The organism is Uliginosibacterium aquaticum (genome assembly GCF_012972705.2).
Classification (GTDB): Bacteria; Pseudomonadota; Gammaproteobacteria; order Burkholderiales; family Rhodocyclaceae; genus Uliginosibacterium; species Uliginosibacterium aquaticum.
On record NZ_JABCSC020000003.1, the window covers coordinates 1 to 57,671 of the forward strand.

The 57,671-nt window shown below is 63.6% G+C and carries 51 protein-coding genes (1 of these 51 running past the window's edge); 21 read left to right on the forward strand and 30 right to left on the reverse strand.

What is annotated here, in order from left to right; all coding sequences use genetic code 11:
• Window positions 1-230 precede the first annotated feature (230 nt).
• The 11 genes from HJ583_RS11295 to HJ583_RS11345 all read left to right on the forward strand — a co-directional run bounded on the left by HJ583_RS11295 (window position 231) and on the right by HJ583_RS11345 (window position 12,611).
• Complete coding sequence (locus tag HJ583_RS11295) at window positions 231-896, forward strand: RipA family octameric membrane protein (RefSeq protein WP_170022034.1); 666 nt, start codon at window positions 231-233, stop codon at window positions 894-896.
• Window positions 897-1,710: 814 nt separating this feature from the next.
• Complete coding sequence (locus HJ583_RS11300) at window positions 1,711-2,268, forward strand: GNAT family N-acetyltransferase (protein ID WP_217423396.1); 558 nt, start codon at window positions 1,711-1,713, stop codon at window positions 2,266-2,268.
• A gap of 149 nt (window positions 2,269-2,417) precedes the next feature.
• A complete protein-coding gene (locus HJ583_RS11305; protein WP_170022035.1) occupies window positions 2,418-2,891 on the forward strand; it encodes a hypothetical protein in 474 nt (157 codons plus the stop codon).
• A gap of 83 nt (window positions 2,892-2,974) precedes the next feature.
• A complete protein-coding gene (locus HJ583_RS11310; RefSeq protein WP_170022036.1) occupies window positions 2,975-3,181 on the forward strand; it encodes a hypothetical protein in 207 nt (68 codons plus the stop codon).
• Window positions 3,182-3,282: 101 nt separating this feature from the next.
• Window positions 3,283-3,651 (forward strand): VOC family protein, encoded by a 369-nt coding sequence (locus tag HJ583_RS11315; protein WP_170022037.1) that lies wholly within the window; start codon window positions 3,283-3,285, stop codon window positions 3,649-3,651.
• Window positions 3,652-4,225: 574 nt separating this feature from the next.
• A complete protein-coding gene (locus HJ583_RS11320; protein ID WP_170022038.1) occupies window positions 4,226-5,584 on the forward strand; it encodes an aspartate aminotransferase family protein in 1,359 nt (452 codons plus the stop codon).
• A gap of 49 nt (window positions 5,585-5,633) precedes the next feature.
• Window positions 5,634-6,998 (forward strand): NAD(P)-dependent oxidoreductase, encoded by a 1,365-nt coding sequence (locus HJ583_RS11325; protein WP_170022039.1) that lies wholly within the window; start codon window positions 5,634-5,636, stop codon window positions 6,996-6,998.
• Between the two features lie 27 nt (window positions 6,999-7,025).
• The gene (preA, locus tag HJ583_RS11330; RefSeq protein ID WP_170022040.1) at window positions 7,026-8,333 is read left to right on the forward strand and encodes an NAD-dependent dihydropyrimidine dehydrogenase subunit PreA; all 1,308 of its coding nucleotides are present in this window, start codon (window positions 7,026-7,028) and stop codon (window positions 8,331-8,333) included.
• The gene (locus tag HJ583_RS11335; RefSeq protein ID WP_328824878.1) at window positions 8,330-9,850 is read left to right on the forward strand and encodes a CoA-acylating methylmalonate-semialdehyde dehydrogenase; all 1,521 of its coding nucleotides are present in this window, start codon (window positions 8,330-8,332) and stop codon (window positions 9,848-9,850) included. Before preA ends, HJ583_RS11335 begins: the two co-directional genes overlap by 4 nt.
• A gap of 24 nt (window positions 9,851-9,874) precedes the next feature.
• Window positions 9,875-11,329 (forward strand): dihydropyrimidinase, encoded by a 1,455-nt coding sequence (gene hydA / locus HJ583_RS11340; protein WP_170022041.1) that lies wholly within the window; start codon window positions 9,875-9,877, stop codon window positions 11,327-11,329.
• A gap of 19 nt (window positions 11,330-11,348) precedes the next feature.
• Complete coding sequence (locus tag HJ583_RS11345; RefSeq protein WP_170022042.1) at window positions 11,349-12,611, forward strand: Zn-dependent hydrolase; 1,263 nt, start codon at window positions 11,349-11,351, stop codon at window positions 12,609-12,611.
• Window positions 12,612-12,615: 4 nt separating this feature from the next.
• Here the strand turns inward: HJ583_RS11345 and HJ583_RS11350 are convergent, their stop codons facing one another.
• The 4 genes from HJ583_RS11350 to HJ583_RS11365 are packed head-to-tail and all read right to left on the reverse strand — an operon-like array spanning window position 12,616 to window position 18,420.
• Window positions 12,616-13,665, reverse strand: coding sequence for an HlyD family secretion protein (locus tag HJ583_RS11350; RefSeq protein WP_170022043.1), 1,050 nt, complete (start codon window positions 13,663-13,665; stop codon window positions 12,616-12,618).
• Entirely contained in the window at window positions 13,662-15,740 is a 2,079-nt protein-coding gene (locus HJ583_RS11355) for a TolC family protein (protein ID WP_170022044.1), read from the reverse strand. Before HJ583_RS11355 ends, HJ583_RS11350 begins: the two co-directional genes overlap by 4 nt.
• Window position 15,741: 1 nt before the next feature.
• A complete protein-coding gene (locus tag HJ583_RS11360; RefSeq protein WP_170022045.1) occupies window positions 15,742-17,025 on the reverse strand; it encodes a glycosyltransferase family 2 protein in 1,284 nt (427 codons plus the stop codon).
• 3 nt (window positions 17,026-17,028) lie between these two features.
• Window positions 17,029-18,420, reverse strand: a complete 1,392-nt coding sequence (locus tag HJ583_RS11365) for a TackOD1 domain-containing metal-binding protein (RefSeq protein ID WP_170022046.1) — start codon at window positions 18,418-18,420, stop codon at window positions 17,029-17,031.
• Window positions 18,421-18,727: 307 nt separating this feature from the next.
• Between HJ583_RS11365 and HJ583_RS11370 the strand changes: the two genes are divergently transcribed.
• On the forward strand, window positions 18,728-19,315 hold the full coding sequence (locus HJ583_RS11370) for a LysE family translocator (RefSeq protein ID WP_170022047.1): 588 nt from the start codon (window positions 18,728-18,730) through the stop codon (window positions 19,313-19,315).
• Here HJ583_RS11370 and HJ583_RS11375 read toward each other — a convergent pair.
• Both HJ583_RS11375 and tyrS read right to left on the reverse strand, forming a co-directional pair.
• On the reverse strand, window positions 19,312-20,139 hold the full coding sequence (locus tag HJ583_RS11375; RefSeq protein WP_170022048.1) for an AraC family transcriptional regulator: 828 nt from the start codon (window positions 20,137-20,139) through the stop codon (window positions 19,312-19,314). The genes HJ583_RS11370 and HJ583_RS11375 overlap by 4 nt on opposite strands.
• 18 nt (window positions 20,140-20,157) lie before the next feature.
• Complete coding sequence (gene tyrS / locus HJ583_RS11380) at window positions 20,158-21,432, reverse strand: tyrosine--tRNA ligase (protein ID WP_170022049.1); 1,275 nt, start codon at window positions 21,430-21,432, stop codon at window positions 20,158-20,160.
• A gap of 155 nt (window positions 21,433-21,587) precedes the next feature.
• On the opposite strand from tyrS, the gene HJ583_RS11385 reads away from it, so the two are divergent.
• Window positions 21,588-21,983: a hypothetical protein gene (locus HJ583_RS11385; protein WP_170022050.1), complete on the forward strand. Its 396-nt coding sequence runs from the start codon at window positions 21,588-21,590 to the stop codon at window positions 21,981-21,983.
• 98 nt (window positions 21,984-22,081) lie between these two features.
• Here HJ583_RS11385 and HJ583_RS11390 read toward each other — a convergent pair whose 3' ends face one another.
• From HJ583_RS11390 to HJ583_RS11400, 3 genes are all read right to left on the reverse strand, one after another.
• On the reverse strand, window positions 22,082-22,420 hold the full coding sequence (locus HJ583_RS11390) for a zinc ribbon domain-containing protein YjdM (RefSeq protein WP_170022051.1): 339 nt from the start codon (window positions 22,418-22,420) through the stop codon (window positions 22,082-22,084).
• A gap of 59 nt (window positions 22,421-22,479) precedes the next feature.
• The gene (locus HJ583_RS11395) at window positions 22,480-23,694 is read right to left on the reverse strand and encodes an exo-beta-N-acetylmuramidase NamZ family protein (protein WP_170022052.1); all 1,215 of its coding nucleotides are present in this window, start codon (window positions 23,692-23,694) and stop codon (window positions 22,480-22,482) included.
• A 94-nt stretch (window positions 23,695-23,788) separates the two neighbouring features.
• Window positions 23,789-24,313: a DOMON-like domain-containing protein gene (locus HJ583_RS11400; RefSeq protein ID WP_170022053.1), complete on the reverse strand. Its 525-nt coding sequence runs from the start codon at window positions 24,311-24,313 to the stop codon at window positions 23,789-23,791.
• A gap of 172 nt (window positions 24,314-24,485) precedes the next feature.
• Between HJ583_RS11400 and HJ583_RS19110 the strand changes: the two genes are divergently transcribed.
• The 7 genes from HJ583_RS19110 to HJ583_RS11435 are packed head-to-tail and all read left to right on the forward strand — an operon-like array spanning window position 24,486 to window position 32,120.
• The gene (locus HJ583_RS19110) at window positions 24,486-24,965 is read left to right on the forward strand and encodes a type IV pilin protein (protein ID WP_170022054.1); all 480 of its coding nucleotides are present in this window, start codon (window positions 24,486-24,488) and stop codon (window positions 24,963-24,965) included.
• Window positions 24,959-25,561 (forward strand): GspH/FimT family pseudopilin, encoded by a 603-nt coding sequence (locus HJ583_RS11410; protein ID WP_170022055.1) that lies wholly within the window; start codon window positions 24,959-24,961, stop codon window positions 25,559-25,561. Before HJ583_RS19110 ends, HJ583_RS11410 begins: the two co-directional genes overlap by 7 nt.
• The gene (locus tag HJ583_RS11415; protein WP_217423397.1) at window positions 25,558-25,956 is read left to right on the forward strand and encodes a type IV pilus modification PilV family protein; all 399 of its coding nucleotides are present in this window, start codon (window positions 25,558-25,560) and stop codon (window positions 25,954-25,956) included. Before HJ583_RS11410 ends, HJ583_RS11415 begins: the two co-directional genes overlap by 4 nt.
• On the forward strand, window positions 25,953-27,116 hold the full coding sequence (locus tag HJ583_RS11420; RefSeq protein ID WP_170022057.1) for a PilW family protein: 1,164 nt from the start codon (window positions 25,953-25,955) through the stop codon (window positions 27,114-27,116). Before HJ583_RS11415 ends, HJ583_RS11420 begins: the two co-directional genes overlap by 4 nt.
• Window positions 27,117-27,119: 3 nt before the next feature.
• Window positions 27,120-27,719 carry a pilus assembly PilX family protein gene (locus tag HJ583_RS11425; protein ID WP_170022058.1) on the forward strand — a complete coding sequence of 200 codons (600 nt, stop codon included), beginning with the start codon at window positions 27,120-27,122 and terminating at the stop codon, window positions 27,717-27,719.
• Between the two features lie 31 nt (window positions 27,720-27,750).
• Window positions 27,751-31,596, forward strand: coding sequence for a pilus assembly protein (locus HJ583_RS11430; RefSeq protein WP_170022059.1), 3,846 nt, complete (start codon window positions 27,751-27,753; stop codon window positions 31,594-31,596).
• A 5-nt stretch (window positions 31,597-31,601) separates the two neighbouring features.
• Entirely contained in the window at window positions 31,602-32,120 is a 519-nt protein-coding gene (locus HJ583_RS11435) for a hypothetical protein (RefSeq protein ID WP_170022060.1), read from the forward strand.
• A gap of 21 nt (window positions 32,121-32,141) precedes the next feature.
• On the opposite strand, the gene dusA is transcribed toward HJ583_RS11435, so the two are convergent.
• Entirely contained in the window at window positions 32,142-33,146 is a 1,005-nt protein-coding gene (gene dusA, locus HJ583_RS11440) for a tRNA dihydrouridine(20/20a) synthase DusA (protein ID WP_170022061.1), read from the reverse strand.
• A gap of 99 nt (window positions 33,147-33,245) precedes the next feature.
• Between dusA and bamE the strand changes: the two genes are divergently transcribed.
• On the forward strand, window positions 33,246-33,719 hold the full coding sequence (gene bamE, locus HJ583_RS11445) for an outer membrane protein assembly factor BamE domain-containing protein (protein WP_170022062.1): 474 nt from the start codon (window positions 33,246-33,248) through the stop codon (window positions 33,717-33,719).
• A gap of 6 nt (window positions 33,720-33,725) precedes the next feature.
• Here the strand turns inward: bamE and phnE are convergent, their stop codons facing one another.
• The 20 genes from phnE to dnaN form a co-directional block, all read right to left on the reverse strand.
• Window positions 33,726-35,342 carry a phosphonate ABC transporter, permease protein PhnE gene (gene phnE / locus HJ583_RS11450; protein WP_170022063.1) on the reverse strand — a complete coding sequence of 539 codons (1,617 nt, stop codon included), beginning with the start codon at window positions 35,340-35,342 and terminating at the stop codon, window positions 33,726-33,728.
• Window positions 35,317-36,069, reverse strand: a complete 753-nt coding sequence (locus HJ583_RS11455) for a phosphonate ABC transporter ATP-binding protein (RefSeq protein WP_170022064.1) — start codon at window positions 36,067-36,069, stop codon at window positions 35,317-35,319. The genes phnE and HJ583_RS11455 overlap by 26 nt, the downstream gene beginning before the upstream one ends.
• A 9-nt stretch (window positions 36,070-36,078) precedes the next feature.
• Complete coding sequence (locus tag HJ583_RS11460; RefSeq protein WP_170022065.1) at window positions 36,079-36,945, reverse strand: putative selenate ABC transporter substrate-binding protein; 867 nt, start codon at window positions 36,943-36,945, stop codon at window positions 36,079-36,081.
• Between the two features lie 217 nt (window positions 36,946-37,162).
• The gene (locus HJ583_RS11465; protein WP_170022066.1) at window positions 37,163-37,495 is read right to left on the reverse strand and encodes an endonuclease domain-containing protein; all 333 of its coding nucleotides are present in this window, start codon (window positions 37,493-37,495) and stop codon (window positions 37,163-37,165) included.
• A 197-nt stretch (window positions 37,496-37,692) separates the two neighbouring features.
• Complete coding sequence (locus HJ583_RS11470) at window positions 37,693-39,084, reverse strand: MATE family efflux transporter (protein ID WP_170022067.1); 1,392 nt, start codon at window positions 39,082-39,084, stop codon at window positions 37,693-37,695.
• A 90-nt stretch (window positions 39,085-39,174) separates the two neighbouring features.
• Window positions 39,175-40,056 carry a helix-turn-helix transcriptional regulator gene (locus tag HJ583_RS11475; protein WP_170022068.1) on the reverse strand — a complete coding sequence of 294 codons (882 nt, stop codon included), beginning with the start codon at window positions 40,054-40,056 and terminating at the stop codon, window positions 39,175-39,177.
• Between the two features lie 109 nt (window positions 40,057-40,165).
• Window positions 40,166-41,065: a histone deacetylase family protein gene (locus HJ583_RS11480; RefSeq protein ID WP_170022069.1), complete on the reverse strand. Its 900-nt coding sequence runs from the start codon at window positions 41,063-41,065 to the stop codon at window positions 40,166-40,168.
• Window positions 41,066-41,094: 29 nt separating this feature from the next.
• Window positions 41,095-42,291 carry an amino acid aminotransferase gene (locus HJ583_RS11485; protein WP_170022070.1) on the reverse strand — a complete coding sequence of 399 codons (1,197 nt, stop codon included), beginning with the start codon at window positions 42,289-42,291 and terminating at the stop codon, window positions 41,095-41,097.
• A 25-nt stretch (window positions 42,292-42,316) separates the two neighbouring features.
• Window positions 42,317-42,931 carry a YitT family protein gene (locus tag HJ583_RS11490; RefSeq protein ID WP_170022071.1) on the reverse strand — a complete coding sequence of 205 codons (615 nt, stop codon included), beginning with the start codon at window positions 42,929-42,931 and terminating at the stop codon, window positions 42,317-42,319.
• 90 nt (window positions 42,932-43,021) lie between these two features.
• Window positions 43,022-43,498, reverse strand: a complete 477-nt coding sequence (locus HJ583_RS11495) for an Lrp/AsnC family transcriptional regulator (protein ID WP_170022072.1) — start codon at window positions 43,496-43,498, stop codon at window positions 43,022-43,024.
• 101 nt (window positions 43,499-43,599) lie between these two features.
• Complete coding sequence (locus HJ583_RS11500; protein WP_170022073.1) at window positions 43,600-45,144, reverse strand: M20/M25/M40 family metallo-hydrolase; 1,545 nt, start codon at window positions 45,142-45,144, stop codon at window positions 43,600-43,602.
• Between the two features lie 34 nt (window positions 45,145-45,178).
• Complete coding sequence (locus tag HJ583_RS11505; RefSeq protein WP_170022074.1) at window positions 45,179-46,570, reverse strand: amino acid permease; 1,392 nt, start codon at window positions 46,568-46,570, stop codon at window positions 45,179-45,181.
• Between the two features lie 143 nt (window positions 46,571-46,713).
• Window positions 46,714-47,115 carry a DUF5655 domain-containing protein gene (locus HJ583_RS11510; RefSeq protein WP_173863643.1) on the reverse strand — a complete coding sequence of 134 codons (402 nt, stop codon included), beginning with the start codon at window positions 47,113-47,115 and terminating at the stop codon, window positions 46,714-46,716.
• Between the two features lie 174 nt (window positions 47,116-47,289).
• On the reverse strand, window positions 47,290-48,243 hold the full coding sequence (locus HJ583_RS11515; RefSeq protein WP_170022075.1) for a PD-(D/E)XK motif protein: 954 nt from the start codon (window positions 48,241-48,243) through the stop codon (window positions 47,290-47,292).
• The gene (locus tag HJ583_RS11520; RefSeq protein ID WP_170022076.1) at window positions 48,236-50,554 is read right to left on the reverse strand and encodes a Z1 domain-containing protein; all 2,319 of its coding nucleotides are present in this window, start codon (window positions 50,552-50,554) and stop codon (window positions 48,236-48,238) included. The genes HJ583_RS11515 and HJ583_RS11520 overlap by 8 nt, the downstream gene beginning before the upstream one ends.
• Window positions 50,554-52,572 (reverse strand): ATP-binding protein, encoded by a 2,019-nt coding sequence (locus HJ583_RS11525; RefSeq protein WP_217423398.1) that lies wholly within the window; start codon window positions 52,570-52,572, stop codon window positions 50,554-50,556. The genes HJ583_RS11520 and HJ583_RS11525 overlap by 1 nt, the downstream gene beginning before the upstream one ends.
• Window positions 52,569-54,233, reverse strand: a complete 1,665-nt coding sequence (locus HJ583_RS11530; RefSeq protein WP_170022077.1) for a DNA cytosine methyltransferase — start codon at window positions 54,231-54,233, stop codon at window positions 52,569-52,571. The genes HJ583_RS11525 and HJ583_RS11530 overlap by 4 nt, the downstream gene beginning before the upstream one ends.
• Before the next feature lie 36 nt (window positions 54,234-54,269).
• Entirely contained in the window at window positions 54,270-56,747 is a 2,478-nt protein-coding gene (gene gyrB, locus HJ583_RS11535) for a DNA topoisomerase (ATP-hydrolyzing) subunit B (protein ID WP_170022078.1), read from the reverse strand.
• Between the two features lie 43 nt (window positions 56,748-56,790).
• On the reverse strand, window positions 56,791-57,171 hold the full coding sequence (locus tag HJ583_RS11540) for a hypothetical protein (RefSeq protein WP_170022079.1): 381 nt from the start codon (window positions 57,169-57,171) through the stop codon (window positions 56,791-56,793).
• Window positions 57,172-57,185: 14 nt separating this feature from the next.
• On the reverse strand, window positions 57,186-57,671 hold the final stretch of the coding sequence (gene dnaN / locus HJ583_RS11545) for a DNA polymerase III subunit beta (RefSeq protein WP_101940509.1). 618 nt of this gene lie beyond the right edge of the window; only the last 486 of its 1,104 coding nucleotides appear in the window; its start codon lies beyond the right edge, outside the window; it ends in the stop codon at window positions 57,186-57,188.

A 57,671-nucleotide genomic window follows, 5' to 3' on the forward strand; every position in this document is an offset into this window, starting at 1 on the left:
TTCATATGGACTTCCCCTTTCGCCATTCAGATTGAGTTTCGCAACCCCAATCTTGGCACTTTGATGCCGGCGAGGCTTACGCCTCCGGCGACTGTGGGAAGTCCCTTTTTAGTCCGTCGAGAGGGACCGCCCACAAGCTGCGCTTGTGGGTTCCCTTCGCGGCTTCGCCGCTACGGCGGCCCCTCACGTCAAACGTTAGGTTTTTCGCATCAGTATCCGAAGGAGCACTTGTGAACACCGAGCAATACAAAGCGCGATTCTCCGAACCTCCCGTTCAGCGGTCGAAGGACGATCTGAAAGAAGCAGAAACACGAGCAGGTCGAGCGTTGGCGTATGCACTAGACATTCGCAAATTTGAGATTGAACTGTACTGGAAAAGGGCAACCTACTTCTGGGCATTTATTGCAGCCGCATTTGCCGGGTACGGACTGACCTACAAAACGGCGGCCGATCACGAACCATGGCTCTCGTTGCTCTTCTCCTCTCTCGGCCTTGTGTTCTCTTTCACTTGGTATCTTGTTAATCGCGGCAGCAAGTTCTGGCAAAGCAACTGGGAAAGGCATGTGGATTTGCTCGAAGACATTACTCTTGGACCACTGTACAAAGTGGTTGCGGTTACGGAAGACAACTGTGCAACAAACCCTCTTACCTCACCTGCACAGTTCTCCGTCAGCAAACTCAATCAGATTCTGAGCGTCTTTGTAGCAACCGTTTGGCTTCTTCTTTTTACGAAATCCATTCTTCCCGTATCGTGCTCTCTACCCATAGATATATACAAGCTTGCCATTCTTGTTCTTACGGTTGGCTCCTTGTGGCTTCTCTATTCCCAAGGAAGATCATCAACCCAATTCTCTGAAAAGGGCCTTCACGAGCGGGGAGCAAAGAGTGAAACCTAACCCGGCAGTCGAGAGGGGCGCCCACAAGCTGCGCTTGTGGTGCCCTACGCTGCGCTGCGGTCGCCCGTCACTTCTACGTTAGACATCGCCGACAATGTGCCTACTTTTCCGAATCATTCGAATCGCTCCGGTGCCGCGAGAGTGGAAATCAGAGTGGCATCTTGCCCTCGTTGCAAAGGCATACGCGAAAGATATTGCTGCTGCAAAGGCTGCAAAGGACAAAGAGAGAGTGCAGTCCCTTGAAGTCGATCACCAGTATGAGATTCAACTGCACGAGGAAGAAGAAGACTTGATCCTTACTCGTCGGCTTCTTCGCCAGGCGAGGCGCCTCCACGTACCGGCTCCTCGACGAAAGAACCCAGACGGTACAGATTCAGAATTCTGGTACGAGGGGCCACTGAGCTATTACCAAATGCTAACCACCACAGGTGTGGCGAAACTCCGTGATGAAATTCGTCGCGAGCGAAAATCTCGTCATGAGGCTAAGTCTGTTTGGATTCCGTGGCTATCGGCAATAACGGGCGCTATTGGTGCCGCCACTGGTCTAGTAGCCTTGCTGCTCAAGGCGGGGCCCTAGCGATGTCAACCCTACAGTCAAGTGGACCGCCACAAGTTGCGCTTGTGGTTCCCTCCGCGCTTCGCGCTCCGGCGTCCGCTTACGTCCACGTTAGGCAACTCAAAGCCACATCACATGCTGACCCAAAAATTATCAAGCCTTTTGATCGTGATGTCTCTAGGAACAATGCAGTCAAAATCCTGCTCAGCGGAGTTGCCTCTCAAGTCAATCCTCGTAACCCTATGATTCTTAAGGACGGTGAAGATTGACTTCCGATTTGCGGCGCCCTCGGCCGATTACTTCACTAAGCCTCGCAGTTTCAACGTCACCATGACTCCGACAATCACAGAAGGCTATATCCCCGGATGTATCGGGCGCATTGCTCAACTCCATGCCAACTACTACTCAGTTTCAAATGGTTTCGGCATCGACTTCGAAGCAAAGGTGGCACGAGAACTCGCTGATTTTTGCCAAAACTACCAGTGCGGACGTGATGGAATTTGGCTCATACAACACAACGGGCAAATTGAAGGATCGGTGATCATCGATGGCGCACACGCAGATACGCATGGCGCGCACCTACGGTGGTTCATCACCACAGAAGCAATTAAAGGACAAGGTTTTGGCACGCAACTTTTGGCTAAGGCAATTGATTTCGTAGAAGTCTGCGGCTATCGCAAGACCTTCCTTTGGACCTTCTCTGGACTGAATGCTGCAAGACACCTATATGAGTCAAACAAGTTTCGCCTCGTCCACGAGAGTCCCGGCAGCCAATGGGGGACTTTGGTTACGGAACAACGGTTCGAGCGCGGCTAGGCATAGGCTTGTAAGTTGGCGTTCGGGTTCTTTTATTTTTTAGCCAAGTAGGGCGGGTCAATTGACCCGCGCGGAAAAACCTTCCGGACAGACAGGGCACACCTATCCCGCGCGGGTTACGGCCGCCCCTCACTTCTACGTTAGACGTCATGAAAAATCTGCTTATCCTCCTTGTGACGGTTGTCCCAGGCCTTGCTCTTGGCATGGATTCAAAGGGCCTTTGCGCTCCAAAAGAAAGAGTCGTCTTTTCCTGCTCAACGAATGCAGGCAAGCAGATCTCGGTGTGTTCGAAGAGAGAGTCTGTGCAGTACCGCTTTGGACGCCCGGGCAAAGTGGAGCTTGAATACCCAAGGAATGGAGACTTCACACCATCATCCTTCGACTACTTTCACTACTTCCGGCCCGACGAAAATCGAACTTCGCTTCACTTCGATACGGGTGACGCCGAATACACCATCTTCAGTGAGTCCGAGGGAGCGAAGAGATCGGCCGGAATCACCGTCAAGGTAAAAGCGAATGGACGGCTTCAGTCACTACGCTGCGCCGGGGCCGCACAAGCGAACTGGTACGAGATTGAGGGGAAGGTCGAGTGCGCAGACGAGCCAATGAATACTTGCCAGTAGGCGTGTGAGATGCCGTCTAACCCTTCCACCGAGAAGGACGTCCAGGGGCTCGCGCCGTCCGCACGACATGGAGCAAATCGAGAGTGAGCGGATTTGTGGAAGTCATCGGCTATTTCGCGTTCTTCTGGCTGTTCGTTTTCAACACCAGGTTTCGGTGCGCTCAGATTCAGGAATGGGCGACCGGTGGTTTCATCGAGCGCACAGGACTGGTTCTCGAAGGGACCTTTTCCTTTCTGGTCGGAGTTGTAGCGCCGTTGATTCTGCTCGCCTCTTTCGTGACCTGGCCATGATGAGCCGGCCCCACGGTTTTTTGGCCTTTAACCTGCCGTTGGAGCGGACCGCCGCCGGCGTCTGCTCACTTTCACGTTCGGCGTCGTAGCGAGAAGCATCCATGTCAAATCTCAAAATCACAGAAATCAAGGCATTTGTTCCGTCGAAAGACTTCGAGCTTTCCAAGCAGTTCTACAAGGACCTTGGTTTTACGATGGCCTCTGAAGGCGGCGGTATCGCTTACTTCCACTTCGGACACGTCAGCTTTCTACTCCAGGATTTCTGTGCTGAAGCGTTTGCTGAGAATTTCATGATGCACATCCTGGTAGAAGACGTGAATGCATGGTGGCAGCAGGTCCACGAAAGTGGTGTGCTCGAAAAATACGGGGTGAAGGTTACCGCGCTGGAAGATCAAGCTTGGCGGATGCGTGATTTCTGTCTCTACGATCCATCAGGTGTTCTTTGGCGCATTGGCCAGAACATCGACTGAAACCCAAGGGTCAGCCATCCGGCTGAAATCAACGCCGAGCCCTTCATTCCGCCGGACCTGTCGCACCGTGTACGGCGCAGTTGTAGGGTGCGGTGCCAACCGCGCCGGATTTCCTGTGCGCTACTGCGTGCGTTGTTCCGGATGCAGGCAAAGCCGGAATCCGGGGCTTTTCCTCGCCGCAAAGAATGATTCCCGGACTTCGCTACGCTGCATCCGGGCTAGGTTCCTGCGATGCGCGTTCGATGCCTTGCTGGCGGCGCATGACCAGGCGCACGTTTCACACTCAGAGACGCCCACTGACCGGCCTGCTCTCCAGAGCGGCAAGCGCCCAAGCCCATTCCTTATTTTTCTGACCAAACGATCCACTTTGATGCGGGGCACAGCATTTTTCGCCCCAGCGCAGTGCAGATCCGATTGCCCGCTTCGTTTGCGCAAACGGGCGTTCTGCGCCACACCGGCCTTTGAGGGTAAGTGGCACGGAAATGGCTAAGAACAGCTTCTGAAAATTAACCAAACGGTCAGGTTATGCAGCGCACAGCGCGCCGCCTGCCTGCCGTGTTCAGGAGCACTGTCGATGAACGATCCGAAACAGGTCCCGACGCAGGAAGCGAGCTTAGCGGGGCTGGACAACAGCTGGCTGCCCTTTACGCCGAATCGTTACTTTCAGGCACATCCGAAGCTGATGGCCAGCGCCAGGGGCGCCTGGTACACGAACACCGAGGGCAAGCAGCTGTTCGACGCGCTCTCCGGTCTGTGGTGCTGCCCGCTGGGCCATGCGCACGCCGGCATTGCCGAGGCGATCAGCCGCCAGGTGCTGGAGCTGGATTATTCGCCGGCCTTCCAGATCAGCAACCCGCTGACCCTGAGTCTGGCCAAGCGCATTGCCGATCTGGCACCGGCGGGGCTGGATCGGGTGTTCTTCACCAACTCCGGCTCGGAAGCCGTCGATACTGCGCTGAAGATTGCGTATGGCTATCAACGTCTGCGCGGCGAGGGCAGCCGCACCCGCTTCATCGGCCGCGAGAAGGCTTATCACGGCGTGGGCTTCGGCGGTATGTCGGTGGGCGGCATGCCGGCCAATCGCAAGATGTTCGGCCCGGTGATGGTGCCCGGTGTCGATCATCTGCCGCACACCTACAACCTCTCCGAGATGGCGTTCTCGAAGGGCATGCCGAAGTGGGGCGCGCATCTCGCGGATGAGCTGGAGCGCATCGTCGCCCTGCACGACGCTTCCACCATCGCGGCGGTGATCGTCGAGCCGATCCAGGGCTCGGTGGGGGTGGTGGTGCCACCCGAGGGCTATCTGCAGAAGCTGCGCGAGATCTGCACCAAGCACGGCATCCTGCTGATCTTCGACGAGGTGATCACCGGCTTCGGCCGCATGGGCACGCCTTTCGCGGCCCAGTACTTCGGCGTCACGCCGGACATCATCTGCTTCGCCAAGGGCGTCACCAACGGGATCATCCCGATGGGCGGCGTGATCGTGCGCGAAGACATCTTCCAGACCTTCATGGGCATCAACGCGCCGCAATATGCCGTTGAGCTGTGCCATGGCTTCACCTATTCCGGCCACCCGATGGCGGCTGCCGCCGGCCATGCTGCGCTCGATGCCCTCACCGAAGGCGGCGCCATCACACAGGCTGCGGCCCTGATTCCAGTTCTTGAAGAGGTGATCCACAGCCTCAAGGGCGAGCCGGGCGTGATCGACATCCGCAACATCGGTCTCGCGGCCGCAGTGGATCTGCAGCCCATCGCCGGCAAGCCCGGCGCCCGCGCACTCAAGACCTTCGAGGCCGGCATCCATGAGGGTGTGCTGCTGCGCTTTACCGCCGACACGATTGCCATGGGTCCGCCCTTCATCAGCACGCCGGACGAGCTGCGCGCCATGGGCGACATGCTGCGCCGCGCGATCCGCACCGCCATGGCTGACTGACCTCCCCCAACTTCCGCACGCACCGCCTCAATACGCACGGAGAGACTGCATGAACCGCCCCATTGAAAAACCTGGCGCACTGGATCTGCCCGGCATTGCCGCAGGCCGCCTCGCGCCCGAAAGCTGCGCCCTCAATTTCACGGACGCGCATCCGCCCCTTAACCCGCTGCAGGCCCTGCTCGAAGCCGAGCGCTGCTACTACTGCTACAACGCGCCCTGCATCGAAGCCTGCCCCACCGGCATCGATATCCCGCACTTCATCCAGCGCATCGCTCAGGACAATGTACTGGGCGCAGCCGAGACGATTCTCGACGCCAATGTGCTGGGCGGCATGTGCGCGCGCGTGTGCCCCACCGAGAACCTGTGCGAAGGATCCTGTGTGCGCCAGACCAATGAGAGCAAGCCCGTCGAGATCGGCCTGCTGCAACGCTTTGCGACCGACGCCTACTTCGCCGCACCGAGCAAACCGATCTTCACCCGCGCCGCCCCGAGCGGGCGCCGCATTGCCGTGGTCGGGGCCGGGCCGGCTGGCCTCTCAGCCGCGCATCGCCTGGCCGCACTGGGTCACGATGTGGTCGTCTTCGAGGCGCACAGCAAGCCCGGTGGCCTCAACGAATATGGTCTGGCCCGCTACAAGACGCCCGATGGCTTCGCCCAGCGCGAAATCGAGTGGCTGCTCTCCATCGGCGGCATCGAAATTCAATGCGGCAAACAGCTGGGCCGCGACATCACCCTGAGTGGCCTGGTTGAGCAATACGACGCAGTGTTCCTCGGCATGGGTCTCGCCGGTGTCAATTCGCTGGGAATTGCCGAGCAACAGCTCGTCGGCTTGCAGGCTGCGGTGGATTTCATCGCCGAGCTGCGTCAGGCCAAGGATCTCTCGGCCGTGCCAGTGGGCCGCCGCGTGGTGGTGATCGGCGGCGGCATGACGGCCGTGGATGCCGCAGTGCAGGCCAAGAAGCTCGGCGCGCGTGAAGTCACCATGGTCTATCGCCGCGGTGCGGAGGCCATGAGTGCGTCGGCTTATGAGCAGCAATGGGCACAGATCAATGGCGTGACGATCCGCCACTGGGCCGCACCGCGCGAAATCCTCGGCAGCGACGGCTTCGTGACCGGCGCAGTTTTTGCCGTCACCCGCGACGAGAACGGCAAGCTGGTCGAAACCGGCGAGACCTTCACCCTCGAAGCCGACATGGTGCTCAAGGCCATCGGCCAGAGCTTCGTGGCCGAGCCGCTGGATCTCAGCCTCGCGCTGGAGAAGGGCCGCATCGCGACCGACCCCTCGGGCCAGACCTCGCATCAGAAGATCTGGGCGGGTGGGGACTGCCGGGCCGGTGGCCTGGACCTGACGGTGGAAGCCGTCGAGCACGGCAAACAGGCCGCGATTGCAATCGACGCCGCCTTGCGCGCCTGACCCCGACACACTTTAGGAGATTGAGCGATGGCTGATCTGAGCAGCAACTTTCTGGGCATCAAAAGCCCGAACCCCTTCTGGCTGGCCTCGGCGCCGCCGACCGACAAGGAATACAACGTGGTGCGCGCCTTCGAGGCGGGCTGGGGCGGCGTGGTGTGGAAGACGCTGGGCGAAGACCCGCATGTGGTGAACGTGAGTGGCCCGCGTTACGCCACCTTGATGGGGCCGGATCGCCGCGTGCAGGGCTTGAACAACATCGAGCTGATCACCGACCGCTCGCTGGCGATCAACCTCGAAGAGATCGCCCGCGTGAAGCGCAACTGGCCGGATCGCGCGGTGGTGGTCTCGCTGATGGTGCCCTGCCAGGAAGAATCCTGGAAACGCATCCTGCCGATGGTGGAAGACACCGGGGCCGATGGCATCGAGCTGAACTTCGGCTGCCCGCACGGCATGAGCGAGCGCGGCATGGGCGCGGCGGTAGGCCAGGTGCCGGAATACATCGAGATGGTCACGCGCTGGTGCAAGCAGTATTCGAAGATGCCGGTGATCGTGAAGCTCACCCCCAACATCACCGACATCCGCTTCCCGGCCCGCGCTGCGAAGGCCGGCGGGGCGGATGCGGTATCGCTGATCAACACCATCAACTCGATCATGGGCGTGGATCTGGACACCATGATCATGAGCCCCAGCACCGGCGGCAAGGGCTCGCATGGTGGCTACTGCGGCCCGGCGGTGAAGCCGATCGCGCTCAACATGGTGGCCGAGATCGCCCGCGATCCGCAAACCGCCGGCCTGCCGATCTCCGGCATCGGCGGCATCTCCACCTGGCGCGATGCGGCTGAATACATTGCGCTGGGCTGCGGCACGGTGCAGGTGTGTACCGCCGCGATGGTCTACGGCTTCCGCATCGTGGAGGACATGATTTCGGGCCTCTCGAATTTCATGGACCAGAAGGGCTACGCCTCGATTGCCGACTTCCAGGGCAGCGCCGTGCCGACCGTGTCGGACTGGCGTTACCTGAACCTCAAGCACATCGACAAGGCCGTCATCAATCAGGATCTGTGCATCCAGTGCGGCCGCTGCCATGTGGCCTGCGAAGACACCTCCCACCAGGCGATCACCGCCTTCAAGGATGGCCAGCGCCATTACGAGGTGAAGGAAGAAGAGTGCGTCGGCTGCAACCTGTGCGTGTCGATCTGCCCGGTGCCCAGCTGCATCACGATGAAGAGCCTCAAGCCGGGTGAAGTCGATACCCGCACCGGTGAAACCGTGACCGGCGAATACCAGAACTGGACCACCCACCCGAACAACCCGATGCGCGAAGTCACCGCGTGAAAGCCAAGCCCATGAGCGATCTCTACGAAGTCAGTCACTGGATCAACGGCGCCGCCCAGCGCGGCACGCCAGTCGCCACGCAGGATATTTTCAACCCCGCCACCGGCGCGGTGCAGGGCAAGCTGCTGCTGGGCAGCAGCGCCGATCTGGAGGCTGCCGTGGCGGCGGCCGCCGCAGCCTTCCCGGCCTGGGCCGCGAAGTCTGCGCTGGCCCGCGCCCGGGTGTTCTACAAGTTCCTCGCCATCGTGCAGGAGCGCTCGGCGGTGCTGGCCGATTGCCTGGTGCGCGAACATGGCAAGACCTTCCCGGATGCGATGGGCGAAGTTGCGCGCGGCATCGAGAACATCGAGTTTGCCACCGGCATTCCGCAACTGCTCAAGGGCGATTTCAGCGACCAGATCGCCACCGGCATCGATGCCTGGACCCTGCGCCAGCCGCTCGGCGTGGTCGCCGGCATCACGCCCTTCAACTTCCCGGCGATGGTGCCGCTGTGGATGTTCCCGCTGGCGATTGCCTGCGGCAACACCTTCGTGCTGAAACCCTCCGAGCGCGACCCGGCGGCCAGCCTGCTGATGGCGGAATGGCTCAAGGAAGCCGGTCTGCCGGATGGCGTGTTCAACGTGGTGCAGGGCGACCGAGCTATCGTTGAAGCCATCCTGGCCCATCCGCAGATCGAGGCGGTGAGCTTCGTGGGCTCCACGCCGGTGGCCGAATCCATCTACCGTGCCGGCACGGCAGCCGGCAAGCGCGTGCAGGCCCTGGGCGGCGCCAAGAACCACCTGGTGGTAATGCCGGATGCGGATATCGCGATGGCCGCCGATGCGTTGATTGGTGCGGCGTTTGGCGCGGCGGGCGAGCGCTGCATGGCGATCTCGGTGGCGGTGGTGGTGGGCGATGTGGGCCCGGCCCTGATCGAGGCCCTGAAGAGCCGTATCGCCGCGCTGAAGGTCGGCGAAGGCCATCAGGACAAGGTCGACATGGGCCCGGTGATCACCGCCGAAGCCTGTGCCCGCATCAAGCGCCTGATCGGCGAGGGCGTAGCGGCCGGGGCCGAGGCGGTGGTCGATGGCCGCGCGATCGCGGTGCCGGGCTTCGAAGCCGGTTATTTCGTCGGCCCGACCCTGCTCGATGGCGTGACGCCGGACATGATCGTCTATCGCGAAGAGATCTTCGGCCCGGTGCTGTGCATCGTGCGAATGCCGGATCTGCCCTCTGCCGTGAAGCTCATCAACGATCACGAATTCGGCAATGGCGTGGCGATCTACACCCGCGATGGTGGTGTGGCGCGTGAATTCGTGCGGCATATTCGTGTCGGCATGGTCGGCGTGAATGTGCCGCTGCCGGTGCCGATGGCCTTCTCCAGCTTCGGTGGCTGGAAGCGCAGCCTGTTCGGCGATCACCACGCTTACGGCCCGGAAGGCGTGCGCTTCTACACCCGGCAGAAAGCGGTGATGCAGCGCTGGCCGGACAGCCAGTCGGCCAAGGGCCCGGAGTTTGCATTCCCGCAGATGGGCTGATTTCCAGCATTCAAGGAGAGACAGATGAGCCAGAGCATCCTGATCCGTGGCGGCAGCGTGGTGAATGCCGACTGCGAAACCCGCGCCGACGTGCTGTGCATCGACGGCGTGATTGCCGCCGTGGGTGAGGGTGCTGCGGCACTCGCGCCGGCCGGCTGCGAAGTGCTGGACGCCAGCGGCCAGTATGTGGTGCCGGGCGGCATCGATCCGCACACCCACATGCAGCTGCCCTTCATGGGCACGGTGACGATGGACGATTTCTACACCGGCACCGCAGCGGCCATGGCCGGCGGCACCACCTCGATTATCGACTTCGTGATTCCGAATCCGCAGCAGCCGCTGCTGGAGGCGTATCAGACCTGGCGCGGCTGGGCCGAGAAGTCTGCCTCCGACTACAGCTTCCACATGGCGATCACCTGGTGGGATGAGTCGGTGCGGCATGACATGGGCACCTTGGTGCGCGAAGAAGGCATCAACAGCTTCAAGCACTTCATGGCCTACAAGAACGCCATCATGTGCGACGACGAAACCCTGGTGAACAGCTTCCGCCGCGCACTGGAACTGGGTGCCATGCCCACCGTGCATGCCGAGAACGGCGAACTGGTCTATCTGCTCCAGCAGGAAGTCCAGAAGATGGGCATCACCGGGCCGGAGGGCCATCCGCTCTCGCGCCCGCCGATGGTGGAAGGCGAGGCGGCCAACCGCGCGATCGCGATTGCCGATGTGCTGGGCGTGCCGATCTACGTGGTGCATGTGTCCTGCATCGAGTCGGCCGAGGCGATTGCGCGTGCGCGTGCGCGTGGCCAGCGGGTGTACGGTGAGGTGCTGGCTGGCCATCTGGTGGTGGATGACAGCGTCTATCGCGATCCGGATTTCACGAAAGCGGCGGCGCATGTGATGAGCCCACCCTTCCGCCCGAAGGAGCATCAGGAGGCGCTGTGGCGCGGCCTGCAGTCCGGCCAGCTGCACACCACGGCGACGGACCACTGCACTTTCTGCGCCGAGCAGAAGCGCATGGGCGCAGAGAACTTCGCCAAGATCCCGAACGGCACCGGCGGGGTCGAGGAACGCATGGCCGTGCTGTGGTCCGCAGGCGTCAACACCGGCCGCCTCACCCCCAGCGAATGGGTGGCGATCACTTCGGCCAACGCCGCCAAGCTCTTCAACATTTACCCGAAGAAGGGCTGTGTGGCCGTGGGCGCAGATGCCGATCTGGTGCTGTGGGATCCGGCCGGCACCAAGACCTTGTCGGTGAAGACCCAGCATTCGAAGGGCGACTACAACATCTTCGAAGGCATGGCGCTCACCGGCGTGCCCTCGCACACCATCAGCCAGGGCCGCCTCGTGTATGCCAATGGCGATCTGCGCGCGGTGCGCGGCGCGGGCCGTTACCTCAAGCGCCCGGCCTTCGGGGCGGGTTTTGCGGCTGCCGAGAAGCGCGCCCGCGAACTCGCGCCGACGGCGGTCGTACGGACTTGAACAGGATCAGGAGCCCATCATGGACATGAAGACAAGCACAAATATCGACGCGCTGCGCATCAACGGCGAGCGTCTGTGGGATTCGCTGATGACGCTGGCGCAGATCGGTGCCACCGAGAAGGGCGGCGTGTGCCGGCTCGCCCTGACCGATCTCGACCGCCAGGGGCGCGATCTGGTTGTGGGCTGGGCGAAGGAAGCCGGCATGAGCGTGACGGTCGACAAGATCGGCAACGTGTTCATGCGCCGCGAAGGCCGCAATCCGGCGCTGCCACCGGTGATGACCGGCAGCCATATCGACACCCAGCCCACCGGTGGCAAGTTCGATGGCAACTACGGCGTGCTCGCCGGGCTGGAAGTGATCCGCACCCTCAACGATCTCGGCATCGAAACCGAAGCGCCGCTGGAAGTGGCGTTCTGGACCAATGAGGAAGGCTCGCGCTTCGTGCCGGTAATGATGGGCTCGGGTGTGTTCGCCAAGGCCTTCACGCTGGAGCATGCCTACGCCGCGACCGACACCGAGGGCAAGAAGGTCGGCGAGGAGCTCGCCCGCATCGGCTACATCGGTGAAGAGGAGCCGGGTGATCACCCGATTGGCAGCTACTTCGAGACCCACATCGAGCAGGGCCCGGTGCTGGAAGATCATGACAAGGTGATCGGCGTGGTGCAGGCCGTGCTGGGCATCCGCTGGTATGACTGCACCGTGACCGGCATGGAGGCGCACGCCGGCCCCACGCCGATGCCGCTGCGCCGAGATGCCTTGCAGGTCGCCACCCGCCTGATGCAGGAAGTGGTGGCGCTGGCCAATCGCCATGCGCCGCACGGCCGTGGCACGGTGGGCATGGTCCATGTGCATCCGAACAGCCGCAACGTGATTCCGGGCCGGGTGAAGTTCTCCATCGACCTGCGCAACGAGAGCGATGCGGCGGTCGACGCGATGGATGCCGAGATCCGCGCCTATGCCGCCGCGCTGGCCGCCGAAACCGGGCTGGGCATCCAGATCGAGCTGGTCTCGCAATACCCGGCCCAGCCCTTCGAGCCGGGCTGTATCGCGGCGGTGGCGAAGGCGGCGGAGAAGCTGGGTTACTCGGCGATGCCGGCGGTTTCGGGTGCCGGCCATGACGCGGTCTACATGGCCCGCCTCGCGCCGGCCGGGATGATCTTCATCCCTTGCAAGGACGGCATCAGCCACAACGAGATCGAGGACGCCAAGCCCGAGCACATCACCGCCGGCTGCAACGTGCTGCTGCACGCGATGCTGGAGCGCGCCGGCGTCTTGACCTGAGCACCTACCAGCCGCTGAAGCGTAAGCTGCGGATCGTGACCGGCAGCTGATGGATGCGCGCCTCGGCGGGCAGGGCATCGGTCTCGATCAGCACCTGCAGACGCTGATTGCGCGGATCGAGCGTGCCGGCCAGCTCTTCCGGCAGGCGGCGGGTGGAGGGCGCCGGGCCGAGGATGCGCCCCTGCAGCGTGACACGGTTGGGCAGCACGATGCGCACCGTCTCGCCGCTATGGGTCAGCCCCAATTCGCGGCCCTGCATGAAGGCCACCACATGCGGGCGGCCATGGCGCAGCACCAGCATCGGCTCGCCCTGGGAAACGCGCTGGCCGCGGGTGAGCATCAGGTTGTCCGCCGTGCCCGCCACCGGCGCCCGCACCGTCAGCTCTCCCATCCGCGCCTCGAGGCTGGCCAGGCGCGCGCGCTGCTCGGCGGAGAAAGAGGCGCTGACCACTGGCAAGGGTGAAGGCGTGCTGCGCAGGATGCTCTCCTGCTGGGCCTGGATGCTGCCGAGCAGGGCCAACTCCTCGCCTTCCGCTGCCAGCACTTCGCCGCGCGTGGCGGCATCCCGGGCAGCCAGATCGCGCAGCACCAGCACACGCTGATGCAGCGCCGCCTGGCGTTGCTGCAGGGCCTTCAGGGTCTGCCGCTGGGACTGCAGCTGAGCCTGATGGATGGCCACAGCCTCCTTGGCGCTCGCCGCCACATTGGCTGCACGCAGGACTTCGTATTCCGCCCGCAGCGCGGGGTTGTCCAGACGCAGCAGCACGCTGCCCTGCGTGACCTGGCTACCGCTGCTGAGGTTCAGCTCGGTCACGGTAGCGTCCTGCGGTGCCTGCAGGCTGAGCTCTTCGAACATCACGAAGCCACGCGCCTCCACCCACAGCCACTCGCGGATGAAGTGGACGGCGACCCAGATCGCCGGGCTCAGGGCCAGCAGGGTGATCAGCAACCAGCGCAGACGCGGCGGCACACGCTTTGACTCCTGCGGTGGGAGGCTCAACCCCCCTTCGCGGCGCGGATCAGCGGCTTCCGGAATGCGGAATCGGATTTTCATGGACTGGCTTTCAGATAGGTTTCCAGGCTCTGCACGGCGAAACCCGCCACCACGCCCTGCTCCGCCAGACTCTGGAGACCTTCCAGGTGCTCGCGCAAGGCGCTTTGGCCGGCGCGGAAATGGCTCTCGTCTGGCGCCAGCTCGGGTTCGATGCTCTGCGCCAGCCACAGCGCCTTGCCGGGCAGATTGGCGGCGATGCGCTGGATGCGCTCACGGGCCGAGGCGGCTGAAGTGGAATACAGCATGACCACCACGTCGTCAGCGCTGGCGGCTGCGCGGCAGGCCGCACACAGCCCGCCGGCATCGGCCACGAGGGCACGCCAGTGGATACTGAGGCCGATCGGCAGCGGGCTGATCGCCCGCAGTTCGGCCACCCGCCGGGCCAGTTCGCGCCAGGCCTGCGCCTCGCCCGACCCACTGCGCTCAGCGGCACTCAGCTGGTCCGGTTCGAGATCGAGCTGCAGGCCGTCGAAAGGCAGCTCGGCCAGGTTCCGCACGATGACCAGCAGGGTTTCGCCGCGCCCCGCGCGCAGCCAGTCCGGGTCACCCAGCAGCAGGCTGACGCGGCGGCCGGCACGCTGCTGCGCACGGATCTGCGCGGCCAGGCGCTGACGAGGGCCGGCCGCAGTGAGCTGCTGCAGATCGGCCGGGCTGAAGGACAGCCACACCTCGCTGACCAGCAGTTCGCCCAGCGCCCGCCGCACGGCCTCACCCTCCAGCGCCTGCAAACCGCCCCAGGCATACACGGCGCGACGCGCGGGCTGCACCGCCAGCAGGTTCGGACAAGCTTCGGCCGGCGGCTGGCGCAGCGCCTCCCAGCTGAGCCAGGCGGCGGCCGGTAGCAGGCAGCCCTGCGCGGTAAGCGGGCTGTCGTCACCGGCCGCCCAGGCACGCGCCTGAGCCGCAATCAAGGCGATGAGTGCAGTGAAGTGGGCGCTGCGCGCTGCGACCCAGCGCTCGATCGGGTCACCCGCCACGCCGGCCTTAAGCTGGGCGCGCTGGCCGGTTTCGCGTACGCGGCTGCCGCTGGCCGCTGCGGCAGCGGTGGCCAGGCGCAGTTCGGCCTGCGCATCGGCCTGTTCGTTGAGCATGGCCTCACGCCAGCGCGCCGCCTCGTCACGCTGCTGCTGCAGGAGCAGGCGGGCGCGCTCTACCCGGGCGGCGGACTCACGCCGCGTGCTGCGGGCAACGCCGGCCGCATCCAGCGGCAGTTCGAAGCTGATGCCGGCATTGATGCTGGAGGCACGGCCGAGGTCGTCATCACGGCGTAGGTTGCCGGCTACATAGGCGTTAGCACGCAGCGGACTGCTGCTGGCACGGGCCAGCTCGTCCTGCAGGGTCTGCAAGGCCAGCAGGGCCTGATCGCTGGTCTGCTCCGCCGGCAAATCCAGCCCGCCGCCGGGGCCGGCCACGAGCTGGCCTGCAAAATCCGCGCGCCAGCGCCGCAGTTCACGCCCGAAGCGCAGCAGCTCGGCTGCGGCACTGGCTTGCTGGCGCTCGGCCTGGTTCAGGCTCAGGGCCAGCTCGCGCACCTCGCCCTCAAGCAGCAGGCCGGCCTGCTGGCGCTGTGCCAGTGCCGCACGGATCTGCGGTGCGGCAGCGAGGAAGTGGCGCGCCAGGGCCTGCTGCGCCTCGGCCCGGGCATAGCCGTAGTAACTGCTGCGCAAATCCTGCAGCAGGCGCTGGCGCAGGGCTTCGCGCTGGACCCGGCTGAGCAGTGCGTCGATGCCAGCATAGCCGACGCGCAGACGCTGTTCGCCAGCCGTGCCGAGCAGCGGATAGCGCAGCCCCAGGCTGCCGAGCAGGCTGTGGTAATCGCGCGTGCCACCGCCGAACTGCGGTTCATAGACGTTGGCCGCGCCGGCATCACCATACAGGCGCAGGCCGCCACTGGCCCGCTCTCGTTCGAGCTGCGACTCGGCCAGCTCGCGCTCGGCACCTGCCAGGGCGTAGTCCGGGTGGCTCTCCAGCGCGTCGGCGAAATCCTGCAGGCGGAATGCCGGCGCAGCCTGCACCGCGCCACCGCAAAGCAGCAGCAGGCAAGCGGCCAGACGGAGGAGGAAGGTGGCTGCCATGTCAGTAACGGGTCTTGCGCAGCACCCACCAGGGCGCCATGGAGGAATCGAGATGCTGGCGGGTGACCAGCTCGGCCAGGGTGGCAAAGGCATTCCACACGCGCGAGGCGAAGGTGAAGAAAGGGAACAGGGGCACGAAGGCGAGGTAAGGCCAATCCTGGCGGCGGCGCTCGGAGAGCAGCAGCAGGTAGCTCAGGAACAGGGCGCCGGTGAGCAGGGTGTAGAACACATAGGTGAGCCCCAGCACCGCCAGCAGCACCGGCCAGGGCAGGGACCAGACCAACCACAGGGTGGCGCCGACGATGATGAAGGGCATCACGAGCTGGAAGTAGACCCCGGTCCACATCAGCATGATGAAATTGCGCCAGCCCAGCAGGCCCGGCCGCAGGCTGTGCCAGTGCTTGCGCACATAGAGGTAGAACAGGTCGCCATCCCAGCGCAGGCGCTGCTTGAAAAACACCTTCCACTCGGTGGGCGCATCGGTGTGCCCCATGGCCAGCGGCTGGTGCTCGATGCGGTAGCGCTCGCGCGTGCCGAAGCGCTTCTTGATGCGCAGGGTGAGGTCCAGATCCTCGGCGGTGCCGGCATCCCAACCGCCGAGACTGTCGAGCAGGCTGGCCCGGAAGGCCCCGAAGGCCCCCGAGATGTTGTTGACCGTGTTGAAGGCGGTGAGCCCGGTGCGGGCGAGCTGGATGGTCAGCATGTATTCCAGCGCCTGCAGGCGGGCGACCAGACTGGCCGAGGCGTTGCGCACCCGCAATGCACCGGAGACGCCGGCGACCTGCGGATCGGCGAAGGGGCGGGTGATGTGCCAGACCATGTCGTTGTCGAACGAGGTGTCGCCATCGAGCGCCAGCACCACTTCGCCGGTCGCGAAATGGCGGCCGGCATTGAGGCTGGAGACCCGCCCGCCACGGGTGCGCTTGGGCAGGATCTTGAGGATGCGACTCGGATGACGGCGGGCGCTTTCCTGCCATTCGCGCGCAGCCAGATAGGTGGCGCGGTTCTGCACGGCACCATCGACCATGATCAGGATCTCGATGACGCCTGGGTAGGTCTGCTCGATAAGGGTTTCGACCGTCTTGCCCACGTCGCGGCCTTCCGAGTAGCAGGTGACGACGCAGCTCACGCGCGGCCGGAAGGCATCCAGCTGCGGGCGCGCCTTGCGCCGCAGCGCGTAGCTGATCACGCCCAGCCAGCACAAAAGGTAGGCCGGCAGCTCGAACAGCAGCACCAGCGGGAATACGGTCAGCAGGATCTCGGCCAGGCCGCGCGACTCGAACATGGTTCAGGTCTCGATCTCGGTTTCCAGCCGCGAAGCCATCAGGCCCATCAGTTGATTGGCTTCGAGCGGCAGCCCGTCCGCTCCGGGCATGCTGACCACCGCGGTGGACAGCGCCAGCATCGCGGCGTTGGCCTGGCGCGAGGCCTGCCCCAGCTCGCGCATGCGTGACACCAGCAGACGCGCGCCGGCTTCGTCGGTATGCGGGGTGAGCAGCCAGATGTGGTCATCGTCACCACGGGTGGTGAGATCGGTGGTGCGCAAGGTCGCGCGCAGACGCTCGGCGAATCCATCGATCAGGGTCGCGGTGACCGAGCGGCCCAGCGTACTTACCAGTTCCTCCAGGTTGCGCACACGCAGGCCGATCACGCTGAAGAAGTGGCTCTCGGGATAGCGCCGGGCCAGGGCAATCTGCCAGTCCAGCAGGCGTTCGAACAGCGCCGGCACGATGAAGTTGACCGTATCCAGCCCCGACAGCACCGGCGACAGATTGCCCTGGCGCGCCAGCAACAGCCCGGCACCGCCCAGGCGATAGACCGCGATCGGACGTACCGGCAGACGCTCGGGCGAGCTGCTCGCGCCACAGGCCATGCACTGGCTGCGCACGTCGGCATCGACGAACAGATTTTTGCACTGGCGGCACTGCAGCTGCTCCAGCGGCCGGTCGTAATCCACCCCAATATGGCGCAGGGCGACCGAGCACTTGGGGCATTCGAGACGGTGCTGGCGCTGGAAGCTCTCCTGCTGATCGACATGGCCGCAAGTAAAGCAATGCAGCAGGCGGGTGCTGGTGATATCGATGCTGGCGCAGGACGGGCAGACGTCCACATGGTTCATGTGCGCGCTGCTGCACTGGTCGCACAGGCGCAGGCGATCGACGACCACCTCGGTATCGAGGATGCGCCGACGGCTCCAGCGCTCGAGCCAGACGTAGGGATCTTCCCCCTCGGTGAGCAGGGTTTCGACCAGCGGATAGCGGTAATAAGCTGGCGCGGTCCAGTCCTTCACCGGATGCAGTCGTTGCGCCGGCCGGCACGCCAGGTACTGCGCCAGCGCCTCGCCGGGCGTGGCAGCCACATGCGTCAGGCGCGCAGCCTGGGCCATGATCTCGTGGGCCTGTGCGTCCCGCCCGGCGGCGTCCACCGCAATACCATCAAGCAGGCTGGCGAGGCCTGGCGGCTCCGCACCGTCAGGCCGGGTCGCCAGGAACAGGGGCAGATGACTCAGGGCTGGCTGGGCCCGGATGGCGCGTACCCAGGCCGCCGCCTGCGGCCACGCAGAGGTCTCAAGCAGCACCGGAGCACGCAGCTCACCGACCAGCAAGGCTGCCAGCTCGACGCGCGGCATGCCTGCGACCAACACCGATGCTGGCTGCTCACTGAGACCTATCCATTGCATGTTGGGGACTTCCTTTTACGGCAGCTACAGATGTGCGCTGCCAGCGGCCAGATCCTCACTTGCCTGATCCAGGATCAATGCGGGCCGGGCTGGCGGCCGGGAGGCTGCGCCCGGTACGGCGGCGGATTATAACTTGGCCGGACAAACGCCCACCCCAGGCGAAAACGCAAGATCCGTCAAATCCAACAACATTGTGCGAATCCGCCCCAGAGATGGTTATGAGGGCCAGAACGGCAATTTTGTTCAATACCTGAGTGGCCATACCGGGCAGTCTGGGCCACTTCGATCTCGGCGGCGCAAAGACACCATGACTTCCCTGTTCCCGATGTTCCTGTTTGCCCTGGCGGCTTCGCTTTCTCCGGGTCCGGTGAATCTGGTCGGGCTGGGCACCGGGGCACGGCGAGGTTTTCTGCCCGGGATGATCCATGTGGCCGGCGCCACCTGTGGTTTCACCGTGCTGCTGGTGCTGATCGGTTTCGGCCTGCAGGCCCTCTTGCTGCAATGGCCCTGGCTGCTGGCACTGATACGCTGGGCGGGGGCGGCCTTCTTCGTTTACATGGCCTGGAAGCTGTGGCGCGACGAGGGTCAGCTGGAAGCCGGCGAAGCGCGCCCCGGCTCGCTGTTCCTGCAAGGCGCACTAATGCAGTGGCTCAATCCCAAGGCCTGGCTGGCCTCGGCGGCCGGCATGGGGGCTTTTGCTGCGGATGGCGAGGCGGGCCGGATCGGCCTGTTTGGGGCGCTGTACTTCGTGGTGTGCTTTGCCTCGCTGGCCTGCTGGGTCTGGGCCGGTTGCCATCTGCGCGGCTGGTTGCAGCAGCCGCAACGGGTACGCCTGCTCAATGGCGGGCTGGCCGTGATGCTGCTGCTGTGCGCCCCCGGCATGCTGCTGGGTTAGTTGCGGTATTCACCTGGCGTGGCGGCCACATAGCGCTTGAAGGCGCGCTGGAAATGGGCCTGATCGGCAAAGCCGGTCTCCACCGCCACCTGTGCCAGCGGCTCGCCCCGGCGCAGGCGCTGGCGGCATTGCTGGATGCGGCAATGGGTCAGGTAATCATGCGGGGTCATGGCGTAATGCGCCTTGAAGGCGCGAATCAGGCGCGAGGCGGAGAGCCCGGCGACGCGGCAGATGTCTTCCAGACGCAAGGCCGTGGCACTGCTGCTGCGGATGAAATCCGCCGCCCGCACGAGACGCGGATCCAGCGGCCCCGCTGACACCTGTAGCGCAGCGGGGGCGTGCTGGCACAGCGCACCAAAGAACTCATGCAGGGCGACTTCGCGGCCGATCAGATCGGCGGCAGGTGCCAGCAAGGTGGTGTGCAGCTGACTCAGCCGGCGGTAGAGCCCGGGATCCCGGCTCAGGCGCGCTTCCAGCGGCACGAATTGACCGCCCGCAGCCACGCCATGTTCTTCCTGCAACGCCGACAGCCAGGCGAGGTCCACATACAGCATCAGGTAGGACCAGGTGCCGGCCAGCGGGCTGCAGGCATGCACCTCGCCCGGGTTCATCAGCACCACCGTACCGGTATCGACCCGCTCGCGCAGGCGGCCATTCAGGTAGGTGCTGCAACCGCCGGTGATGGCACCGATCGAGAAGCTGTCATGGGCATGGCGGTCGTAGCAGACGCTGCGCCCATCCTCGACGGTGCGCACTTCGATGAAGGGCAGCGCCGGATCGCGCCAGAACGCCTGTCGCGCGGGAATCTGACCCCTTGCAGACATGGCGTACGGCGCTCGCGCTCAGGCCCAGCGGACCATGGCGTAAAGCTTCTTGCCCCGGCGCAACAGGGTGAAGCGGCCAAACAGGCGCTCAGCATCGGTGATGGCGTGGTCCAGCGCCTCGACCTTGGCGCCGTTGAGCGCCACCGAGCCGCTCTGGATGAAGCTCCTGGCTTCGGTCTTGGACTTGGCCAAACCACTGGCAACCAGCAGGTCGATCAGGTTGCTGACCGACTTGTCCTGTTCGATGCCGGGCACACCATCCTGTGCGAGCTGCTCCAGGTCGTTTTCGGTCAGCGAACCGAGATCCCCCGAGAACAGGCTGGCGGAAATGCGCTGCGCGGCTTCCAGCGCGGCCTTGCCGTGCACCAGCTCGGTGGCCTGCTCGGCGAGGATGCGCTGGGCTTGCGGGCGGCCTTCTGCGGCCTTGTCCGCAGCTTCGATGGCGGCGATTTCTTCCACCGTAAGGAAGCTGAAGTAGTGCATGAACTTGTACACGTCGGCATCCGCCGTATTCAGCCAGAACTGGTAGAAGGCGTAGGGCGAGGTCTTCTTGGCGTCGAGCCAGATGGCGCCGGATTCGGTCTTGCCGAACTTGGTGCCGTCGGATTTGGTCACCAGCGGCAGGGTGAGGCCATAGCCCTGTTGCTGGTTCATGCGGCGGGTGAGTTCGGTGCCGGCGGTGATGTTGCCCCATTGATCGGAGCCACCAATCTGCAGCACGCAGTTATAGCGGCGGTTCAGCTCGGCGAAGTCGTAGCCCTGCAGCAGGGCGTAGGAGAACTCGGTGTAGGAGATGCCCTCGCCATCACGGTTGATGCGCTGCTGCACCGATTCCTTCTTGATCATGGCATTCACCGAGAAGTGCTTGCCGATATCGCGCAGGAATTCGAGCGCGCCCATGCCGGAGAACCAGTCGTAGTTATTGGCCATGATGGCCGCGTTGGGGCCCTCGAAATCGAGGAAAGGCGCGACCTGGCCGCGGATCTTGTCCACCCAGCCGGCGATCACTTCGGGGGTGTTGAGCTTGCGCTCGGTGGCCTTGAAGCTCGGGTCGCCGATCATGCCGGTGGCGCCGCCGACCAATGCGATCGGCTTGTGGCCGGCCTGCTGGAAGCGCTTCAGGACCAGCACCGGCACCAGATGGCCCAGGTGCAGCGAATCGGCGGTGGGGTCGAAGCCGCAATACAGCGTCACCGAACCCTTCGCGAGCATTTCATCGAGTGCCTCTGCATCGGTGGTCTGGGCAATCAGGCCACGGGCATGCAGATCTTGCAGAAGGGGGGACTGGTACATCACGGTTTCTCCACGGACAAGGCTGGGCGGACGCGCCAGCCACGAATACAAGCTGAGCATTTTAACGGCTGGGCGCAGGCAAGGCGAATTTGCGCGCCGCTGCTGTGTAGCCGACGCAGGCATGCGAACATGCGCCGAACGATCAGGAGACAGACATGAGGAAATGGATAGCGCTGCTGGCCCTCGCCTGCCTGCTTGGCGCCTGCACCCCGCCGGTGAATCCGGACGAAGCGGAACACGCCGTGCCGGCTTTCCATCTGGCCATGATCGAGGGGGATTTCGCCGGTATTTACCAGCGCGCCGCGCCTGCCCTGCGCGAAGCCCAGGCGCAGGCCGAATTCGTCGCCGGCCTGCAGAAGATCCGTGCCCGGCTCGGCGAAGTGCGCGGTGCCGAGCGCATGACCACGACGGTGGACGGCCGCCAGGCCACCCTCACCTACACCACGGCCTATGCCAATGGCGCGGCGCGCGAGGAATTCGTGATCGTGCAGGAGGAGGGGCAGGCACCACAGTTGCTGCGCTATCGCTTGCTGGAGCCGCAGATTCCGTAGTTGCGGCTGAGTGCCACGTCTGTAGCTGCGACTTCAGTCGCACAACAGCGGCCTCACGTTCGACAAGACAAGGAGCGGCCCTCTGGCCGCTCCTGCAGTCAAACCTTCTTGAGGAAGCAGGCCTTGAGCATGAACTTGCCTTCGTCGAGCTTGCAGTCAACTTCGTGATCGCCGTCGCCGACGAGGCGGATGCTTTTCACCTTGCTGCCCTGCTTCAGGGTGATCGAGGAACCCTTGACCTTCAGGTCCTTAATCAGCACCACGGCATCGCCATCCTGCAGCACGGTGCCATTGGAGTCGCGCACGATGCGGCTGTCTTCCTCGCTGCTGGCCGCAACTTGCGGAAATTCGTGGCCGCAATCCGCGCAGACGTAGTTGTCGCCGTCCGGGTAGGTGTTTTCCATCGAACAGACGGGGCAGGAGGGAATGGCGGACATGATGCGTTCTCGTAAAGCTTGAAAGGCCGCGCAGTATACCCGCCCCGCTGCCGGGGTCTTCAGGAGTAAAGCAGGAAAGCCTCACGCTCCGCGCGCCAGCTCGCTTCATCCGCCAGCGTGATCGCCTCCAGATCATCCGGCGTGGCGGCCGCATCATCCACCCATTCGCGCAGGAGCGGTGAGCCGTTGATGAGGTCGATGGCCAGACGCTCATGTTCGTACTCGTAACCGAAGTCGCGCCACAAGGGGTAGGCCGGATACAGCAGGCGGATGGCCTTGAAGGCCAGTGCCTGGAGGCGCCAGGGGCGGAACGCAGCGTGATCGTAGTGCGCCGTTTCGACATGGATCTGCACGCCGGCGCAGAGCTTGCCAACATGCTTGTGAAAGGTCGGCTCAAACCAGATTTCGCGCAGCACGCAGCCTTGCAGCCAGTGCGGGGCGAGTGCGCGCATCTTCGCGATCACCGCGCGGGCCTCGATATCCGGCGCACCGAAGAGCTCCAGCGGGCGGGTGGTGCCGCGTCCTTCGGAGAGTGTGCAGCCCTCCAGCATCACGGTACCGGCGTAGGCGCGCGCCATCGAGAGATTCGCTGCATTGGGGCTGGGATTGATCCAGGCGCGCTCCTCGGGCCAGCCGTAGCCGGGCGCGGCCTCGGGCTGCCAGCCCTGCATTTGGATCACGCGGTATTCCAGTTGCAGGCCCAGCGTGGCGATGAACCAGTGGCCCAGCTCGCCCATGGTGAGGCCATGGCGCATCGGCAGGCTGCCGGCGCCGACGAAGCTCTCCCAGCCCTCGCGCAGCCTCAGGCCTTCGACCGGCCGGCCGGCGGGGTTCGGGCGGTCCAGCACCCACACCGCCTTGCCATGTTTTGCGGCGGCTTCCAGCACGTACCTCAATGTAGTGATGAAGGTGTAGATGCGGCAGCCCAGATCCTGCAGGTCGACCAGCAGCACGTCGAAGCTCGCCATCATCGCTTCGGTAGGGCGGCGCACCTCGCCGTAGAGGCTGAAGACCGGGATGCCCAGCTGCGGGTCGAGATAGTCGGGCGACTCGACCATATTGTCCTGCTTGTCGCCGCGCAGGCCGTGCTGCGGGCCGAAGGCGGCGCTGAGCGTGATCTCGGGGTAGGCGGCCAGCGCATCGAGGGCGTGATCGAGATTCCGGGTGACCGAGGCGGGGTGAGCGAGCAGCGCCACCCGGCGGCCCGCGAGCGGAGCGCGCAGGGCGGGGTCGGTGAGCAGGCGGTCGAGGCCGAAGAGGACAGGTGAAGTCATGGCAGGCGTTTTCTGTAGGAGCGGCCACTGACCGCAAATGGCAGATGAGGGACGAGGCAGGATTCGTGGGCGCTGGCCGCTGCCGCCAATGTGTTCATGGCAAGGACAGCACGAAGGATTCGCGCCGATGAAAGTCCGGCCGCTCGCCGGCGTGCTGCAGAGCCCAGTAACTCAGCTCGGCCGTGGTGGTTTCGATCACGGCCGTGGCGCCAAGCTGCAAAGGTCGGGCGGGTGGCAGCAGCGCAGCGGGCAGGTCGACCTGCAATTCGAATGCGCTCGGGCTGTGGCTCACACGGATGAGTGGCTGCGCATCCGGAACCCAGCCACGCCGCACGCGGTAGTCGCTGAAGGCATAGGCCGCCCAGTTGCCCGAGGGCGCAAAGTTGAATTCCCGATAGCCCCGCTCCCCCTCGGCCACGAAAAGCTCGCAGCAGCTGTGCTGCCAGAGCCCGTCGGCAAAGCCGGGCGCAGGGCTGAGGGGCGGAAGGCGCAGGGCGGAAATGTCGCCCATCAGGCGATAGCACAGCTGCAGCGCGCCATCCTCCTGCCAGGCCAGCGACAGACTGCAGGCGCTGAGGGGCGGAAGAGGGCTGGCGCGGTGACAAAGCAGGGCGGGCATCGCTATGGCGGGTGAGGAGACGGCCCGCTACTTTACCGGAGCCGCTCACAGGCGAGGGAGACACCGCTGGTCGGCCCCTGATGCAAACAAATGTGCTTTTGCAAGCCTTGAGGTCGTTTTGCAGGCCCCCGTGGATGATGTCCAGCAGTAAAGAACCCACGGTAATCAAGGCATGAATACCCCGCAGCAACACCCGGCCAACAGCCATGGCAGCAAGAACACCAGCGCCGGCTTCACGCTGATCGAATTGATGATCACGGTGGCCATCATCGCCATCCTGGCCGCTGTCGCCCTGCCGGCCTACAGCGATTACGTGACCCGCGGCCGCCTGGTTGACGCCACCAACGCATTGGCCACGACACGCGCAAAAATGGAGCAGCACTATCAGGACAACCGAACCTACGCCAGCGTGACCGGCTACACCGCGCCCTGCGCCACAGCCCAGACCGCAGGCACTTTCAGCGTTCAATGCGCAGGCTCGGCGCTGTCGGCCACGGCCTACACGATCACCGCCACCGGTAGTGGCAGTACCAGTGGCTTCGTCTATACGATTGACCAGGACGGCACCCAGAAAACCACCAGCCTGCCCGCCGGCTGGGGCACGTATCCGCAAACCGGCTGCTGGGTGCAGCGCAAGGGGCAGACGTGCTGAGGCCGCATTGCGCATCCCGGCGCGGCTTCTCGCTGATCGAGCTGATGGTGATCATCGCGGTGATGAGCATCCTGACCCTCGTGGCGGTTCCGAACCTGTCCACCTGGCTGGCCAACAACCGGGTGCGCACCGTCGCCGAAGCGCTGCAGAACGCGCTGCGCCAGGCCCAGGTGGAGGCCATCAAGCGCAGCCGCCAGACCAGCTTCGTGCTCACCGCCGCCAGCCCGGCCCTGTCGGCCACGCCCAGCAGCAGCGGCCCGAACTGGTACATCCAGAGCCTGCCGCTGACCGGCAGTTCGGAGGCCGCCAGCAGCACGGATTTCGTGCGCGGCGAAACCCTCGCCCGCCAGTATTCGGTAAGCATCAGCGGCGGCAATGCCGCACTGTGCTTCAACTCGGCCGGCCGCCTCGTCAGCAATACCGCCACCGGCCTCGGGGCAAGCTGCACGGCACCTGCGGACAGCGTGACCTACACCCTCACCACGACGGGCGCGGATCGCAAGCTCGCGGTGCAGGTGTACGCGGGCGGCAAGGTGCGCATGTGCGATCCGCAGAAAACCCTGTCAGTCAGCAATCCGGATGGGTGCACGACATGAAACACACCACTCCCGCCCGCCGCCAGCACGGCGCCGCCCTGCTCGAAGCCCTGATCTCGATCCTGCTATTCTCGCTGGGCGTGCTGGGCATCGTCGCCCTGCAGGCCAAGGCTTCGCAATTCTCGGTGGATTCGGAAGACCGCACCCGCGCCGCCCTGCTCGCCAACCAGATCGTCAGCCAGATGTGGGCCCAGCAGAGCACCACGCTGGATGCCGCCACACTCAGCAGCTGGCAGGCCCAGGTCAGCGCCACCGGTAGCGGCCTGCCTGCGGCGAGCGGCAGTGTAAGTGTGGACAGCGCCGCCCTGGCCACCGTGACGATCAGCTGGAAGGCCCCCTGGCGCAAGAGCGCGGAGCAGGCCAACAGCTATGTGACCAAGGTGATGATTCCATGAGCCGCGCGCCCAGCCTCCACCAGCGTGGCCTGACCCTGATCGAATTGATGGTGGCGATCGTCATCGCATCCCTGCTGGTACTCGCCGTGAGCTCGGTGATGATCGGTTTCGAGGCGCGCAAGCGCAGCGCCACCTCGGTCAATGACATCAACCAGGCCGGCAACTACGCCGCCTATGTGCTTGATCACTGGCTGCGCAGCGCCGGCTCGGGATTTTCGCAATCAGCCGAATACGCCTTCGGCTGCACCCTGCAGGCCAGCAATGGCAGCCAGAACCTGCCGCGCACGGCGGCGCTGCCGGCGCCTTTCGCCAGCCTCGGCACGACTTTTCGCCTCGCCCCGCTGCTGATCCTTGCAGACGGCAGCACACCCGCCACCAGCGGCAGCAGCTCGGATGTGCTGCTGGTGATGAGCGGTGCCGCCGGCCGCAGCGAAGCCCCGGCCTACCTGACCGATTACCCTTCCAGCAGCAGCCTCACGCTCAAGAACACCCTCGCCTTCGCCGCCAGCGATCTGCTGCTGCTGACCGACCAGGAAGCCAAGAATGGCGGCATCGCACCCTGCCTTGTGAGCCAGGTCAGCAGCAGCTTCAGCGAGAGCGGTGCAGGCAGCCTGGCGCTGGCCGGCACTTACTACGCCGCCGAGATCAATTCGGTCAGCGTGGCCGGTTTCACAAAAAATGCGGTGGCCTTCAACCTGGGCAATGTGGCGTCCTCCAACCCGCCGGCCTTCCAGGTGCTGGGCGTGGGTGACAACAACACCCTGTATGCCTACGACCTGTTGCAAACCTCGGCGAACCCCTTGCAGGCGGTTGCCAATGGCCTGTTCGAGCTGCATGCGCTGTACGGCCTCGATAGCAATGCCGATGGCAAGGTGGATAGCTGGGTCAAACCCAGCGGCAGCTACGCCTTCAGCGCACTGAGCGACGGCAGCAGCACCGCCAACGGCCTGCTCAGCACGATCAAGGCAATCCGCGTCGGCCTGATCCTGCGCACCGATGTGGCCGAGAAAACCGCTGTGAGCACCAGCAGCCTGACGCTGTTCAGTGATCTCGGCAGCAGTCTGCAATTCACCCGCAGCCTCACGGCCAGCGAACAGAAATACCGCTACCGCACGCTGGAAATCAGCGTGCCGCTGCGTAACGCGATGATGCTGGAGTAAGCGATGCGCAACATTTACCGCCCCCGGGCTAGAGCGCACTCTCAACAAGGCCTGATCCTGCTGGTGACCCTGCTGGCGATGGTGATCCTGCTGATCTCGGCGGTCGCCCTGCTGCGTTCGCTGGATACCTCAGTGCTGCTTTCCGGCAACCTCGCTTTCAAGCGTGATCTGGTCAATGAAGGCGAGCGTGGCATGGCTGCGGCCATCACCCTCTTCAAGAGCGGTGCGCTCGCCAGCGACAGCAGCCGCACGGCGGATCTGGCCAGCGGCAATTATTCCGCCACGATCCTGCCCTCCAATGCGCGTGGCATTCCCCTGGTGCTGGTCAATGACTCGACCTTCAGCAGCAAGGGCATGAGCGGCAGCGACATCACGGACAGCAGCACGGGCGTGACGATCCGCACCGTGATCGATCGCCAATGTTCAAGCGCCGGCAGCTTCGATGCCAGCACCTGCGTCTACATCCCGGGCGCCTCCGACGTGGGCGGCACCAACTGGCTGAAAAAAGCCGGTGCCGAATACGTGCCGGTCTACCGCATCAGCGTGCGGGTCAGCGGCCCGCGCAATACCCAGGTTTTCCTCCAGACCACGCTGTCCCGCTGAGGCACGGCCCGCCCTTCCGCGAGAGATTGCCATGAACCTACTGAACCGTTTTCATCGCCCGCTGGGCTCCCTGCTGAGTGCAGCCGCACTGGCCAGCCTGCCCGCCCACGCCGCCAGTATCGATCTGGCGGATGCGCCGCTGTTTTCGTCCGTCTCGGTGCCGGGCAATCTGGCACTGGCACTGTCCGTGGAATATCCAACGGCCATCAGCCCGGCCTATCCCGGCACGACGGACTACGTCGCGAGCTCTACCTACTATGGCTATTTCGATCCGGCCAAGTGCTATCTGTACAAGTACAACAGCACCACGCCAGCCGAGAGCTATTTCACGCCCTACAGCAAGACGAGTACGCACACCTGCAGCAGCACGGCGAGCGTACCGCTATGGAGCGGCAACTATCTCAACTGGTCATCGATGATGTCGCTCGATGGCTTCCGCTGGGTACTCACCGGTGGGACCCGTGGCACGGCCAGCAACGATGACACCGCGACCAGCACCATCCTCGAGAAAACCTATGTCTCGAGCCAGGGCACGCATACCACCAACACCCCGGAGAAGACGCTTTCATCGACCTATGCAGCCGGAGCCACTCCCTTCAACTGGAGTACAGGTGTCGTGTCGCGGAACTGGGGGGGCGGCATCACCATGTGGGTAACCGGCAGCGGCACCCTGAGCAACTCGTCGGTGACGTCCACCGACTATGTGGCGCAATACGCCCTGAGCAGCAGTTCAAGCTCCTCCTCGACATGCAGCGGCCGGAACTGCACTTCGTCGAGCTCAAGCTCCTCGGCAGGCGCCAGCACCATTTACAAGCTCTACATCCGCGTGAAGGTGTGTGACAGCACGGTGGGCCTGGAGAGCAACTGCGTGGCCTATGGCAGCAACTACAAGCCAGAAGGCCTGTTGCAGAGCTATTCGAGCAAGCTGAGGTATGCCGCCCTTGGCTACATCAATACCTGGACGACGAGCAAGGATGGCGGCGCACTGCGCGCGCCGATGAAATTTGTCGGGCCGGAGCAGCCCGTGCCCGGCTCCACAGCCATTACCAATACGGCAGCGGAATGGAGCTCGTCGACCGGGGTGATGGTGCAGAACCCGGACAGCTCGGCCGCCTCCACCACCGCCACAGCCGCCGGCGTCACCATCGCCAACAGCGGCGTGCTGAACTACCTGAACAAGTTCGGCAAGGTCATCACGAGCAAGGGCTACAAGAAGTACGACCCGGTCAGCGAACTGTATTACGCGGCCACGCGCTACTTCCGCAATCTCGGCAATGTGAGTGCCTATTCTTCCTGGGCGACCTCCGACGGCGACTCCAACGACAGCATCGCCACCCGGCTGGACGGCTTTCCGGTGATCACCACCTGGAGCGATCCGATCGCCTACAGCTGCCAGAAGAACTTCATCCTCGGTATCGGGGACGTGAATGCCAACTACGACGGCGATCTGAACGGCACCTCGCTCGCGCAGGGCGGAACCATTCCATCAGATGACACGACGGTGAACGTGACGACCGCCACCAACATGGTCGGCCAGCTCGAAGGGCTCGGCGCGCTGGGAACGAAGAAGAATTCCTCCACCGGCGGCAGTTCGCTCAGCGCCTATGGCGGTAACGCCACCAACTACATCGCCGGTCTGGCCTATGACGCCCATGTGAAGGACATTCGCAGCGATCTGACCGGCACTCAGACCATCAACACCTACTGGATGGACGTCGTCGAGTACCAGTACTTCATCCCGAAAAACCAGTACTGGCTCGCCGCCAAGTATGGCGGCTTCGAAGTGCCGGACGGCTTCGAACCCTACGCAACGAGCAATGGCACCAGCACGCTCGCAAGCAGCAGCTGGTACACCAACGCCGAGACCATCACCAACACCAAGGATTCAAGCAAGACCGCTTCCCGGCCAGACAACTACTTCACCGGCAATAATCCGGAAGCCATGCGCAGCGGGCTGACTACAGCCTTCGCCAAGATCAGCTCCGAAGCCGCCGCCGCCACCGCCACCGCGCTGGCCTCCCCCTCGCCGCGCCAGACCACCAGCGGCAATGCCAACTATGTGGCGAGCTACGACCCCTCGACCTGGACCGGCAGCCTCAAGGGTCAGACAGCCAGCTACGACAGCAGCGGCAGCCCGACCTATACCGATGTGTGGAGCGCCGCCGGCCTGATCAGCAGCCTCGGCCAGGCCAACCGCAAGGTCGTCACCTGGTGCGGCAGCGGCGCCGTTCCTTTCCAGACCAGCCTCAGCTGCAGCGGCTCCTTCAACTACGTGACCGGGGTCAGCAGCCAGTCCGCCAGCGACTACATCCTGTACCTGCGCGGTGACCGCACAAAGGAAATCGCCAACGGCGGCAAATACCGCACCCGTACCAGCCTGCTGGGCGATATCGTCGGCTCCAAGGTCACTGCCGTTGCCGGCCCGGATGCCGAGCTGACTGACCTCTACAACCCCGGCTACAGCAGCTTCCGGCGCACTTACGCCAGCCGCAAGACGGTGGTCTATGTCGGTGCCAATGACGGCATGCTGCACGCCTTCGACGGCTCGGTCACCACCAGCACCGGCGGGGCTGAACTCTTCGCCTACATCCCGAGCCTGGTGTATAGCGACAGCAGCCTCGATACCGCCGATGGCGGCCTCTCCTCGCTCGGCAGCCCCAGCTTCAGCCATCACTATCTGGTGGATGCCACCCCCAATGTGTTCGACGTCGATTTTTACAAGACACCTTCGCCGACGGCCACCACCAACGACTGGCACAGCCTGCTGATCGGCGGCCTTGGCAAGGGCGGCAAGGGCTATTACGCCATCGACGTGACCGACCCTTCGGCCTGGACCAGCGAAAGTGCCGTAGCTGGCAAGGTGCTGTGGGAATTCACCGACTCGCGCATGGGCTACAGCTACGGCGACGCGCAAGTCGTGAAGACCGCCAAGTACGGCTGGGTGGTGGTGCTCACCTCCGGCTACAACAACAGCGATGGCAAGGGCTACTTCTTCTTCGTCCACCCGCGCACCGGCGCCCTGCTCGAAACCGTGGAACTCAAAGACGCCAGCAACCTCGCCCACGCCTCGGCCTTCGTGCCGAACTACAAGGACGGCACCGCCGACACCCTGTATGCCGGCGATCTGCAGGGCAATGTGTGGCGCCTCGATCTCACGCCGACTTCGGGCAGCTACGCTACACCGACGCGCATCGCGATCCTCAAGGATGCGGCCGGCACGGTGCAGCCCGTTACCACCAAACCGCTGATCGAGATCGAGCCGGATTCGCTCAAGCGCTACGTGCTGATCGGCACTGGGCGCCTGCTGGCCGACAGCGACATCGCCAGCACCCAGATCCAGAGCTTCTACGCCCTCATCGACGGCATGGGCACGAGCGGCGCCTTCTACGGCGGCAGCACCAGCCTGCCCGATGGCGTGAGCTTCCCGATCACCCGGGCAGCGCTTGAGGAGAACAGCAATCTGCTCAGCGGCATCGGCAGCAACCCGGCCAAGGTCATGGGTTGGTACTTCGATCTGTCTGCCGCTTCGAGCGGCGTGGCCGAGCGCATCAATGTGACGCCTACCGCCAACAATGGCGTGGTGGCCTTCGCTGCCAACCTGCCCAACGGCGAGGTGTGCTCCCCGGCCGGCACTTCGCGCGCCTTCGCGGTGAGCCTCGCTACCGGCAAGAGCCTGCTCAGCGACAGCAGCGGCAACTCGGTCGCCTCCCTGTCACTGAGTTCGGTCACCACCGAGATCGGTTTCGTGAACATCGCCGGCAAGACGCGGCTGCTCGCTGGCACCTCCGCCGGTACAGTGGTGAACCTGCCCGGCAGCTTCTCCAGCAGCGGTTCGGTCAAGCGCCTGAACTGGCGCGTGGTTCCGACGGCAGATTGAGCGCCATGCCGGCCAAACCTGCCCTCGTCGCCCTCGCCCTGTCCGCCCTGCTGCACGCAGGCGGCCTGTGGGGCTGGCGAGCCAGTAGCCCGCAAACTGGGCCGGCAGCCGCTACGCCCCCCACGCAGCCGTTGCTGGGCCGCTTCGTCGCTACCACGCCCCCGCCCTCTACCGCGCCGGCGGCGCAGCCGGCGGGCGCCTCATCCACCTCGTCCACATCGGCAGACCCCGCTTATTGGCCCGCCGAAGCCCTGCAGCAACTGCCGCTGCCGGTCTCCGCGCCGGATGTTGCGCTGCTGGAGGGCAGCGAGCTCAGCGCTGAGCGCCTGCGCCTGCGGCTCTACATCAGCGCCACAGGGGCCGTCGATGAAGTGGAAGTCCTTGGCGCTGAAGCCGGAGACGTGCAGCCCCTGCGCCGGATGTTCCAGCACACCCGCTTCCTGCCCGCGCGCCGGGCCGGCCGCGAAGTGGCCAGCCAGATGGACATCGAGATCGAGCTCAGCGAACTGCTGCGGGTGATCTGATCAGACCTATGCGGGCCGGCCTCAGCCCGCCAGATCCTCTTCCGCCGCCCGTGCCCCCACCAGCGCCCAGGCCTCGCGGATCAGCTCGGGCTGCGCGTCGCGCAGCGCATTCGGGTCCGACAGCAGGCGGCGGAAACTCCGCGCCCCGGGCAGATGGTTGGCGAAGCCGAGGATGTGACGCACGATGGCGCGCAGCGGTGTGCCGTGTTCGCGCGCTTCCTGCGCAGCGTACTCGACCATGCCTTCGATGATGGCATCGCGGCTCGGCGCCCAAGCCGGGTCACAGAAGCTGCGCTCCCACTCGGCCAGCAGCCAGGGATTGTTATAGGCCTCGCGGCCGATCATCACGCCATCCACGTGCTGGAGCTGCTCGGCGATGGCGGCAGTGGTCGCCAGTCCGCCATTGAGCAGGATCTCGAGCTGCGGAAAATCGCGCTTGAGCTGGTGCGCCACTTCGTAACGCAGCGGCGGAATCTCGCGGTTTTCCTTCGGCGAGAGGCCCTTCAGCCAGGCATTGCGGGCATGCACGATGAAGGTGGAACAGCCGGCGCGGGACACGGTATCGACGAAGCCATGCACGAAATCGTAATGCTCGATCTGATCGATGCCGATGCGATGCTTCACGGTCACTGGCAGCTTGGTGGCTTCGCACATCGCCACCACACACTCGGCCACCAGCTGCGGCTCGTTCATCAGGCAGGCCCCGAATGCGCCGCGCTGCACGCGCTCCGACGGGCAGCCGCAGTTGAGATTTACCTCGTCGTAACCCCACTCCTCAGCCATCTGCGCGCAGCGCGCCAGATCTGCCGGCTCGCTGCCGCCCAGCTGCAGGGCAACCGGATGTTCGGAGGGATTGAAGCGCAGATGGCGCGCCACATCGCCGAAGAGCAGGGCACCGGTGGTCACCATCTCGGTGTACAGCCAGGCATGCGGCGCCAGCAGGCGGTGAAAATGGCGGCAGTGACGATCGGTCCAGTCCAGCATGGGGGCGATCGTGATGCGGCGCGAGTGCATTGAACTATTCATGCGCCGATTTTACCGGAGTGCAGCGCCAGCCTGCCGGATCGAACTGGTAGCATGCTCGCTTTGCGCCATCCATGCGGTGGCCATGATGAGGAATCTGGAATGAAAAGCTGGAACTGGCTCGCTGCCTTGCTGCTCCTCTCGGCCTGTGCCTCGGCCAACCTCGAAGGCATCAAGCCCGGCAGCATCACCCTCGAACAGATGCGGGCGCGCGAAAAACCCACCGCCGAGTGGCCCAACCAGGACGGCACGGTCACCCTCGAATACGCTGACCGGCCCGGCACCCAGCAGAACGTGATGATGGATTTCAACAGCAAGGGCCTGCTGACCGATTCCTATATCGTCATCACGCAAGAGAATCTGGTGCGAATCCGCATCGGCATGACCCGCCAGGAAGTGAAGCGCATCCTCGGCACCCCCAACAAGATCTGGCGCAATCAACCCAGCGTCGGCGAAGTGTGGGAATGGCCGCTGGACTCCAAGAACCAGGGCGATCCCCAATCGGTGATCCTGGTCATCTTCCATCCCTCGGTTGATGCCGTGACCCGCGTGGCGCGCGACAACCGCTTCCCCTGATCTGCTTCAGCGTGCGCCGCAGCGGCCACGCAGCCAGGCGCTGAGGCCATCCACCAGCCAGGCCAGCAGCAGCATGGCGAGAATGGCGGTGCAGGCATTGGCCAGACGGAACAGGGACAGCTCCACGTACAGCAGCTGCCCCAGCCCGCCAGCGCCCACGAAGCCCATCACCGCCGCCATGCGGATGTTGATTTCCCAGCGGTACAGGCCGTAAGCCAGCCATTGCGGCGCGGCCAGCGGCAGGCAGCCATAGAGGAAGGCGGCAACGCGCCCGGCGCCGGCTTCACGCAAGGCCCGCTCCGGCCCGCCCGGGGCATTTTCCAGCGCTTCGGCATACAGCCTGCCCAGCACCCCGGTGGTGTGAAAGGCCAGTGCCAGCACCCCGGCGAACGGGCCCAGCCCGGCGGCCAGCACGGTGAGCGTGGCCCACACCAGTTCCGGCACCGAGCGCAGCAGGTTCAGCAGCGCCCGCAAGGCCAGGCGGATGGCCGGCCCGCAACGCCCTGCCGCCGGCAAGGCCAGCAAGGCTGCGGCCAGCGCCGCGAGCAGGCTGCCCGCCAGCGACAGGGCGAAGGTTTCGAGCAAACCGCTGGCCACCTTGGCGAGCAGAGCCGGCTTGAGGCTGGGCGGCAGGAATTCGCCGGCGAAATGCGCAAGGCTCACCAGCGTCTGGCCATCGGCGAGCTGGGTGAGATCCATCCCGAGCAGGCGCCAGGCCAGCGTGAGCGCCGCCGCCAGCGCCAGCACACTGCCCCAGCCGAGCAGCAGGCGGCGCGTCAGGCTAGCCGCTGGCGGGGCTTCGAAGCAGCGCCGCAGGGCCCACGAAAGGCCATCGGCCAGCGCCGTGAGGAACAGGAAAGCCAGCAGGATGCTCAGCACCTCGCCGCCGGCAAAAGCCTTCATGGATTGATCGAGCAGCTGGCCGAGCCCGCCCGCGCCGACGAGGCCCATCACCACCGCCGCGCGCAGCGCGCATTCCCAGCGATAGACGAGGTAGGACAGCAGCTCGCCGCCTGCCATCGGCAAGAGGCCATAGGCCAGCGCCGCGAGGCGCCCGCCGCCCGCCGCGAGAATCGCCCGGGCCGGGCCGCGTTCGGTCGAATCGAGAATTTCGGCGAAGACCTTGGCCAGCATGCCGCCGTAGGTCAGCGCCAGTGCCAGCACGGCCGCCGCTGGCCCGAGGCCGAAGGCGCGCACGAAGAGCAGTGCCCACACCACCTCGGGCACGCCACGCAGGAACAGGGTCAGCAGGCGACTGGCGCTGCGCAGCGCAGGCCGCCAGCGCTGCAGCGGTGCCGGGCCCAGCGCGCTCAGCGACAGGGCTTCGCAGCCCAGCAGGGCCAGCGGCACGGCCAGCCCGAGCGCCAGCAGCAGGCCCACGCTGGCGATCGCCAGCGTCTGCAGCAAGGCCTCGCCGAGCAGGCGCAGGAAAGCCACATCGTGCGCGGGTGGCCAGAAACCGGCGAGGAAATTGCCGAGCACCTGCAGGTTGTCCGCCTGCAGCAGCAGGCCCGGTTCGACGCCCGCCCAGTGGCCCAGCGGCCAGAGCAGGAGCAGGCCGATCAGGCCGGTGGCAAGGCGCCCCGGCGCGGCGGGGTCACGCAGGCTGGCGTTCGGCAGCATAGAGCTCGGCCAGATCCTGGGCGCTGACCTCGGCGGCCGGCTTGTCGAAGAGCACCCGGCCCTCGCGCAGGCCCACGATGCGCGGGAAGCAGGCCAGCGCCAGCTCCACGGCATGCAGGCTGACCAGCAAGGTGGCACCACGGCTGCGCGCCTCGGCGCAGAGAGTTTCCAGCACATGCCGGGCCAGCGCCGGATCGAGTGCGGAGACCGGCTCGTCGGCGAGCAGCAGGTCGGCCTGCTGGCACAGCACGCGGGCGATGCCCACGCGCTGCAGCTGGCCACCGGAGAGCTGGTCGCAGCGCGCGAAGAGCTTGTCCGCCACTTCCATGCGCGCCAGTGCGGCCTGCGCGACCGGCAAGTCCTGCGGCCACAGCAGCGACAGCAGCGCGCGCCACAAGGGCCAGCGCCCCAGCCGCCCGGCCAGCACGGCAGTGACCACGCGCTGGCGCGGCGGCAGCGGCGGCGCCTGATGGATCAGGCCGATGCGGCTGCGCAGATGCTGGCGCGCACCTTCGCCGAGCGCCCAGGGCTCCATCGCATCCAGCCGCAGCTGCCCGGCCGTGGGGCGCAAGGCCGTACCGGCGCAGCGCAGCAGGCTGGTCTTGCCGGCGCCGGAGGGGCCGATCAGGGCAAGCTGTTCACCGGCCGCAACGGACAGGTCGATACCGTGCAGCGCGGCCCCGCCGCCCGCGAAAGCCAGCTGCAGGTTTTCAAGCGCGAGTTCCATCCGCCGGGATCAGTCCAACAGGCCGGCAGCCTTGCCGGCGGCTTCGATGCCGGCGTAATTCGAGGCCTGGGTCGGGATGAACTTCGAAGCGCGCTGCAGATCGAGGATCTCCTTGTGCGCCGGCTTGGCCGGGTCGAGCTTCAGGAAGGCTTCACGCAGCTTCTTGACGAGTGCCGGGTCGAGATCGCCGCGCACCGTCCAGTTGTAGTCGAAGTAGGGCGGCGTCACGTAGAACACGCGCACCTTGGCGGGATCAACCTTGCCGCTCTCGACCAGCTTGTCCCACACCGAGGCGTTGAGCACGCCGGCATCCGCGCGGCCGCTCTGCACGAAGGCCACGGTGGCGTCGTGTGCGCCGGAGAAAGCCACGGTCTTGAAGTCCTTGTCCGGATTCAGGCCGGCCTGCATCACGAAGTGGCGCGGCATCAGGTGGCCGGAGGTGGAGGACGGCGAGCCGAAGGCGAAGCGCTTGCCGCGCAGGTCGGCGAGGCTCTTGATGGCCGGGTCGGCGGTGATGAAGCGGCTGGTGAACTTCTCGTCTTCAGCGCGCTGCACCAGCGGAATGGCTGTGCCGCCGGTGCGCTGTTTGGCCTGCACGAAGGTGAAGCCGCCCAGCCAGACCAGATCCAGACGCTTGGCCGCAAGGGACTCGACGACACCAGCATAGTCGCTCACCGCCACGAAGCTTACCGGCATGCCCAGCTCGGCTTCGAGATATTTGCCCAGCGGCGCGAACTTGCGCTGCAGCTCGGTGGGCGCTTCGTCGGGAATGGCCGAAACGCGCAGGGTGGTCTGGGCGAAAGCGGAGAGGGCGGCGCAGCCAAAGGCGAACGCCATCAGGCCACGCAGCGCGTGGCGACGGAAGAAGACGGCCATGAAAACTCCTTGTGCCCGGCACAGCAGGCTGACTGCCGGGTGAATCAATGCTTGCAAAGGGCCGTGGCCCGCGCAGGGCGGGCAAGCACGACGAGGGCGGATTATCGCGGAAAGGAGGCGGGCCGCGAAATGTTCACTCCTCTCACCGCCCCATCTGCGCGCTACGCCGCTTTGCTCCCCTCGCCCGCTTGCGGGAGAGGGGCTGGGGGAGAGGGCATCATGCCTCGACTGTCAGGCGGATCTTTTCCAGCACGGCGGCCAGTTCCTGCGTCACTTCATGATTCCAGAAGCGCAGCACCCGATACCCTTGCGCTGCCAGCCATGCATCACGCGCGGCATCGCAGGCCTGTGCGTCCGCATGCTGCCCGCCATCCAGCTCGATCACCAGCCGCCGCTCGATGCACACGAAATCCACGATGTAAGGCCCCATCGGTTTCTGTCGCCTGAATTTCAGGCCCTGGAAGCGGTGACCGCGCAGGTAATACCACAAGCGCTGCTCCGCATCGGTCATATGCGTGCGCAAGGCTTTGGCATTTTCCAGCAGCGTCATTGGTGAAGCCCCTCTCCCTGACCCTCTCCCCGCGTGCGGGGAGAGGGAAATCCTGTGGGCTGATTCTGCACATCCACCCGATACGTCTCCCGGACATGCCCACCCAGACATCCCGTGCCGCTGAAGTCGCGTGGTCTGGTCTTGCTCCCCTCGCCCGCTTGCGGGAGAGGGGCGGGGGAGAGCGGTGTCCAGCTCGCCTACGCCGCCAGCCGCTGCCGCGCCAGTGCCCGGCGCCGGGCGAGGCGGGCATGCGGCGTCCACCAGCGCCACTGCCAGCGGGCCAGCACCACCAGCCCGCGCAGGCATTCGTCGGCCATGTAACCGAGCCAGATGCCGGGCAGACCCAGGCCGAAGTGGATGCCCAGCAGCCAGGCCAGCACGGTACCAGCCAGCACATTGATGTAGATGCTGGTCTTGGCGGTGAAGAGCACATCGCCCGCGGCACGCAGGCCGCCGGTCACCAGCACATTGAGCGCCCGGCCCTGCCCCGCCAGCAGCTCGATGGCGAGGATGCTGGCGAGCAGCAGCGGCACTTCGGGATTATCGGAAAACAGCGCGATAGCCTGCGGCATGAGCAGCCACATCAGCAGGCTGCCCAGCCCACTGGCGAGCAGGCAGATGCGCAACGCCCGCCGCATCAGCGCGTTCGCCTCGCGCAGGCGGCCGCCACCAACCAGATGGCCTGTGATGATCTCGACCCCGCTGGCCACCGCATTGACCACCATGTTTACGATGCCGTTGATCTGCATGGCGTAGGCATGCACCGCCAGGGCGGCCGTGCCAAGGCTGCCGGCCATCGCCACGGTGGCCATGAAGCACACCCGGAAGCCGATCTTCTCGCCGGCGCTGGGCAAGCCAATGCGCAGGATGGCGCGCAGCGGCTCGCGCGGCACCCGCACCAGATCCCGCAGCCGCAGCCGCACGCCCAGATGGCGCGCCCACATCCACACCAGCAGGCCGCACACCAGCGCGCGCGAGGCCAGCTGACCCCAGGCCAGACCCATCACCCCGAGCGCCGGCAAGCCGGCCCAGCCGAAGACCAGCGGCGCGCTGACCAGCACATGCAGCACATTCATCGCCAGCACCATGCGCATCGACACCTTGGTGAAGGTGAAGGCGCGCAGCACGGCGAACATGGTGATGTTCACCGCTTCGATGGCGAGTGCCACCGCGATCACGCGCATGAAGGGCACGGCGCTGGCCATCAGCTCGGCCGGAAGATGCAGCACGCGCAGCAGCCATTCCGGCACGGCACCGACCAGCAGCGCGGCGCAAAGGCCCAGCCACAACGAAGTCGAGAAGCCGGCGCGAGCCAGCGCCTGTGCTCCGGCGGCGTCGCCCGCGCCACGGCTCTGCGTCACCACCACGCTGCTGCCCATGCTGACCACACGGAAGATGCGGTCGAACACGGTGCGCAGCTGGTTCGCCATGCCGAACACGGCCACGGCGGCGGCCGACACCTGGCCGGCCATCCACAGGCCCAGGGTGCCGATGAGCATGAACAGCGCCATCTCGACGAAGATGGGCCAGGACAATTCATAGAGCCCCAGCCCGTTGTGCGATGAGCTGGCGGATGCTTTCTGCGACATATGCCTTTCCTCTCTGCTGGGCGACTGTCTCGAAGCGGACAGCTCCTGCGCCTGCGCCCACTCTGCCGCTTTCAACCCGAGAGGTTTTGATCAGAATTTGCGTCTGCCCATCGCCTCGGCTTCCTGGCAAAGCTGGCGGCCATGCTTGTCGATCGGCTCGACCGGCAGATACATCACCACCCGGCGCTCCTGCGGCACGCGCCAGCAACGCTCGGCGGGCTCACGTTCGAGGCTGGGGCGATCAATCAGCTTGCAACCCAGTTCGTCGCGGATCCGGTCTTCCAGCGCGCGTACGAAACCGGTGCGTTCATTGAAGACGGTCTCCGTGACGACGTAGTGCCCGCCGGGCAGCACCGCCAGATCGGCCTCAAGCGGCGAGGCTAGCTCCTGTACCGGCAGGAAGTGGGTGAGTTTCACCCGGTTCGAGCCCTTCTCGGAAAAGGGGTGGTCGCGGTCATTGATGCGCCAGGTGAAGAGATCATCCCGCCCGGCCAGCGTGCATTGCCAGACCAGATTGGCCTTGTACCAGCCATTCTGGGCATACAGCCCCTCGTACTCGGTCTGCCAGACCTTCCTCTCGGGCAGGTATTCAAGGTGCAGCGGTACGGGCGTGGGTGCTGGCCGGATGATCGAAGGTACATCACTGGGCGCCATGCCGAACTGCTTGCGGAAAGCATGCGTGAAGGCTGCGCTGGAGCCATAGCCGGCCGCAAAGCCGATGGCCGTGAAGCGGCCGTAAGGCCCCTTGCCGATCAGATCGAAAGCGCGCTGCAAGCGCAGGCGGCGCAAGGTCTGCATCGGCGATTCGCCACACAGGCGGCTGTACTGCCGCACCATGTGGGCCGGCGAGAGATTGGTCGCCGCCGCCAGATCTTCCAGCGTGACGTCCTCGTCCAGACTCGCCGCGATCTTGTTGGTCACGCGGCGCATGTTGCCGTTCTGGCGGCGATAGGCGAACAGGCTCAGGGGCATGGCGGCAGATGCTTGGAAGTCGATGCCGGCATGGCAACGGCATGGATGGCAAAACCGCATTATGGCCGCAGGCTTCGCCAGCGGTACAGCGCCCGCCGCACCCACAGCTTCAGCCAAACAGGCGGGCAGCCAGCAGCACCGTAGCGGCGTGAATGTCGACGATGTCCTCGATGTTGTCGGCATAGCCGCCAGCCATGGTAATCGCCACCGGCACGCCGGCATCGCGACAGCGGGTGAGCACGCGGCGGTCGCGTTCAAGCAGGCCGGCCTTGGACAAGGCCAGGCGGCCGAGCCGGTCGCCCGCGAAGGGATCAGCCCCGGCCAGATAGATCACGCATTCGGGCCGCACAGCGAAGACCTGCTCCAGCGCACCATCCAGCGCTGCGAGATAGGCCGCGTCGTCGCAATCGTCCGGCAGGCCGATATCCAGATCACTGCGTTGCTTACGGGCCGGGAAGTTCTTCTCGCCGTGGATGCTGAAGGTGAAGACAGACGCGTCGCCTGCCAGGATGGCCGCCGTGCCATCGCCCTGATGCACATCGCAATCGATCACCGCGATCTGACCGAGGCCGTCTTCCACTTGCAACGCGCGGGCGGTGACGGCGGCATCGTTGAAAACGCAAAAACCGCTGCCCTTGTCGTAGCCCGCGTGATGCGTGCCGCCCGCGAGATTCACCGCACAGCCGCTACCGGCCAGGGCTGCCCGGGCGGCGGCGAGCGTGGCGCCGGAGGAGCGCCGCGAGCGCTCGACCATCTCGGGGGTCCACGGAAAGCCGATCTCGCGTAGCTCGCTGCTGCTCAGTGCGCCGCTGGCGACCCGCAGCACATAGTCCGGCGCATGGGCGCGGCACAGTTGCGCATCGGTCGCTGCGGGCGGAATCAGGAATTCCCCGGCATGAAAACGGCCGCTGGCGAGCAGACGCTCGCGCAGCAGCCGGTATTTGCTCATCGGGAAGCGGTGTCCCTCAGGCAGGGGCAATACGAAGTGATCGGTGTAGAAAAGCTCCATGCCTGAAGCTTGCCACACCCATCACAGGCTTACGCCATCAGCTTGGCAAAGGCCTCAGCCACCCGGCCGACGTTGCCATCGTTGAGCCCGGCCACGCAGATGCGGCCGCTGCGGATCAGGTAGATGCCGGACTCCTCGCGCAGGCGATCCACCTGGGCGGCGGAAAGGCCGGTGTAGCTGAACATGCCGCGCTGCTCGACGAGGTAGTCGAAATTGCGTCCGGGCAGGCTGCTGGCCAGCGCCTTGCGCAAGGTTTCACGCATCGCCAGGATGCGCGTGCGCATGCCTTCCACCTCGGCAAGCCAGCTTGCCTTGAGCCCGGCATCACCCAGCACCGTGGCGACCAGTTCGGCGCCGAGCATCGGCGGGCTGGAGTAGTTGCGGCGCACTGTGGCCTTGAGCTGGCCCAGCACGCGGGCCGCGGCGTCCTCACTCTCGCACACCACCGACAGGCCGCCGACGCGCTCGCCATACAGCGAGAAGATCTTGGAGAAGGAGTTGGCGACCAGGAAGGGCAGGCCTGCCGCGGCCAGCGCGCGGATCGCGTAGGCATCCGCTTCCATGCCCAGCCCGAAGCCCTGATAGGCGATGTCGAGGAAGGGGATCAGCTCGCGGGCGCGCAGCACTTCAATCACGCGGTCCCACTGTGCCGGCGTGAGATCCGAGCCGGTCGGGTTGTGGCAGCAGGGGTGCAGCAGCACGATGCTCTGCGCGGGCAGCGCGGCGAGTGTGGCGAGCATGGCGTCGAAGGCCACGCCGAGGGTCTGCGGGTCGAAGTAGGGATAGGTGTGCACCTTGAAGCCCGCACCTTCGAAGATCGCCACATGGTTGTCCCAAGTCGGGTCCGACACCCACACTTCGGACTGCGGGAAGTAGCGCTTGAGGAAGTCCGAGCCCACCTTCAGCGCGCCGGAGCCGCCCAGGGTCTGAATCGTGGCCACGCGGCCGGCGGCCACCACCGGGTTGTCCGCGCCGAAGAGCAGACCCTGGATCGCCTCGCGATAGGGCTTCATGCCCTCCATCGGCAGATACAGGCTGGGCACCGCACGGCGCCCGTCGATGCGACCATAGGCCTGCTGCACGGCGTCGAGCTGGGGAATCACGCCCTTGGCATCGTAGTAGAGGCCGATGGAGAGATTGACCTTGTCCGCGCGCGGATCGGTCTTGAAGGTTTCCATCAGCGACAGGATGGGGTCGCCGGCGTAGGCGTCGATATGCTGGAACATGGCTTGATCCGGTTGTGGCGAAATTTCAGGCGAGATAACGATTCGGGCGGTGATTCATGGCGATGATCAGGTTCAGGATCACGGCGCCGCACACCGAAGCGGCCAGCAGGGGCAGGCTGACAAGGAACAGGGAAGTCAGCACGATGATCAGATCCACTCCCATCATCACTTTGCCGGCGCGGATGTTGTAGCGATCCTGCAGATACAGCGCAAGGATGTTAACGCCGCCGAGGCTGGCCTTGTGCCGGAACAACACGATGAAGCCCAGGCCCATCACCGTGTTGGCGAAGATCGCGGCGTAGAAGGGATTCAGGTGGGAGATATCGATGAAGCGCGGGTGCAGTTCGGTGAACACCGAAACCAGCGCGATCGCACAGAAGGTTTTCACCACGAAGGCCTTGCCCATGCGATGGAAGGCCAGCCAGTAGAAGGGCAGGTTGAGCAGGAAGAAGGCCACGCCGAACTTCACGCCAGTGGCGTAGTGGATCAGGAAGGCCAAACCGGCCATGCCGCCGGTGAGTGCACCGGCCTGTTTGAGCAGGCTGGCACCAAAGGAAACAACGAGGGTTCCGAGCAGCAGGGCGATGATGTCTTCAATCGCCGTATGTGGAACGCGTTCAGGCAGGCTTGCGCTAGTCATGGAAAGCACGAAAAGAATTTAATCGTGCAATTTTAAGATACTAAACGCACAAAGTATGCATTTAACTCAAATATAGAGCTGATGCGTGCTTTACGATACCCGGCTCGCGATCACCACGCCAGATTCCTTGAGCCGCTCCAGCACCACAGAGGTCCGCAAGTGGCTGACGCTGTTGCGCAGCCCGGCCAGTTGCTGGATCAGGCGGCTCAGCTCAGCCAGATCTGCCACCGCCACCTTGAGCAGGTAGTCGTAATCCCCGGTGAGCTTGAACACATCACGGATCGAGTCGGCCTGGCGCACGAAGGCATGGAACAGCTCGGTCGACTCCGGCGTATGGTTCAGCAGGCGCACTTCCACCACCCCCATCACCGGCGTGCCATCGGCCTCCGGCGAGAGCTGGGCGTGGTAGCCGAGGATCAGCCCGGCCTGCTCCAGCGCGATCCGCTTGCGTGAGCATTGGGAGGCGGAGAGCCCGATCAGGTCGGCCAGCTCCTGATTGGTGAGGCGGCCGTTCTGACGCAGCAGATCCAGCATCTTGCGGTCATTGTCGTCGATGGAATCCGTCATGCTCGTGGGTGCTCCGGTAGATGAATGGCGTAGGTTCCGGATGATCTGCTGCAGACGGCCTTCCGCGCAAGCCGGGCAACGTGCCGCCCGGCTTGTGATGCTCAGAAGGAAGGCGTGGTCAGCATGGACGCAATGCTGCGGATACCTTCCAGATAATTGCCCAGGCGCAGGTTCTCATCGAAGCTGTGCTGGTTGTTGTCGGCATTGACCAGCGGCACCACCACATAGGACATCTTCAGCACATCGACTGCGCCGCTCATGGGCAGAGTCGAACCGCCCATGCGGATCTTCTCCGGCTCCTGCTTGCGCGGCGCTGCTACCCCGGCGAGCACCCACTTTGCCAGGGGTGAATCCATGGCCACCCGCGCGGCACTGGCAGTGCTCGGATAAGCCACCAGGCTCAGGCGGGCCAGGCGCTCATGGCGTGCGCGCTCTTCGGCTGTCGGCACCTCCCCCTCAATGAGGTGGAAACCCTGCGCTTCGATGTATTGGCGAACCAGGCCGAACATGTCTTTCGGCGCGATCTCCGGCACGGTACGGATATTCAGGCTCGCCATCGCCTGCGACGGGATCGCGTTGGCAGCACGCGAACCGACGCGGGCAGCCTCGAGCCCGAGGATGTCCAGCGACGGATATTGCACCGCCTCAACCGGATTGGTGGCTGCCGCCAGCCCATCAAGCTTTGCCACCCCGAAACGCTTTTCGAGTGTGCCGGCGGGGGGCGCAATCACTGCCATGCCCTGGCGGTCTTCGGCGCTGATTTTCACGCCATCGTAGAAACCCGCGATACGCACCTTGCCCTCGGCATCCTTCATGCTCGCCAGCAGGGTGGCCAGCCGCAAGGCCGGATTCGGGATCACGTTGCCATAGGTACCGCTGTGCGGCGCCGAACTGGCACCGAAAACGGTGAGATCAAGCTGGATCGAGCCACGGTTGCCGAAGTTGACGCCCGGCTGATTGCTCGATGGCATTGCACCGTCATAAACGATGAGGCCATCACTCTTGAGCAGTGCCTCGTTCTCCTGCATCACGATGTGCAGACGCGGCGAGCCCTTCTCTTCCTGCGAATCGAGAATCACCTTGATGTTCACGGCCGGCTTCTGTTTCACGGCCCGCAGCCCGTCCATGGCGGCAAGGAACATCATGATCGGGCCCTTGTCGTCCGCCGCAGCGCGTGCAAACACCCGCCATTCCGGATCAATGCGGCCTTGCTGCAAACGCTCGCCGGGCAATTCCTGCCAGGCGCCGGCAGCATCCCTGGCCTTCAGAACGGGCTTCCAAGGATCACTCTTCCATTCGGCAGGCGTAACCGGCTGGGCATCGAAGTGCATGTAGAAGAGGATCGTCTTGCGGCCCTTCACCGGCTTGCCATACTCGGCAAACACCAGCGGCCGGCCCTCATTGGCGAGCTGCCGGGTGACAAAGCCGCGTTTCTGGAAAGCCTGCTCCAGCCAGCCTGCGTTGCGCTGGATGTCTTCGGGCTTTACAGCGTCCGCAGGCAGGGACAGGAACTCGAAGTACTCCGGCATGCTCTGGCGCGCGAGCTGCTCGGCGTCCAGCGATGAAATCAGGTGCTGGGCCTGAACTGGCGCAGCAATCAGCAGCAGGGCCGGTACAAGCGCAAACGTGCGGATGGCAGACAACATGGCAACTCCGTCTGGATGATCGAGAGACAGGGGCTCACTGGCGAGCTTCAGCCGCCGTCACCGCGGCAAGCGGCTCGGGCAACCTGCGACGCAAGGCGTAGAAGCACCACAACACCAAGAGCCAGACAGGAATCAGCGATACGGAAATGCGCGTATCCGGCGTCAGCCACATCACGATCAGGATGCCGACCATGAAGGCCAGGCACAGGTAGTTCGTCAGCGGCGCCGCCCAGCTGCGGTAACGCGGCGTCACGCCATGCCGGGCCATCGCCTGACGGAACTTGAGATGGGTAATACTGATCATCGCCCAGTTGATGATCAGGGCCGCCACCACCAATGCCATCAGCAGACCGAAAGCCTGCCCGGGCAACAGATAGTTGAGCAGCACGCAACCTGCCGTGGCCAACGCCGACACGCCCAATGCCGCCACCGGAATACCGCGCGCATTGACGCGGCCAAACGCCGCCGGCGCATTGCCCTGCACGGCCAAGCCCAGCAGCATCCGGCTGTTGCAATACACGCAGCTGTTATAGACCGACAGTGCCGCCGTCAACACCACCACGTTCAGCACAGTTGCCACCAGATCCGAATCCAGCGCATGGAAGATCATCACGAAGGGGCTGCCGCCTTCCTGCACCTTGTCCCACGGGAACAGGGACAGCAGCACCGCTAACGCACCGACGTAGAAGAGCAGGATCCGGTAGATGACCTGATTGGTGGCTTTCGGGATGCTGTGCGCCGGGTCATCCGCCTCGGCCGCCGTGATGCCTACCAGCTCCAGCCCGCCGAAGGAAAACATGATGATTGCCATGGCCATCACCAGCCCGCCGATGCCGTGCGGGAAGAAACCGCCAAGCTGCCACAGATTGCTTACGCTGGCCTGAGCGCCGCCCTGACCGCTCACCAGCAGATAGCCGCCGAAGGCGATCATGCCAAGGATGGCCAGCACCTTGATGATCGAGAACCAGAACTCCATCTCGCCAAAGAGCTTCACGTGCAGCAGATTGATCGCATTGATCAGCACGAAGAAAAACAGCGCCGAGATCCAGGTCGGAATGCCGGGCCACCAGTACTGCACGTAAATACCCACGGCCGTCAGCTCGGCCATGCTCACCAGCACATAGAGTACCCAGTAGTTCCAGCCGGACATGAAACCCGCCAGGCCCCCCCAGTAGCGATTGGCAAAGTGACTGAAGGAACCGGCCACCGGCTCCTCAACCACCATCTCGCCCAACTGGCGCATGATGAAAAACGCGATCAGGCCGGCAATCGCATAGCCCAGCAACACGGCGGGACCAGCCAGCTTGATGGTCTGTGCGATGCCGAGGAAAAGCCCGGTACCGATGGCCCCCCCCAGCGCGATCAGCTGGATGTGGCGGTTCTTGAGGCCTCTCTTCAAGGCCGGATTTTTCTCGTGTGCAGACATGGATCTCGATACCGGGAGCAAATGAACGCGCGCGCAAAACGCCGCACAAACCATCCTCAAGGATCCGAAACCTTACACGATTCGTGCATCAAGGTCTGCTCATCCAATCCTGCTGGATTGCCCCGGCTCAAATGTAGGCGTGCTCAGTTTTCCTGATACGCCCGCTCGATCAGGGCTTTGGCTTTCTCGAAGTCGGCGGGCGTACGCAGGGTCAGCTCCAGATCGCCGGTTCCCCAATGGCCAATCTTGCTCACATCGCGCGAGAAGCCTTGTTCCAGCGCCAGGCTTGCCGGATCAAGCTTGAGGATCAGGAACACATGCGGATCGACCTTCGAGATCAGAGACATACACACGAAGTTCTTCAGCCTGCGGAACGCCACGTAGAGCTTCAGCGGCTTCTCGATGATGTCATCGCCCTGCACGAGAATGAAGCTGCGCGTCTGCTCGAACAGCGCTAGCAGCTCGGGCGAAGCCGTCGCAATCTGGTCGGCGTGCGTCTTAATGGCCAACGTGGAGGCTGCCGGCGTCTTGGTCTGCTTCTCCACAGGCAGCTCATCGGCTTCCGCGACAGATTGCGTACTCGCCGCACTCGCGCCATTCACCAGTTCGAGCAGCAGCAGATCATAGCCAAAGAGCTTGTAGTGGATCAGCTCGATGTTGCGGTTTATCTGCGCAACGGCAACCGCTACGAAATCAGCTACGTGGCATGCTCTCCTGATTCAAGCTACCGAAAGAAACTCTTGAACCGTTGAGACGTCGAGCGACGGAAGGCTTCCGACATTGATGTTGTACTTGATGCCTGTCACACCGAGCGGTGGAACATAGTCATCGGGGAGTCGGGGGAAAGTGCCGGTTACCTCAAAGACATGCACATCTCGGAATGTGAATCTCAGCAACGTGCCGGTCTGTCGCAGACCTTCATGCCATCCTAGCTGTGCCAAGCGTGAATCGAAGACATCGAGCGCATGCCCATCCGATCCGAGCTTCTCACGAATTTCATCAACGCGGTCAGCCAGGGTTTCGTCACCGCCCAGGCTTCTCTCCAGCATGACGCTGACGAACAGAAGTCGTTTGTTGTTGGGCGGCCTTAGCTGATCTATGCGGGAAATCTCATGTCGCGGCTCAGACCGCGTGGTGGTTTTGACCTCGACATGAACTTCCTGTCCGACGAAATCGTGGCGTTCGCTGTCCGGGCCGCTCCACAGGTGGCATACCCGCGGGCCGATGGTCGGGAATAGCACATTCGACAGCACCCAGAGTTCTCCGAACAGGCCGATCTGCTCCGCCGAGCTGAGGTCGGGTGCGAGTGGGCGCAGTGCAGCGCGCACGTCGTCGATGATCCGCTCGACTGAGACAGCAGGGTCGCGGCCTTCGATCTGAATGGCATGGAGAACTTTGTTGGCGACGAGCGTCAGAAGCTCTTCGTGATGGCTGCGGGCGGAGACATCGAGCCATATCTGTCCGCCCTCCAGGATGCGTACCTGAAGGCTCTGCAGATCCGGAGGCAGATTTTGCGGAGCGACATCGATGGTCAACAGCAGGTGCAATCGTCCGTCGTTTGAAACGCCGATCAGTGCAGTTTCGAGGCCTTCGGTTGCTTGTTCGTAGATGTCTTCGTATGGAAGCCGCTGCTCACGCAGAATTGCCCAGCGCTGTTGTGAGATCTCACCCATGGCGAACCCCATGGTTCACGACAAACCGTTGGTCGCCATCCGTGGTCCGGGGTAGAGACAGTGCGAGGCCCAGCACGGCCTGGGTCGGTGCTCGCAGCGGTTCGGGATCGAGAAGGTAGAGCAGCAGCAGCCCTTGCTGTGCAGGACGTTCTGCGCGCATTGCTCGAGCATTGAAACCAGACGCGGTGCGGTAGTTGTCGGGTCCGCCGTACAGATCGACACCTTCGTGGCGGGGGTCGATTAGGATGCCGATCGATTCGTTGGCTTGCAAAGAACGTCGCACGAGGCCGAATGGCCTTCCGCCCAGGAGGACCTGCCGTTCCCACCGAGGGTTGGCCACGAACACCGTCCAATTCGTCAGCTCTCCCGCTTCGGCGCGCTCCAGTATCCAGTCGGCAATCTCGGCGCCCTGAAAAGCAATACTGTTTGGGTGTCCTTCGTAACGCCGAAGGAACAGTGTGATGTCTTCTGCCGGGACATCGTGCGCAATAGCGCCACCATGCGCATCCTGTGTTGGCTGATGCTGTCGCAGCAGCGTCGATGCCAAGTCAACGTTCCGCTCCAGCAGTTCCCTATCCTGCAGTGGAAACAGGATGGTCTGCGGGTTCTCACCAGACCATGACCGCGCGTCATCCGTCTGCATTTTGCTCTTGTTCTTGCTGGTAAGCAGAAGCTTCGAATGAGCGCGCATCCGGATGGCCATCTGGTCAGGCCGGCGGCCGGCGTTGTTTAGTGCTGTGATCGAGTTACGCAGAGACTCTTCAACCAGTGCCAGTTCCACAAACCACTGTGCGATGCCTTCAGTTGTCCAGATGCGGATCAGGTCTTCGTATCCTGCACGGAAGCCGTACCAGCGAGCCATCTGTAGCAAGGCGTCAGCCAGCGACGTCGTACGCAGGAAGTAGGCTATCGTCAGACCCTCAAGCGTCAAGCCACGTGAGAGCCGATTGCCGCCGACTGCGACAATCTGCCGGCCCGGCTTGGCGTCGTACTCGAGTTCGTCGCCCGTCGTGCTGTTGAGCACTACGACAACCAGACGAGCCAAGTTCGTCACTGCCTCTTCGAGGAGAATCTCTTCGCTGCAGGGCAGATCGACCGGTCCCAGTCCTGCGAGTGTTGACCGGAACATCTTTCTGAGCACGCCTGGTTCAGCGCTCTCGTGATGAAACCAGTTGCGGATCTGGTCTTCTATCGCTTCGCCGATGCGTAGCTGGTCCTGCTGGAGTTGTGATACGTGCACCAGCATCGTGTTCGGCTTGCCCAACTGTCCGCGCAGCAACCTGATAGCGCCGGCCAGCGCAAACGTCAGAAGGGCATCGGCAAGCGACTTGGGCAGATCCAGCGGCCCCCTGACGACGATAGCCTCGCTCCTTTTGCGCTGCTTCGGCTTCAGAGCCTTCACATCTGCCGGGTCGACCGGACGCAGAACATCGCGGCCTTGGGCACTGGTGCCAAACAGCTCCTCGGTCCCTGTGTAGCCGTCCGGCCGCGGAAGCTGGACGACGAAGTCCTTTGGGAACAGGTCATCGCCGACTTGGTTATCGCTGGCGTCGGGGTCGATGAGGATGTTGGCGAATGGCGTTGCCGTGTAGGCGATGTATGTGGCCCGCGGAATCTTCCTGAGAATGTCGCGGATCAGTGCGTTGGTCAGTGATGGGGCCGACTCATCATCCGGTGCAGTGTCCGCGTCGATACTTGGGTCACTTCGATTGCCCCGTGTATTAATGGATGCTTGATCCGCTTCGTCATCGATCAGAAGAACCGGTACATCAGCGAGCCGGCCTTCGAGTTTGTTGAACCACTCATTGAGCCGCTTCAGAATCGGCGTAATCTTCTTGGCGACGATCAGGACGGTACCGGACGATGCAAATCCGTCGGCAACCTCCGGCTCGCGAAAGTCGGTGGCCTCGTCAGTCAGCCTGATCCAGTCCACGCCTGTCCCGGCTAGCTCCAGGTCCAGCCGCTTCTGCGTCTGGTTCCGCAGTGAATCGTGAATTCCGGATAGAACGATGATCAGGCGGTAGCCTACATCGGCTGCGCGTGCCGCAACAGCCGTGAAGTTAGCTGTCTTGCCGGACTGAACATAGCCGACGACCAGACCGCGGCACTGAAACTCCGGGCGACCTATGGGTGTGGTCTTCGAGATGATTCGCAGCGATTCCTCGGCAACTGATGCAATCTGATGCGGCTTCCACTTGGGCTGGGAGCGGAGATACGCCTCGTGCCGGGACCAGTTGGTCCAAGCGGTCCCATCTGTCCAGAGGGCCAGCCTGGGCTTTAGAGTGAGGGGCTGCGGAAGTCGGACCTGCATCAGGCCTTGTCCGTCAGTTGGTCCGGAACACCAGCCCTCTCTAGCGCGCGAAGGAATTCAGAGAGAGCGGCTTTGGCCTCGGCATCCTTGTCGATGAGCTGTACGAGCGTCACCAGCGTTGGCATTAGCGGGGTGACTTCGACTTCCTCTCCTTTGAATCCGGTTTTGCGCTGCCATGGCTTGTCGCCACTGCTGACAAGGCGGATCGAGGTTTTTTCCTTCTTCACTGCGGGTGATGGAACAGGCGGCGCCACCGTCGTGCCTCCTGCTGCTGTCGTTGGAGGCACAAAGCCATTAGGCGCTGGCGTGCCTGTAGGCGGAACATTCTTGCCGCCACCTGTCGGTACCGGCGCAGGCTTATCCTTCTTGTTGTACCGGACACGAGCTGCCGCGCGAGGGGCCTTCAGTAAGGCTTCCAGGGGCTTGGTGATCGCAAACGGCAGGCGAACGAGTTGCTTGCTGATATCCACCTGTAGTTTCTCATCTGCGAGCCTGTCGAAGTCGATGGCAACACGAAGCAGCTTGGTGTGCTCATCTTTGACGAAGAGATCCTCCCAGCCGCCCCATTTAATGAGGCGATCAAGGCGGTAGAAGTACAGCCCTTGGGCATCATTGGCACGGCCGTTCAAGGTGTGTCGCTCCCGCTCGACACGCTGCTCAAGTGGAGGTAGCAGCTTGATATATTCATCGAACTCCGCCTCGTTTGGTGTGACATACGCGCGGACATAGAGGGCCGGGGTCTTGTCCGGCGTGGGGCCCGGAAGCTCGATGCGGTGCTGGTCGTACTCCTTGGTCAGCGGATGCCCCATGGGATTGTTGGCGCGCAGGATCTCATCGTTCAGCTTGATGACAACCTTCTCACGCCCGCGTGCCTTGCCTTCGAGGTACCGGTGGAAGACAAGTTCTAGATGCGACTTGATTGCAGCCAGCTCCTGTGCATAAGGAGAATCTGTCCTCCCCCTCACAGGCTCCATCGAGGGACGCATCTGCGTGAGTAGCACGGCTGTGCCCGAGTCTCCGATGTGCACTGCAGAGGCATGCTCTTGCGCCACCGGGTCGTTCAGCAGCTCCCAGCGGCGCGTTTTAGCGAGGTGATCCTTATCCCAGGTGAGGGTCGTGCTCTGGTTTCCGGCAGCCTTCGACACTACCGTTAGGCGATCAGCCTGGGACCAAGCTGCCCCCTTCAGTCCATAGCCGAACTTGCCCAGGTCGCCGTCCTCGTATTCACGCTGGTGTCCGATCTTCATTGCGTTGCGCAAACCTAATGGAGTCATGCCCGTGCCATCGTCGCGGATGCACATCCACCGGCCGCCCGCATTGGGATTCGGGAACGTGATATCGATCTCTCTAGCTCCATGCGACAGGCTGTTGTCCACGAGATCGGCCACAGCGCTGGGCAGACTGTGGCCGGCACGTGCCAGGATCTTGAAAAGGCCAAGCGGGTCCGGCGCGGCGTCATCGTCGTTGCGCTTGTTGTCGTTTTCCTTTTGTGACATCACCGACACTGTTTCTGCCTCCTTAAAGAGCTGCGGGAAGTGATCCGAGAGCACTGCTTGGCAGTGCCGGCCTTCATCCCCGTATAACGCCACCATTGCGGACTTGCCAAGGCGTGCGCTCTCTCCATGGCCGAGGATCGAAGAGCTGGCGGGGTGCTCTGCGGGGATGACAACCCACGAGGCCTTTGCCGGAGTTGTCGAAGCGTCAACGACCATTGCAAATAGCACACCGGGATCGACGAAGCTGTAGAAGGGGCTTGTCGGGCAGTCGCCCTCAAACCTCCAGTTTTTGTGCTGCCGCTTGAGCCATGATGAAACGTCCACCACAGTGTGCTCGTCTTCCAGACGCTGGCAGTTGATGGCAATGGTGTCCCGATCTTCTGCAGAAGGGAAAACCGTGTCTACAACGTCCCAGTCAAAATTGATGGAGCGCTGCTTTGCGCGTTCCTTCCCCTGACGGCGGTACTCATGAAACATTCCGAGTTCGGAATGAGTCAGCAGTCGGAGAATCGTGAACTTCACTTCGTTCCCTCTGTTGTTTTGATCTGTGAAGGATTCAAGTCGAACAGCGTTACACGCATGTCCGTCGTTTCCGGTGCCCCCAGGCACTCTCTGATCCCGCGCGCGATGGCGTAGGCGAAAAGTGGGGGTACGGCGTTGCCGATCTGCTTGAATGCCGGGTTCATCGAGCCCTTGAAGACGAAGCCGTCGGGAAAGGACTGAAGCCGCGCAGCCTCGCGGACGGTGATGGTGCGTGCCTGTTCCGAATCGAAGTGGATGTGGGAATAAGAGTCCTTGCCGAGGTGCGCCATCAGTGTACGGACGGGGGCGTCAGGACGGAGCTTCCACCATTTATTGGGGAATTTTCCCGGGTCATAAGGAATGCGCCAGTCCGCAATATACGAAATGACGTCCGGATTTCTCGGGTCTGTGGACAAACCGCGCTTCTTGCGGTTGGCAAGCCAAGTCGCAATCTTATGCTCGACATAGGCATGGACTTGCGGGTACTCCCAGCCGGGCTGGATCTCGGCAAAGATTTTGTAATCCCGAGGCAGGTATCGAAAGATATGGCCGGTCGTGGATTTGGTCGCAAAACCGTTCCACTCGCGCATGAGGCGGGAATAGGCTGTCGTAGGCTTCGCCGTGATGTATTCGACAGCTTCCGACGGATCCTTTGCCCCGCGCCGAATCCCGCCAGTACGCAGGAGGTCCCTTGCGAACCGCGGTGGGAGATCCGCAAGGGCATCGGACGCGGTGGTGGCGGCGGGAGAATCGGGCGCGGGATCCGGAACCCAACGATGGTGTGCTGAACCTTCTGCTTTCAGTACGCGGCGGGCGGCATTCTTGGAGCTGATGTAGCCAGACGGAAGAACAAGGTGGTGCGTTGGCACCGGAAACCGCGGCTTGACGCCAGCAGCCCGATGGATGCCGACAAGGATCATCCGCTCCCGCATCTGCGGAACTCCGTACCAAGCGGAATTCAGCAGCGTATAGGCAACGTCATAGCCTTCTTCCGCAAGACTCTTTGAGACGAGCTCGGCAACGTTGGTACCGCCATGGTTGAGAATGTCTGGCACGTTCTCCATCAGGAGCGCAACGGGCTTTGTCGCCCGGATGAACGCGACGTACCGTTCCCACAGACTCACACGACCGTCTACGAGGAACGCCTGGTCCGCCGTTACCTCTTCACGCAGACGTGCTTGTTCGCGGAGTTTGGCCCGGCCAACACGGGCGAACGCCTGACAGGGCGGTCCGCCGACTAGGACGTCGATCTGGTGGTCTGTGGCACCCAGCAATCCGAGATCGCCGAATACGGAGTCTGCGGTTTCGGTCACCGCATCTCGCGGGGAGTGGTGCGCTTCCTTGTCACCGCCGACAGAACGCGAGCCGAAGTTCGCTCCGTGTGACTTTGCAGCCCATGGGTCCATTTCAATGGATGCCACCGGCGTGAATCCAGCAGTGAGGAAGCCCAGGGAGATGCCGCCACACCCTGCGAACATGTCCATGTAGCGAATCTCGCCGCCATTCTGAATGCGCTGCAACTTGCTGCGGATCAGCGTTTCATCGGTAGTCGAGGCGCGGAGTGTATTACCGAGCGAAGGGGGCAGGTCGGCGGCGGTGGTGCTGGGCGTTTCAACGGGTTTGCTGGATTGCGACTTGCGCGGAACGGTTTGGACGGACATCCGGTATCTCTCATAGGGCGCATGTCACCCGACAGCTCAAACGTCGATATTGCGGGCGTTTAGGGCATTTCTTTCAATGAAATCACGGCGTGGCTCAACCTGATCACCCATCAGCGTGGTGAAGATTTCATCCGCAGCAATCGCATCATCGATCTGCACTCTGAGCAGACGGCGCACGGCCGGGTCCATGGTGGTTTCCCACAGCTGCTCGGGGTTCATCTCGCCGAGCCCCTTGTAACGCTGCTTGCCAAGGTTGCGCTCGACTTCGTTGAGCATCCAGGTGATGGCTTCGCTGAAGCTCTTCACCGGGCTGGCCTTGTCGTTGCGGCGCATGCTGGCGCCTTCGCCGATCAGACCGTTGATGAGCTGGCTGGCGCGGCGGATGGTGACGTAATCACCGGAGACGATGAATTCCGGGTCAATCACGGTGCGCTTGATGTTGCCGTGATGCATGCGCTCCAGCGTGAGTTGCCAGGCTTCGTGGATCTCGTTGAACTCGGCAATCACCGTGACATTGACCGGCGCGACGACCTGCAGACGCTGGGCAGAGGCGCGGGTAGCGGCTTCATCTACAAGGCTCAGCTCGATATCGTGGGCCATGGCGGCTTGCAGCACGTCCGGATCGATCCAGCTGGTAAGGCGGTTGATGACGGCTTCGGCCAACAGGTAGGCGCGGGCCATTTCTTCGAGGGCCGTGCCTTCGATGGGCGTTGCGCCTTCGCGCGGCAGCAATGAAGCGCCATCAAGGGAAAGCTTGAGGAGGTGACCAGAGAGCTCGTGATCGTCCTTGATGTACATCTCGTTGCGGCCGTGCTTGATCTTGTACAGCGGCGGCTGGGCGATGTAGATATGGCCACCTTCGACCAGCTCGGGCATCTGGCGGTAGAAGAAGGTCAGCAGCAGGGTACGGATGTGGGCACCGTCAACGTCCGCATCGGTCATGATGATGATGCGGTGGTAACGCAGTTTTTCGGGCTTGTAGTCGTCCTTGCCGATGCCGGTGCCGAGCGCGGTGATCAGGGTGGTGATCTGCTCGGAGGAAATCAGCTTGTCGAAACGCGCGCGCTCGACGTTGAGCACCTTGCCGCGCAGCGGCAGGATGGCCTGGAACTTACGGTCACGGCCTTGCTTGGCGGAACCACCGGCGGAGTCGCCCTCAACGATGTAGATCTCGCACTTGGTGGGATCCTTTTCCTGGCAATCCGCGAGCTTGCCGGGCAGGCCGATGCCGTCCAGCACACCTTTGCGGCGAGTCATTTCGCGCGCCTTGCGGGCCGCTTCGCGGGCACGCGAGGCTTCGACGATCTTGCCGCAGATGGTCTTGGCATCAATCGGCTTTTCGAGCAGGAACTCGGCTAGCTTGGCGGCGACGACTTCTTCCACCGCCGGACGGGCTTCGCCGGACACCAACTTCATCTTGGTCTGCGAGGCAAATTTCGGATCCGGCATCTTCACCGACAGCACGCAGGCCAGGCCTTCGCGCATGTCGTCACCGGAGATGTCGACTTTGGCCTTCTTGGCGATCTCGTTTTCTTCGATGTACTTGTTGATGACGCGGGTCATCGCCGCGCGCAGGCCGGTGAGGTGGGTGCCCCCGTCGGACTGCGGAATGTTGTTGGTGAAACACAGCACTTGTTCCTGGTAGCTGTCGTTCCACTGCATGGCGACTTCAACCGTCAGCTCCACGTTCTGGACCTGGCCGGTGGTCACCAGCGTAGTGCCCGCAGCATAGAAAACGTTCGGATGCAGGGTGGTTTTAGCACGGTTGATGTAGTCGACGAAGCCCTTCACGCCACCGGAAAAGGCGAAATCCTCTTCCTTGTTGTTGCGCTGGTCGACCAGCTTGATCTTCACACCGTTGTTCAGGAACGAAAGCTCGCGCAGGCGCTTGGCAAGGATTTCGTAGTGGTATTCGATCTTGCCGAAGATTTCCTCATCAGCCAGGTAATGGACTTCGGTGCCGCGCTTTTCAGTGTCACCGATCACCTTGAGCGGCGAGACTTCGACGCCGTTCTGGATCTCAATTTCACGGTTGATCGCCTTACCCTTGTTGAACTCGATGAAGTGCTTCTTGCCATCACGACGCACGGTGAGACGCAAAAACTTGGAGAGCGCATTCACGCAGCTCACGCCCACGCCGTGCAAGCCGCCAGAGACTTTGTAGCTGTTCTGGTTGAACTTGCCGCCAGCATGCAGCACGCACATCACGATTTCAGCTGCCGAGCGCTTGGGCTCGTGCTTGTCATCGAACTTGATACCGACCGGAATACCGCGGCCGTTGTCAGTGACCGAGATTGAGTTGTCGGTGTGGATGGTCACCACGATGTCGTCGCAGTGGCCGGCCAGCGCTTCATCGATAGCGTTATCGACCACCTCGAACACCATGTGATGCAGACCGGTGCCATCGGAGGTATCGCCGATGTACATGCCGGGGCGCTTGCGCACGGCTTCCAGACCTTCGAGCTGCTGGATGCTGTCTTCGTCGTAGGCGGGTTGCTGGTTCTGTTCGGACATGGTGTTCCTGTTTCAGGGATATTCGATGGGCAGGATCAGGCGCTTACTTGCGCGCCTCTTCGCTGGCGTCGATGAGGATCAGGCGGCTGTCGGCGTTGAATACCAGCCGGCCCTCACCCTTGTAGTAGCTTTCGGTACTCCAGGCATCCGAGCCGAAGTAGTAGGGCAACCAGCCCACGCCACCGGACTGGGCATCCACGGCAGCAGGCCTGCCGATCAGCTGCTCGACTTCGCTGCGGCTCATGCCGATCTCGAGGCGGACAAAACGCCCGCCAGCAAGTGGCTGACCCACGATACGACCGGCCAGCTGCTCACGTCCGCTGATCTCGCGTACCTGCTCCCGGGCTGCGTGAGGCGGCAAGGGAGCAGGCGCAGAGCAAGCCGTGAGAATGGCCGCGCACAGGATCAGGAGCCAACGAAGCAAGGCTGCATTCATGCTCAGATTCGCATCGGCATCACGACAGCCTTGAACTGCTCATTGCCAGGCAGGGTGAACAGTGCGGAGGACATCGGCTCGTTGAGGTGGATCTCGACGGTATCGGTAACCACGTTGTTGAGCACATCGAGCAGGTAGGTCACGTTGAAACCCAGCTCCAAGCTGTCGCCCGAGTAGGAGATTTCAAGTTCTTCCTGAGCCTCTTCCTGCTCGGCGTTGGAACTGATGATACGCAGCAGGCCAGCTTCGAGCACCACACGCAGGCCACGGAACTTTTCGTTGGTGAGGATCGCTGCTCGCTGCAAGGCAGAGAGCAGGCTGGCACGATGCACCGTGACCAGCTTCGGATTGCCTTGCGGGATCACCCGTTCGTAATCCGGGAACTTGCCGTCGATGAGCTTGGTGATCAACTCGATCGGACCGAAGCGGAAGCAGGCTTGGTTGCCGGTGATCACGATCTCGACCGGATCATCGCTGTCGGCCAGCTG

Bases quoted from the DNA above. Each gene is read 5' to 3' on its own strand.
- HJ583_RS11515 (WP_170022075.1), bottom strand. From the start codon at position 48,243: ATGGGTGAGATCTCACAACAGCGCTGGGCAATTCTGCGTGAGCAGCGG.
- HJ583_RS11395 (WP_170022052.1), bottom strand. From the start codon at position 23,694: ATGACTTCACCTGTCCTCTTCGGCCTCGACCGCCTGCTCACCGACCCC.
- HJ583_RS11530 (WP_170022077.1), bottom strand. From the start codon at position 54,233: ATGTCCGTCCAAACCGTTCCGCGCAAGTCGCAATCCAGCAAACCCGTT.
- HJ583_RS19110 (WP_170022054.1), top strand. From the start codon at position 24,486: ATGAATACCCCGCAGCAACACCCGGCCAACAGCCATGGCAGCAAGAAC.
- HJ583_RS11520 (WP_170022076.1), bottom strand. From the start codon at position 50,554: ATGCAGGTCCGACTTCCGCAGCCCCTCACTCTAAAGCCCAGGCTGGCC.
- HJ583_RS11420 (WP_170022057.1), top strand. From the start codon at position 25,953: ATGAGCCGCGCGCCCAGCCTCCACCAGCGTGGCCTGACCCTGATCGAA.
- dusA (WP_170022061.1), bottom strand. From the start codon at position 33,146: ATGAATAGTTCAATGCACTCGCGCCGCATCACGATCGCCCCCATGCTG.
- HJ583_RS11360 (WP_170022045.1), bottom strand. From the start codon at position 17,025: ATGTTCGAGTCGCGCGGCCTGGCCGAGATCCTGCTGACCGTATTCCCG.
- hydA (WP_170022041.1), top strand. From the start codon at position 9,875: ATGAGCCAGAGCATCCTGATCCGTGGCGGCAGCGTGGTGAATGCCGAC.
- HJ583_RS11485 (WP_170022070.1), bottom strand. From the start codon at position 42,291: ATGTTCCAGCATATCGACGCCTACGCCGGCGACCCCATCCTGTCGCTG.
- HJ583_RS11365 (WP_170022046.1), bottom strand. From the start codon at position 18,420: ATGCAATGGATAGGTCTCAGTGAGCAGCCAGCATCGGTGTTGGTCGCA.
- bamE (WP_170022062.1), top strand. From the start codon at position 33,246: ATGAAAAGCTGGAACTGGCTCGCTGCCTTGCTGCTCCTCTCGGCCTGT.
- gyrB (WP_170022078.1), bottom strand. From the start codon at position 56,747: ATGTCCGAACAGAACCAGCAACCCGCCTACGACGAAGACAGCATCCAG.
- HJ583_RS11355 (WP_170022044.1), bottom strand. From the start codon at position 15,740: ATGGCAGCCACCTTCCTCCTCCGTCTGGCCGCTTGCCTGCTGCTGCTT.
- HJ583_RS11375 (WP_170022048.1), bottom strand. From the start codon at position 20,139: ATGTCTGCAAGGGGTCAGATTCCCGCGCGACAGGCGTTCTGGCGCGAT.
- HJ583_RS11425 (WP_170022058.1), top strand. From the start codon at position 27,120: ATGCGCAACATTTACCGCCCCCGGGCTAGAGCGCACTCTCAACAAGGC.
- HJ583_RS11500 (WP_170022073.1), bottom strand. From the start codon at position 45,144: ATGTTGTCTGCCATCCGCACGTTTGCGCTTGTACCGGCCCTGCTGCTG.
- HJ583_RS11400 (WP_170022053.1), bottom strand. From the start codon at position 24,313: ATGCCCGCCCTGCTTTGTCACCGCGCCAGCCCTCTTCCGCCCCTCAGC.
- HJ583_RS11370 (WP_170022047.1), top strand. From the start codon at position 18,728: ATGACTTCCCTGTTCCCGATGTTCCTGTTTGCCCTGGCGGCTTCGCTT.
- HJ583_RS11490 (WP_170022071.1), bottom strand. From the start codon at position 42,931: ATGACTAGCGCAAGCCTGCCTGAACGCGTTCCACATACGGCGATTGAA.
- HJ583_RS11460 (WP_170022065.1), bottom strand. From the start codon at position 36,945: ATGGCCGTCTTCTTCCGTCGCCACGCGCTGCGTGGCCTGATGGCGTTC.
- HJ583_RS11390 (WP_170022051.1), bottom strand. From the start codon at position 22,420: ATGTCCGCCATTCCCTCCTGCCCCGTCTGTTCGATGGAAAACACCTAC.
- HJ583_RS11430 (WP_170022059.1), top strand. From the start codon at position 27,751: ATGAACCTACTGAACCGTTTTCATCGCCCGCTGGGCTCCCTGCTGAGT.
- HJ583_RS11325 (WP_170022039.1), top strand. From the start codon at position 5,634: ATGAACCGCCCCATTGAAAAACCTGGCGCACTGGATCTGCCCGGCATT.
- HJ583_RS11480 (WP_170022069.1), bottom strand. From the start codon at position 41,065: ATGGAGCTTTTCTACACCGATCACTTCGTATTGCCCCTGCCTGAGGGA.
- phnE (WP_170022063.1), bottom strand. From the start codon at position 35,342: ATGCTGCCGAACGCCAGCCTGCGTGACCCCGCCGCGCCGGGGCGCCTT.
- HJ583_RS11435 (WP_170022060.1), top strand. From the start codon at position 31,602: ATGCCGGCCAAACCTGCCCTCGTCGCCCTCGCCCTGTCCGCCCTGCTG.
- HJ583_RS11415 (WP_217423397.1), top strand. From the start codon at position 25,558: ATGAAACACACCACTCCCGCCCGCCGCCAGCACGGCGCCGCCCTGCTC.
- HJ583_RS11470 (WP_170022067.1), bottom strand. From the start codon at position 39,084: ATGTCGCAGAAAGCATCCGCCAGCTCATCGCACAACGGGCTGGGGCTC.
- HJ583_RS11315 (WP_170022037.1), top strand. From the start codon at position 3,283: ATGTCAAATCTCAAAATCACAGAAATCAAGGCATTTGTTCCGTCGAAA.
- HJ583_RS11385 (WP_170022050.1), top strand. From the start codon at position 21,588: ATGAGGAAATGGATAGCGCTGCTGGCCCTCGCCTGCCTGCTTGGCGCC.
- HJ583_RS11455 (WP_170022064.1), bottom strand. From the start codon at position 36,069: ATGGAACTCGCGCTTGAAAACCTGCAGCTGGCTTTCGCGGGCGGCGGG.
- HJ583_RS11305 (WP_170022035.1), top strand. From the start codon at position 2,418: ATGAAAAATCTGCTTATCCTCCTTGTGACGGTTGTCCCAGGCCTTGCT.
- HJ583_RS11475 (WP_170022068.1), bottom strand. From the start codon at position 40,056: ATGCCCCTGAGCCTGTTCGCCTATCGCCGCCAGAACGGCAACATGCGC.
- tyrS (WP_170022049.1), bottom strand. From the start codon at position 21,432: ATGTACCAGTCCCCCCTTCTGCAAGATCTGCATGCCCGTGGCCTGATT.
- HJ583_RS11350 (WP_170022043.1), bottom strand. From the start codon at position 13,665: ATGAAAATCCGATTCCGCATTCCGGAAGCCGCTGATCCGCGCCGCGAA.
- preA (WP_170022040.1), top strand. From the start codon at position 7,026: ATGGCTGATCTGAGCAGCAACTTTCTGGGCATCAAAAGCCCGAACCCC.
- HJ583_RS11495 (WP_170022072.1), bottom strand. From the start codon at position 43,498: ATGACGGATTCCATCGACGACAATGACCGCAAGATGCTGGATCTGCTG.
- HJ583_RS11505 (WP_170022074.1), bottom strand. From the start codon at position 46,570: ATGTCTGCACACGAGAAAAATCCGGCCTTGAAGAGAGGCCTCAAGAAC.
- HJ583_RS11345 (WP_170022042.1), top strand. From the start codon at position 11,349: ATGGACATGAAGACAAGCACAAATATCGACGCGCTGCGCATCAACGGC.
- HJ583_RS11320 (WP_170022038.1), top strand. From the start codon at position 4,226: ATGAACGATCCGAAACAGGTCCCGACGCAGGAAGCGAGCTTAGCGGGG.
- HJ583_RS11465 (WP_170022066.1), bottom strand. From the start codon at position 37,495: ATGACGCTGCTGGAAAATGCCAAAGCCTTGCGCACGCATATGACCGAT.